The following is a 56,510-nucleotide window of genomic DNA, read 5'->3' as shown; positions in this document are numbered from 1 at the left end:
GGACCGGCTCGGGCTGGCAGATGACCGCGATCGGCGCGGCGGCCGACGGGCGGACCTTCCAGGACCTCATGCCCGCGGTCGTGCAGCACCTCTAGGCACACCGCACCGGCATCCCCCGGTGGGGGTGCGCACGCGGCAGGTGCGCACCCCCACCGGGCGGACCACCCACCACACCCGCATCGACACCGGCACCGACACCTGCATCGACCGAGGGACAGCATGGGCAGACCTTCCCGGCTCGGGGACGAGGACAGATCCGACTACGCGAGCGCACTCGACGAGGTGATCGCCTCCCCGGAGTTCCGCGGCCCGCTCGAACGCTCGGGGGTCCCCGGCGGCCGGCTGCGCGTCCTCGGCCTGTCGGCCGTCGCGCGCACGACCGCGGCCGCCGAGACCGAGTACCGGCGGTACGCGGCCCTGCGGCGGCAGGCGTCGGGCGGGCGGCGGGACGCCGGGACGTCACCGCTCTCGGGGCCGGGCGATCAGGAGCGGCCGGGCGCCGGTGTGCTGGCGGTCCTCGGGGTGCTGCTACCGGTGCTCGCCGGCGTGGCCGCGGTGACGTTCCTGCTCCTCGGGTACGGGCTGCGGCTCGCCGGGACCCTGCCGGACCTGGCGGGCACCCTCGTCGGCGTCGGCTGGTCCAGTCTGGCGGTCGCGGCGGTCACGGGCCTGGTCACCGTCGTCGCCCTCTACCGCACGGCGGCGCAGCAGCCGGCGGCGGTCACGGCGGCCGTGCCCGACCGGTCCCCGGCTCTGGAGGAGGCCCGGGAGGCCTGGCTCGCGGCGCTGCGCGACCGGGGGATCCGGCCCTTCCTCCTCCAGCGGCTCGAGGAGGAGACGGTGGCGGGTCCGGGCGACGGCCCCCGCTTCAGCCCGCCGGCCTTCGCGGGACCCGAGTTCTCCGGTCCGGGCTTCGACGGTCCCGGCGGCGTCGCGGGGCCACGCCTCCCCGACACCCGCCGCTGAGGCCCCGCCGCCCTGGGCCGGGTCGGCTCAGCTCAGGGCCCGTACGGGCGCTTCGAGGACGGGCCGGGCATCGGGCAGGCCCGCCCGTCCCCCGGCGGCCCGGACCAGGGCGGCCATGACCCGGGTGTCCTCGCCCATCTCCGGATGCCACTGCACTCCGAGGACCAGGCTCCCGTGCCCGGGAAGCTCCAGGGCCTCCACGGTCCCGTCGGGCGCGTGGGCACAGGCCACCAGACCGGCGCCGAGCCGGTCGACCGCCTGGTGGTGGTAGGCGGGCACCACGGCGGTCTCCGGTACGGCGTCCGCGTACGCGGTGCCGGGCACGGGCGTCACCGGGTGGCTGCCGAAGACGCCGAGGCCGCCGGTGTGGTCCTCCAGGTGCTGGTGGAGGGTGCCGCCAAGGGCGACGTTCAGCAGCTGCATGCCCCGGCAGATGCCGAGCAGGGGGACCTGCCGCTCGACCGCCGCCCGGATCAGGGCCAGCTCCCAGGCGTCGCGTTCCCGGGCCGGGGGGCCGGTACGGGGGTCGGCGACCGCCCCGTACCGGGCCGGTTCCACGTCCGCTCCCCCGGCGATCACCAGCCCGTCCAGGGCGGCGACGGTGTCCCGGGCCGCGTCCGCCGCGTCATCGGGCGGCAGCAGCACCGCGAGCCCGCCCGCCGCGCGGACGAGGCGCGGATAGCCGGCGGGCAGCAGCACCGCGGGCATCTCCCACACACCCCAGCGGGCCTGGTCCTGGTAGGTGCTGATGCCGATGACGGGCCGGGACATGGAACGCGCTCCTTCGGGGCGGGGTGATCGGGGTGGTCGGCGGCGGCCGGGGCTCAGTCGCGGGCGAGTTCGGCCTCGGCCGCCGCCAGCGCGGCGAACTCCTCCTCCGGGGCTCCCGCGACCAGCCGGTGACGGCTGTAGAAGGCGAAGTAGGCCAGGGCCACCGCGTACACGCCGAGTGCGATGAACGCCGCGTCGCGGTCCACCAGGAAGGTCGCCACCAGCGCCGAGCATGCCAGAACGAAGGCGACGGACGAGGTGAGCGCGCCGCCGGGGGTGCGGTAGGGGCGCGGCAGCTCCGGTTCGCGGCGGCGCAGCATCATGTGGGAGAGCGCCATGAGGGCGTAGCTGATGGTGGCGCCGAAGACGGCGACGTTCAGCATCCGGCCGCCGTTGCCGCTCCAGGCGGCGAGCGCGAACCCGATGATGCCGGGGATCAGCAGGCCGAGGTAGGGGGACTTGCGCCGGTTGGTCAGCGAGAGGAAGCGCGGCAGGTATCCGGCCCGGGAGAGGGCGAACAGCTGGCGGGACCCGGCGAAGATCAGGGAGAAGAAGGAGGCGACCAGGCCGGCGAGGCCCGCGTAGTTCACGAAGCGGCTCAGGGCGGTCGGTTCGCCGGTGCCCTCCAGGGCCACCACGAGCGGGTTCCCGGCGTCCTTGATGGCGTTGGCGCCCTGCGCGCCGGTGGCCGAGATGAAGGTGATGACGGCCAGGAAGACCAGCACGGCGAGCGAGATGGCCAGGGCCTTCGGCATCGAGCGGACCGGGTCCTTGGCCTCCTCGGCGGCGAGCGGCACGCCTTCCACGCCGAGGAAGAACCACATGCCGAAGGGGAAGGCGGCCCAGATCCCGAGGAGGCCGAACGGCAGCCACGAGGAGGAGCCGAAGGCGGAGGCGTCCGCCGGGATGTCGTTGAGGCGGCCCGCGTCGAACTCGGTGAACGCGCCGATGGCGAAGATGAGCAGGGCGGCGACCGCGATGGCGGTCACCACCAGGCTGAAGCGCAGCGCCTCGCCGACGCCCCAGAGGTGGATGCCGATGAAGATCGCGAAGCAGGCGAGGTAGACGGGCCAGCCGGAGGTGAGGCCGAACAGGCCGAGGGATTCGACGTAGTCGCCGATGAACAGGGCGATCGCGGCGGGCGCGAGGATGTACTCGATGAGGATGGCCGTGCCGGTGAGGAAGCCGCCCCAGGTGCCGAGCGCCCGCCGGGCGAAGCCGTAACCGCCGCCCGCCGTGGGCAGGATGGCGGAGAGTTCGGCCAGCGCGAAGACCAGACACGCGTACATGACGCCCATCAGGACCATGGCCGCGGCGAGTCCGCCGAATCCGCCCTTGGACAGGCCGATGTTCCAGCCGGAGAAGTCGCCGGAGACGACGTAGGCGACGCCTAGCCCGGTCAGCAGGAGCCAGCCGGCGCTGCCCCGGCGCAGGGTCCGGCGGTGGAGGTAGGCGTCCGTGCCGGACTCCCCCGGGCTCGCGTCGCCGGGTGGTCCGGCGGGTGTTTCGGTTCCCTGAGCCATGAGGCGCTCCAGATGTGTGTCGACTTCATCGTTGGAACTGCTTCGATCAAAGGTTCGTCGGCACACCTTTGTGGAACGGGGCGGCACCTGGCAAGAGGCGTGCGTTAAAGAGTGGTTACGGATTCGCCTCACCGGACTCCCCCGGGGCGGGGCTCAGGCGAGGAAGCCGCGCAGCAGGGCCGCCGTGCCGCCGCAGTGCTCGCGCATCATCTCGCGGGCCGCGTCCGCGTCCCGGTCGAGCACTGCCTCGACGACGGCCGCGTGCTGGCGCTGCGAGTGCTCCAGGTTGCGCACCAGCAGCGGGATGCAGTCGAGCAGTTCGTTGAGGGTGGCCCGGACCGCGGCGTACTGGGCGGCGAGCGTGCGGGAGCCGGAGAGTTCGGCGAGCGTGAGGTGGAGCAGGGTGTCCTGGCGGCGGTAGTCCTCCAGCCGGGCTCCCCGCGTCGCGCCGAGCGCGGCCCGCAGCCGGGCCCCGCCGTCCGCCGGGAGCCCCTCGGCGCACAGGCCCGCCGCTCCGGCCTCCAGCACCTCACGGAAGCGCAGGGTGTCCTCCAGGTCGACGGCGGCGATGCGGCGGCGCAGTTCGCCGCTGCCGTCGGGTGTGGCGGTGCGGGGCAGGACGAACGTCCCGCCGTAGCGGCCGCGGCGGCTCTCGACCATGTGCTGGTCCTGGAGGACCTTGAGGACCTCGCGCAGGGTCACCCTGCTGATCCGCAGATGCTGGGACAGCTCGCGCTCGGAGGGCAGCCGTTCGCCGGGCGGGACCAGGCCCAGGCGCAGGAGCTGGAGGATCTGCTCCAGGGCCTCCTCGAAGCCGTTGCCCGCGCGGACCGGCCGCAGCACGGTGTCCAGCCGGCCGGTCGCGGCCTCGCGCTCTCCCCCGGCCGCACCGGCCTCCGCTGCCGCCGGACGGGTGTCGTCCGCTCTTCCGCTCGTGACCACTGGCGGATCCCCTTCCCAAGCAATGGTTCTCTGCCATACCTTAGACCGACCGGTGATTGGGGGGCGGCGTCGCGGGGCTGGGCACGTACATCTGCGGCGTTGTCGTCCATCACCATGGCTCCGCCATGCCTCAATCCTCCGCCTTGCAGCTGCACGCACCCAGCCCCGCTCCTTCTTCCGCCCCCCAATCACCGGTCGGTCTCATGCCTCCCGGTTCACCCAAGGAGGCATCCCGTGGCAGACCGCACACCCCCGCTCGGCGTCGACGAGCTCCGCTCCCGTGTCGCGGACGGGTCGATGGACACCGTGGTGCTGGCCTTCCCGGACATGCAGGGCCGGCTCCAGGGGAAGCGGTTCGCGGCCGGGTTCTTCCTCGACGAGGTGCTGGAGCACGGCACCGAGGGCTGCAACTACCTGCTGGCCGTGGACACCGAGATGCGGACCGTCGACGGCTACGCGATGTCCTCGTGGGAGAACGGCTACGGCGACTTCGGCATGGTCCCCGACCCCGCCACCCTGCGCCCCGTCCCCTGGCACGAGGGGACCGCCCTGCTGATCGCGGACCTCGCCTGGCACGACGGCAGTCCGGTGGTGGCGGCCCCGCGTCAGATCCTGCGCCGCCAGCTCGACCGGCTCGCCTCGCTCGGCTACACCGCGCAGGTGGGCACGGAGCTGGAGTTCATCGTCTTCCGGGACAGTTACGAGGAGGCCTGGGACCGCGACTACCGCGGGCTGACCCCGGCCAACCAGTACAACATCGACTACTCGATCCTCGGCACCGGCCGCATCGAGCCGCTGCTGCGCCGGATCCGCAACGAGATGCAGGCGGCCGGGCTGACCGTCGAGTCCGCCAAGGGCGAGTGCAATCCCGGCCAGCACGAGATCGTCTTCCGGTACGACGAGGCGCTGACCACCTGCGACCAGCACGCCGTCTACAAGACGGGCGCCAAGGAGATCGCGGCCCAGGAGGGCGTCTCGCTGACCTTCATGGCCAAGTACGACGAGCGCGAGGGCAACTCCTGCCACATCCACCTCTCGCTCACCGACGAGGACGGCGAGAACGTGATGGCGGGCGAGGGCGAGGACGGCATGTCCGAGGTGATGCGGCACTTCCTGGCCGGTCAGCTCGCCGCCCTGCGGGACTTCTCCCTCCTCTACGCGCCCAACATCAACTCCTACAAACGCTTCCAGCCCGGTTCCTTCGCCCCCACCGCCGTGGCCTGGGGCGTCGACAACCGCACCTGCGCCCTGCGGGTCGTCGGCCACGGCCGCTCGATGCGCTTCGAGAACCGGCTGCCGGGCGGCGACGTCAACCCGCACCTGGCCGTCGCCGGACTGGTCGCCGCCGGACTGTACGGGGTCGAGCACCGGCTGCCGCTGCCGGAGGCGTGCACGGGCAACGCGTACACCGGGGAGTACGACCAGGTGCCGACGACCCTGCGCGAGGCGGCCGAGCTGTGGGAGGCCAGCCCCATCGCCAAGGAGGCGTTCGGCGAGGAGGTCGTCGCGCACTACCTGAACATGGCCCGGGTCGAACTGACCGCGTACGACTCCGCGGTGACCGACTGGGAGCTGCGCCGCTCCTTCGAACGCCTCTGACCACCACCAGCTTCCCGATCGAGGTCCGTACGTGTCACACCCCACCCTGGACGTCCTGAACCCGGCGACCGCCGAGGTCATCGCCACCGTCCCCGCGGCCTCCGCGGCCGATGTGGACGCCGCCGTCACCCGCGCGGCGACCGCCCAGCGTTCCTGGGCCGCCGCCGCGCCCGCCGACCGGGCCCGCCTGCTGCGCCGCTTCGCCGTCGTCGTCGACGAACACATCGAGGAACTGGCGCGGTTGGAGGTGCGGGAGGCCGGTCACACCATCGGCAACGCCCGCTGGGAGGCGGGCAACGTCCGCGATCTGCTCGACTACAGCGCGGGCGGGGCCGAACGGCTCCTGGGCCGGCAGATCCCGGTGGCGGGCGGCATCGACTTCACGATCCTGGAGCCGCTGGGCGTCGTCGGCGTCATCGCTCCGTGGAACTTCCCGATGCCGATCGCCGCCTGGGGCCTGGCCCCGGCCCTCGCGGCGGGCAACGCCGTCCTCCTCAAGCCCGCCGAAACGACCCCGCTCACCGCTCTCCGGCTGGCCGAACTCGCCCTGGAGGCAGGCCTTCCCGACGGGCTGTTCCAGGTGCTGCCCGGCGAAGGGCCGGTGGCCGGAAGCGCCCTGGTCGAGCACCCGGGGGTCGCGAAGATCGTGTTCACCGGCTCCACCCGGACCGGCAAGCACATCATGACCCGCTGCGCGGAGCGCGTGAAGCGGCTCACCCTGGAGCTGGGCGGCAAGAGCCCCAACGTCGTCTTCGCCGACGCCGATGTGGCGGCCGCGGCGGCGGCCGCCCCGATGTCCTTCCTGGACAACGCCGGTCAGGACTGCTGCGCCCGGACCCGCATCCTGGTCGAAAGGTCCGTGTACGACCGCTTCCTCGACCTCTTCGTCCCGGCCGTGTCCGCCGTGGTGGTGGGCGACCCGGCCGACGAGAAGACCCAGATGGGGCCGCTGATCTCGGCCGTCCAGCGGGACCGGGTCCGGGGGCTCGTCGACGGCGTACGGGGAGCCGACGGCGTACGGGCCATCCTCGGAACGGCTCCCGAGGGCCCGGGGTTCTGGTATCCGCCGACCGTCCTCACCGGGGTCTCGCCCGATGCGCCGGTGGCGGTCGAGGAGGTCTTCGGGCCGGTCGCGGTGGTCCTGCCGTTCGAGGACGAACAGGACGCGCTGCGCCTCGCCAACGCCACCGACTACGGACTGGCCGGATCGGTCTGGACCCGGGACGTCGGCCGCGCGCTGCGCGTCGGCCAGGGGCTGCGGGCGGGCAACCTCTCCGTCAACTCGCACTCCAGCGTGCGCTATTCGACCCCCTTCGGCGGCTACAAGCAGTCGGGTCTGGGCCGCGAGCTCGGCCCGGACGCCCTGGCCGCCTTCACCGAAACCAAGAACGTCTTCATCAGCACGGAGGCCTGAGCACCATGACCGACACTTCTTCCGTCTGCCGCCGTCTGGTCGGCCGCACCGCCGTCGTCACCGGAGCCGGCAGCGGCATCGGCCTGGCCACCGCCCGGCGGCTGGCCGCCGAGGGCGCGCACGTCGTCTGCGCCGATGTGGACGAGGAGCACGGCAAGGCCGCCGCCGAGGAGACCGCCGGGCTCTTCGTGCGCACCGACGTCACCGACGCCGAGCAGGTGGACGCCCTCTTCAAGGCCGCGTTCGACACCTACGGCTCGGTCGACATCGCGTTCAACAACGCGGGGATCTCGCCGCCCGACGACGACTCCATCCTGGACACCGGGCTGGAGGCCTGGCGGCGGGTGCAGGAGGTCAACCTGACCTCCGTGTTCCTCTGCTGCAAGGCGGCCATTCCCTATATGCGCGCGCAGGGCAGGGGCTCCATCATCAACACGGCCTCGTTCGTGGCCCGGATGGGCGCGGCCACCTCGCAGATCTCCTACACCGCGTCCAAGGGCGGGGTGCTGGCGATGTCGCGCGAGCTGGGGGTGCAGTTCGCACGCGACGGCATCCGGGTCAACGCCCTGTGCCCCGGCCCGGTCAACACCCCGCTGCTCCAGGAGCTGTTCGCCAAGGACCCGGAGCGGGCCGCCCGGCGGCTGGTGCACATCCCGGTCGGCCGGTTCGCCGAGCCGACCGAGATCGCCGCCGCCGTCGCGTTCCTGGCGAGCGACGACTCCTCGTTCGTGAACGCCACGGACTTCCTGGTCGACGGGGGGATCGCCGGGGCGTACGTCACCCCGGTGTGATCCCGGCGGTCGTGCGACGGCCCCGGCGGCCGGATGTCCGCGGGCGTCCGGCCGCCGGGGCCTTTCAGTCCCGGACCGGGGCCAGATCGCCGCGGAGGCGTTGGGCGCGGAGCACCAGGAGCATCTCGAAGCGCTGGTCCGGCTCGTCGATGGCCGTGCCCCAGAGCTCACGGATCTGCCGCAGCCGGTAGCGGGCGGTCTGCGGGTGGATGCCCAGGCGCGCGGCCACCTCGGGGGCGCCACCGGGGGTCTCGATCCAGGCGAGCAGCGTCTCGGCCAGGCGCCGCGCCTGGGTCGGGCTGAGGCCGTCCAGCGGGGCGAGGCAGCGGCGGGCGGACGCGTCGATCAGCTCCTGGGCGGGGAGCAGCACCAGCTCCTCCGTGTGCTCGGTGCAGTACAGCACCTCGCCCTGCGGCAGCAGGTCCCTCTTGATCAGCTGCACCGCGGTCTCCGCCCAGCGCAGCGAGGTCGCCGCCGCCGCCAGCGGGACCGGCGGGCCGATCGCCCCGGACCAGCCGGCCGTGGCGCGCCGCAGGGTCTCCGCGCGGCCCGCCGTGTCCGGGTCCGGGATGACGATGCGCGGCTGCTCGCTCTCCATCTCCAGCAGAATGCCCTGCCCCACCGCGGGGGCCACGGCCTCGCGGGCGGGGCGCATGAGCACGCCCACGGCGATCGTCTCCGGGAGCTCCCAGCCGATGCGGGCGGCCCGCTCGGCCAGGCCCCGGGTCGCGTCGCCGCGGTGTTCCATCAGCAGGAGCTCGATCAGCTGGCGCTGGAGGCGGAGCCGTTCGCTGGCGCGCCGGGCCGCCGCCTCGGCGTAGCCCCGTACCGACTGTTCCACGAGCCCGTCCAGATACTCGAATCCCGATTCGGCCAGCTCGTACATGGCGGGCGCGGGGATGTCGACCTGCTGGCCGATCTCGGCGAGCCTGCGCCAGGTGAGCCGGACGCCGAGGCGATAGATGGCCTGGAGCGCGTCGAGGCTGCGGCCCTCCAGGCCCTCGCCCCGTCCGAACTCCTGGAACATCTCCGGCGGCACCCGGGGGTGGGCGCCGGCCGTGAGGTTGTGGACGAAGCCCTCGATGGCGCGGCGGATGCCGACGAGGGCCAGCGGCTCCCCGGACTCGTCCTCGACCAGCTGCACATAGGGATATTCCCGGCGAATCTGGTACAGGATCGCCTGTGCGAGCTCCGGCGCCCCGGACAGGGCGATCTCCTCGAAGCGGTCGAGCTTCGCCTGGGGGACCTCCTGCCAGGCCGGGCGGGTCACGGAGCCGCCGGGGCGGTGTCATAGCTGATCAGGGGCGTATTGGGCTGGTCGGGGGTGGCGTCGAGCAGTGCCACGACGCCGAACGCCGCACCAACGGCGAGCGTGGCGGCCACCAGGGCGGTGACGGCGGCGGCGATGAGTCTGCGCATGGTCGGGTCAGCTCCTTGCTGAAGGCGATCCCCACCCCTTCAGCCGGGCCCCTCCGGCTGGGACACAGTGTCGACAGCACATTGACATTCCGTCAAGGGCTTGCTTACTGTTCACGCCAATCAAGGGCTGACCGGCCCGGGGCCCGTGCACCTCCGCGAAGAGATTTCGACCCAGGAGTGCCCGGATGCGCCACAACGCTTCACCCCTGTCGCTTGTCCTGCTGGGGGCAGGGGTTTTCCTGCTCGTCCTCGCGCCGCTGCTCGTCTGGTACGTCCAGCCGCACGCCAAGCGCACCCCCATCGACACCGACACCACCACCGTCTTCACCGGTACGGGCAGCTATTTCGACACGTCCGAGGTGGAGACGGTCAAGGGCAGGACGATCACGATCACCCGGCAGGTGCGCGGGGACGTGGCCGACAGCGAGAAGAGCGGCAACGCCGTGTGGGACGTGTCCACCTCGGTCGACCACCAGGGCACCCTGCCCGCCTCGGACCCCCGTGACGCCCTTCAGTGGACGCTGGAGCGCTGGGTGACCGACCGGGTCACCAACGAGCCGGTCCACTGCTGCGAGGAGTCCCCGGCCTTCGACGGGGAGGCCTATCTCAAGTTCCCCTTCGACGTCGAGAAGCGCTCCTACCGCTGGTGGGACAGCACGCTCGGCGGTGTGGTGCGGCTCTCCTACGCCGGTGAGCAGGAGATCCAGGGCTACCGGGGCCACCTCTTCAAGGGCGAGGTCGAGCCCACCAGGACCGGGGTGCGCCAGGTGCCCGGACTGCTCGTGGGGAAGAAGAAGACGCCCCAGGTGCTGGCCGAGGAGTGGTATTCCAACAGCGGCATCGAGCTGGTCGTGGACCAGCGGACCGGCCGGATCATCAACGCGGCGATCGGCCCGAGGAAGACGCTGCGCGCCCCGGGCTCCCAGAAGGACGCCGTCGTGCTGCTGGAGAGCAAGCGGGTGGAATTCACCGAGGAGACCCAGCTCAAGCAGGTCGAGCTGGCGTCGGCGGACAGCGACCGGCTGGCGATGCTCGGCACGACCGCGCCGGCCGGGGCGGCCGGACTGGGCGGCGTGCTCGCCCTGGCGGGGGTCGTCCTCGTCGTCCGGGGGCGCCGGACGGAGCCGGACGACCCGAACACTCACATGATGACGATTCCGCACACCTGAGTTACCGGCAAGTTGTTGCACCGGTGAGTAGCCGGGCGCGTACCCGTGCCGAAAACTGTCTATCCCCACCAAAGCACGGCCCCCCGGTCTCGTCCCCGTCCCTCCGTCTCCCGCTTCTCCGTCCCCCGCCCTTCTCCCTCCGCTTCCTCACCACCCTTCCTTTCGGTCCTCGCCCCACCGCCGCGTCCCCGGCCCCGGTGCACCTGTGTCCCGGCCCCCGTACGCCCCCGCACCGCTCGGCCCCCGCCCCTGAGGGCCGCGTCCCCCGTATCTCCGCACCCCGAGCCGAGTTGGAGCGCCCATGCCCCAGCACGTCCCTCCCCCACTGCTCGACGCCGCCGCGCGCCCGGGTCAGGGCCCGGCGTCCTCCCGGATCCCCGCGGCCCCCCGCCGCATCGTCTTCCTCGCCCACCGCGACCTGGGCAACCCGGCCGCCGGCGGCTCGGAACTGCTGGTCGACCAGCTGGCCCTGGGCCTCACCGAGCAGGGTCACGACGTCACGCTGCTGTGCGGCGGGCAGGCCGCCCGGCGGCCCTACCGGGTCATCTCGGCGGGCAGCACGCTGGGGCACTACGTCGGCGCGCGGTCCGCGTTCGCCCGGCGGATCGGCAGCTGCGACCTGCTCGTCGAGGTCTGCAACGGCATGCCGTACCTGGCCCCGCTGTGGCACCGCGGACCCACGGTGTGCCTGGTCAACCATGTGCACACCGACCTGTGGGACATGCGCTTCCCGACGCCGGTGGCCCGTGCCGGGCGGAAGCTCGAACACTGGGCCCTGTCCCGGGCCTACCGCGACCACCTGATGATCGCGGTGTCCCCCTCGACGGCGGGCGCCCTGCGCGAACTGGGCGTGCCCGACCGGCGGATCCGGGTGGTGCACAACGGGGTCCAGGAGCCGAGCCCGCAGAGCGAGAGGTCCCACACGCCGCTGTTCGTGGCGCTGGGCCGGCTCGTCGACTACAAGCGCATCGATCTGCTGCTCCAGCTCTGGGAGCGCGTCCGGCCGGTCACCGGCGGCCGGCTCGTCATCGTCGGCGACGGCCCCGAGCGGGCACGGCTGGAACGACTCGCCGGTCCCGGGGTGGAGTTCGCCGGTCATGTGACCGAGGCGGAGAAGCACCGGCTGCTCTGTGCCGCGTGGATGCTGCTGCACCCGGCGGCGGTGGAGGGGTGGGGGCTGGTCGTCACGGAGGCCGGGGCCCGGTCCACCCCGACGCTGGGCTTCGACGTGCCGGGACTGCGCGACTCCGTCGAGGACGGCGTCACCGGGATCCTCGCCCCGGGCGCGTCCTCCTTCGCCGCCGCCTGGTGCGCGCTGGCGCTGGACGACGAACGGCGCGAGGCGATGGGGAAGGCAGCCCGCGAGCGCGCCGCCGCCTACCGGTGGACCGCCAGTGTGCGCCGGTTCGCGGCGGTGGCCGCCGAGGCGACCGCCGGTGCGGCGGGCACCCCGAGCGCCCCGGCGATCGGCGCGAGCGCGTGAAGGACCCCTCGTTCCGGCGGTCGGCCGCCCTGTTCCGCGCCTTCCTGCGCGAACAGGGCGACCCCGCCACGGCCTACACCCTGCTGGCCCGGGACGCGGCCGACCAGGTCGAGCGGCACGGTCCGCTCCGGGACAAGGTCGTCGTGGACATCGGCGGCGGCGACGGCTACTTCACCCGGGAGTTCCGGCGGCGCGGTGCGCACAGCTACCTCTTCGAACCGGATCCGGCGGAGCTCGGCCCCGGGCAGCGCGCGGACACCGTCCTCGCCGACGGCTATCTGCTGCCGCTCGCCGACGGCGCGGCCGACGTCTGCTTCTCCTCGAACGTGCTGGAGCACGTCGCCGATCCGCACACCTTCCTCAGCGAGATGGCGCGGGTGACCCGCCCCGGCGGTCTCATCTACGTCTCGTACACCAACTGGCTCTCCCCGTGGGGCGGCCACGAGTGGGCGCCCTGGCACTACCTCGGCGCCGAACGCGCCCGCAGCCGCTACGAGCGGCGCACCGGTGGCCCCGCCAAGCACCGGCTCGGCGAGAACCTCTTCAAGATCGGCGTCGGCGAGACCCTGAGCCACGTCCGGAGCCGCTCCGACGTGACCGTCGTGTCCGCACGCTCGCGCTACTGGCCCGTCCTTCCCCAGCTCGTGCCGCGGATCCCCGTACTGCGGGAGTTCGCCACCTGGAACCTCCTCCTCATCCTCCGGCGGTGTTCATGACCAGCGCTGTCCACCCACCTCGGTCCACGGCCCCGGACGGCGCGGGTCCCGCGTCGTCCGGTCCGGCCGGCGGCCCGCCCCCGCGCCGGTCACGGCGTTGGCTGCTGGGCTTCTGGGCCGCCGTGTTCGCGGCGTTCCTCGCGGTCTCGCCCGGCCGGATGACGTTTGACACCAAGCTCGGCGTCGTCGCGGATCCCTGGCGCTTCCTGGGCGATCTGGGCGAGCTGTGGCACAGCCGGGCCGGGTTCGGCGGGATCGCCGACCAGTACGTGGGCTACGCCATCCCGATGCTGCCGTACTACGGGGTCGCCGACCTGCTGCAGATACCGGTCTGGCTCGCGGAGCGGCTGTGGCTCTCGCTGATCGTGGCGACCGCCTTCTGGGGTGCGCTCCGGCTGGCGGAGCGGCTGTCCGTGGGCTCCTCGGCCACCCGGCTGCTGGGCGCGGTGGCGTACGCGCTGTGGCCGACGTACACGATCGTCGTGGGCTCGACCTCGGCCGCGGCCCTGCCGGGCGCCCTGCTGCCGTGGGTGCTGCTGCCGCTGACGGACCCGCGCCTCGCGCCGAGGGTCGCCGCGGCCCGGTCCGCGCTGCTCATCCCGCTGATGGGCGGCGTCAACGCGGCGTCCACCCTGGCCTCGCTGCTGCCGGTCGGGCTGTATCTGCTGTCCCGTCCCGGCGGGCCGCGCAAGCGCGCGCTGCTGGCCTGGTGGATCCCGGGCGTGATCCTGGCGACCGCCTGGTGGATCGTTCCGCTGCTGCTGCTCGGGACCTTCGGCGAGAACTTCATGCCGTACGTGGAGTCCTCGTACACCACGACGACGACCATGTCGGCGACCGAGGTGCTGCGCGGCGGCGGGAACTGGGTCGGCTATCTGAACTTCGGCGAGGCCTGGCTGCCCGCCGGCTGGACCGTCGCCACCGCGACCGTCACCATCCTGGGCTCGGCGCTCGCCGCCGCCCTGGGGCTGGCGGGACTGGCGCGGCGTGATCTGCCCGAGCGCCGCTGGCTGGTGCTGACGGTCCTGAGCGTCGCGCTCATCACGCTCGCCGGTTACGGCGGCACGCTGGGCGGGCTGTTCCACGGGACCGTGCAGGACTGGCTGGACGGCTGGCTGGTGCCGTTCCGGAACATCTACAAGTTCCAGACGGGCCTGGCGCTGGCCCTGGCCCTGGGGCTCGCGCACCTCACGGCGGTGGCCTCCGTCGCCGCCGCGGCGCGCAGCGGCGGCAACGCGGTGCGCGCCCGCAGGCTCGCACCGGTGATCGCCGCCGCGCTCGTGCTGCCGGGTCTGGCCTGGCCGTACGTCAACGGCTCGATCCTGCAGACCGGTTCGTTCCAGCAGCTGCCCGCGTACTGGGAGTCCACCGGGAGCTGGCTGAAGAAGAACTCGGGAGACGACCGCGCCCTGGTGGTCCCCGCGACCGCGCACGGCATCTACACCTGGGGCTCCCCCATCGACCAGCCGCTGGACGTGCTGGCGAACTCGCCCTGGGCGCAACGGGATTACGTGCCGTTCGGCACACCGGGCAACCGGCGGGCGATGGACGCCGTCGAGCAGGCGCTGACCACCGGCGGCGAGGTCCCCGGGCTGAGCGAGTACCTCAACCGGGCGGGGCTGCACTATGTGGTGGTCCGCAACGACCTGGATCCCGACCAGTTGGGCTACGTCCCCACGACGACGGTGAAGCGCACGCTGGAGGCCTCCGGATACCAGCGCGTGACCGGGTTCGGTCCGGTGATGACCGGCGGCCGGATCGCGGCGGACACCCCCGTGCAGGTCGAGGGCCTCTATCCGCGGCAGCGGGCCGTGGAGATCTACGAGCCGCCCGCCGGGACGGAGCGCCCGGGACGGGCGGACACGGCCCCGGTCGCCTCGACGGCCGTGGTGAGCGGCGGGCCCGAGTCCCTGCTCCCCCTGTCGGCGAGCGGCGCGCTGGACGGCCGGCCGGCCGTGCTGGCCGGTGACGCGCACCCGGGTCTGGGACGGCCGTCGCTGTACGCGGCGGGCGACGGGCTGCGGCGCGCCGACACCCGGTTCGGGCTGGTCAACTCCAACACCTCGTACACCTACACCGCGAAGGAGCGCAACGCCGTGGAGGCGGCGCAGGATCCGGGCCGAAGCCCCCGGCAGATCCTGCCGACGTCCGGCGCGAAGCACCAGACGACCGCCGTGCTGCGCGGTGCGAAGGAGGTCAGCGCCTCCTCGGTGGGGAACTGGCTGTTCCATCTGCCGCAGTACGACCCGGCCAACGCGTTCGACGGGAATCCGGACACCGGCTGGGCGGAGGGGTCCCCGGGCTCGCCCGAGGGCGAGTGGGTACGGGTCGACTTCACCACCCCGACGGAGCTGCCCGGCTCGCTCGAGGTGACGCCGCTGCCCAGCGCGAACGTGCGGGCCGCGCCGACCGTCGTGCGGGTCGAGACCGAGCGGGGCTTCAAGGACAGCCCGCTGCGGCCGGACGGATCGGCGCAGCAGGTGGCCGCACCCGCCGGGCAGGCGGCCTGGCTGAAGGTGACGATCCTGGAGTCCCAGCAGGGGCGTCCCGGGCTCACCGGCGCCGGGTTCACCGACATCGCGGTCCCCGGGGTGCAGGTGACCCGGATGCTGGAACTGCCCTCCGACGCGCCGCGCGAGGGCGCGGACTCCACGGTCTACTCGCTGCGGCGGGGCAGCGACCCGGGCGGCCTGTCGTCGGTGGCGGCCGAGGTCGGCCTGCACCGGCAGTTCACCGCCCAGGAGGCGGGCGCCTACCAGGTGTCCGCGAGCGCGGTCCCGGTGCCCGGGGACGAACTGGACAAGCTGCTGTTCGAGCTGACGGGCGAGCGGGACAAGATCGAGGTGAGTGCCGACTCCACGGCACGGCTGGGCACCAATCTCAGTCCGCGCAATCTCACCGACGGTGATCTGACCACGGCGTGGATCGCGGGCGAACGCCCCGTGCTGCATCTGTCGTGGCCGGAGAAGAAGGAGGTCGGGGAGATCGTCTTCGCGGCGGCCGGCGGTCTCTCCACCCGTCCCGAGCAGGTGCAGATCAGCTCGCCGGACGGCACGGCGGTGGCCGCCGTGGACGAGAACGGCATGGCCCGCTTCTCCCCCATCAAGACCGACCGGATGGACATCACCATCTCGCGTCAGGCGCCGCTGACCGTCCACAACCCGGTCGCCGACGACCAGTTGCAGTTGCCGGTCGGTCTGAGCGAGGTCTACATCCCGGCGCTGGAGGAGTACCGCTCGCCGCAGCCGAAGCCGGACAAGACGTTCAGCCTGCCCTGCGGCAAGGGCCCGGTGCTGTCCGTCGGCGGTACGTTCCTGGAGACCCGGGCCGAGGGCCGGGTGCGGGATCTGACCCAGCGCCGCCCGATCGAGGTCACGCCGTGCACGAAGGACGGCTCGGTGGAGCTGGCCGCCGCGTCCACCACCGTCGAGGCGGGGGACGCTGGACCGCTCGCCATCACCGATGTCACGCTGAGCAACGGCGACTCCGAGGCCGCGGCGGGTGCGAAGCGGTCGGTGGACGTCCAGCAGGGCGACGGCGACCGGCGCACGATCGCCGTCGGCGCGGGCGAGGCGTCCTACCTCCAGATCCACGAGAACCACAACGCCGGCTGGAAGGCCACCCTGGACGGGAAGGAGCTGACGCCGCTGCGGATCGACGGCTGGCAGCAGGCCTGGCTGGTCCCGGAGGGCGAGGGCGGCAAGGTCACCCTGGAGTACGAGCCGGCCCGGATCTACCAGGTGGGTCTGATCGGCGCGGGGGCTCTGCTCTTGGTGCTGGTGGGGCTCGCCTTCGGACGCCGTCGGGGAGCCGGGCCGTACGCGGCCGAGGAGCAGCCCGTTCCGCCGGGGCCGGGTCTGGTCCTGGGCACGGTGGCCCTCACCCTGGTGGGCGTGGTGATCGCGGGGCCGCTCGCCCTGGCCGTCCCCGTTCTCGCCGTGCTCGCCCACTTCCGGCCGCGGTTGCTCGCGCCGGTCGCGTTCGCGGCGATGGCCGCCGCGGGTGTCGTCACCGCGGTCGGCACCGGGGACACCACCGTGGCGGGCGAGGGCGCGTTCGGCGCGACGGCCCAGTTCCTCGCGCTGGTCGCCCTGTTCGCCGCCCTGGTCACGGTCGGGCGCGGTCCGCTCGGCAGGCGGGCGGCGGGGGGCCCCGGCACGGCGGCCCCGGCTTCGGCCGGCGACGACGCGCCCACGGTCCCGGCGCAGGCCGCCTCTCCTTCGGGCCGGACGCTGTCCACCGACCCGAAGCGGCCGCAGGGAACTCCGCCTCCTGCTCCGGGGGCCGGATACCGGTCCGCGGGCGAAGGCGAGGGCGGTGACGGCCCGACGCAGCAGCTCGGCGGTCAGCAGCCGCCGTCCCGTCCGGGAGGGAGCACCTGATGGCGACCGCCCAGCAACCCCGGGCGCGGGGCGGCATGCCCCGGCCCGGCCCGCCGGCCCGGGTGCCGTTCCCGGTCGTCGACGAGGTGGCCCGGCACTGCGCGCAGGACGCCGAGCCGAACACGGTGCACATCGAGATCCATCTGCCCGGCCGGGTGGACGAGGCACGGCTGCGCTCCGCGTTCGCCGAGGCGCTCGCCCGGCACCCCCGGGCGCTGATGCGGGAGCGCCCCCGGGGCCCCTTCGCCCTGCGTTACGAGTGGGAGCTGACCGGGAGCGCCGACGCGGACCCGGTCTCCTTCCCGCCGTCCGCGCCCGGGGCGCTCGACCGGGCCCGGGTGGCGGCGCTGGGCCAGGCCCCGCCGCTGACGGCGTCGCCGCCGCTGCGGCTCGCCGTGGTCCGGGAGCCGGGGGCGGAGGGCTGTGTGCTGGTGTTCACGGTGCATCACGCCGCCCTCGACGGACCGGCGTGTCTGCGGCTGGCGGCGACGGCCGCGGAGGTCTACGGCGGGCACCGCGTCCCGCCGTCGCCGGCCCCCGCGCGCCCGGCGTCCGAGCCGCTCGCGCCGGACTCCGCGGTCCCGCCGACGGCCCGTCCCGCCCGGATCGCGGCGGGTTCGCCGGGGTCCTCGCCCGTACCGGGCAACGCCATGCTGCTGGCCGAACTGCCGGTCCCGAAGCGGGAGCCCGGCGCCCCGTACACGGTGAACGACCAGCTGATGGTGGCCACCGCGCTCACGGTGGCCGACTGGAACCGGACGCAGGGTGCGCCCGGAGCCGACCGGCGGCCGCTGCGGATCACCATGCCGGTCGACGACCGGACCCGGGGGCCCGAGATGCCGATCGGGAACGGCACCCGGCTGGTGGAGGTCGGTTTCGCCGCGTCCGAGCCGGCGCCGGGAGCCGACGTCGCCGCCCTGCTGCGGTCGACCGCCGAGCGGACCCGGGCCCTCAAGGCGCGTCCGCGGCCGCCGCTGGGGCGTTCCGCTTCCCTGCTGACCGCGCCGGTGCTGCCCGTGGCCGCCCGCGCCGCGGTCACCCGGGGGCTGCGGGTGCTGGCGGGGCCGTGGACCTCGACGACGCTGCTGAGCAACATCGGCCGGGTGCCGTACCCGTTGGCGTTCGGGGAGGCGGGCCGGGCGACGGCCGTGTGGTTCTCCGCACCCGCCCGGATGCCCCGGGGGCTGACCTTCACCACGGCGTCCACGGGCGGCCGGCTGCACCTGGCGCTGCGCTGGTCGCGCACCCTGCTGGGGGACGAGGACGGCGTGCGCCTGTGCGAGATGTTCACCCGCCACCTGGCCTCGACGTCCTCGGAGACCGTATGACCGGCACCTCTTCCCCGCCGCCCGGACTGCGGGACTTCTACGAGAACCCGGCCGTCCCCGTCGCGTCGGGCGACGGGCGCAGCAGGCGGCAGGCCCGGCTGCTGGCCGACGCGCTGGACGCGCCGGGGCAGGTGATCCTGGACATCGGGTGCGGTGACGGCACGGCGGCGGCCACGGCGGCCCCGATCCTCGCCGGGCACCGGCTGATCGGCGTCGACTGGTCGCAGGACGCGCTGCGCCGGGCCCGTCCCCGGATGGGTCTCGTGGTGCGCGGCGAGCTGGAGCACGGTGGGCTGCCGCTGGCCGACGGGTGCGCGGACGCGGTGCTGTTCAGCGAGATCCTGGAGCATCTGGTCGACCCGGACCAGGCGTTGGACGAGCTGCGGCGGGTGCTGCGGCCCGGCGGCCATCTGATGCTGTCCACCCCCAACCTGGCGGCCTGGTACAACCGGGCGCTGCTGCTCGCCGGGGTGCAGCCGGTGTTCTCCGAGGTCAGTCTGCGCGGGATCCACGGCCGTCCCGGCTCGGAGGTGGTCGGGCATCTGCGGCTGTACACCGCCCGTGCGCTGCGCTCCTTCCTGGCGGCCTCCGGTTTCGACGACGTGAGGATCACGGGCGCCCCGTTCCACGGGGTGCCGCGGCCGCTGCGGCTGCTGGACCGGGCGGCGTGCGCGGTGCCCGGGGCGGCCTCCATCCTGCTGGCCCACGCGCGGCGGAGGTAGCGCGATGTGGTGGGGTGTCGGCGCGGCCCTGGTCGCCAACGCGCTGTACAGCGTGGGGTTCGTGGTGGAGAAGCGGGCCCTGGGATCGCTGCCCGCGCTCTCCGCCGGCCGGCCGCTCCAGGTGATCCGGGTGCTGCTGACCAGCCCGCTGTGGATCGTCGGCGCGCTGGCGCTGGCGGCCGGGTTCGGGGCGCAGCTGATCGTCTACCGGGCGCTGCCGATCGCGGCGGCGCAGGGCATCTTCGTCTCCGGTCTGGTGCTGCTCCTGCTGTTGTCGTCGGCCGTGCTGGGCGAGGAGTCGACGGGCCGCGAGCGCTATGCGCTGGGCGGGGTGCTGCTCGCGCTGCTGATGGTGGTGGCCTCGGTGCGCGAGGGCGAGGACGTGGTGAGCGGCGGCGCGCCGTGGATGCTGGTGCTGCTGGTGTGCGTGCCGGCGCTGGCGGCAGGCGTCTGGCTGTACGTACGGGTCGAGAGCCGGGCGGCCAAACGGCACCGGGTCCCGACCAGCGGCATCGGTTACGGCGTGGCGGTGGGCCTGCTCTACGGGGTCAGCTCGCTGGCCATCAAGGGCACGTCCAGCCGGCTGACCGGCACCGATCTGAGCGAGGCCGCGCTGTCGCTGCTGGCGTCCCCGTACCCGTATCTGCTGCTGTTCACCGCGGGGGCCGGGCTGGTCATGTCGCAGGCGGCGCTGCAACGCTGCCGGGCCTCCCTCATCGTGCCGGTCTGCACCACGGTGACCTGCCTGTTCACCGCGGTCCTCGGGACGCTGGCCTTCGGCGAGACGCTTCCCGACGATCCGCTGCTGCTGGCCCTGCGGGTGGGCGGCACGGCGCTCGCCCTCTCCGTCCTGCTGGCCATGCCGCGCCACGATCCGCAGCCCGCCGCGCCCTCCTGACCCCGGATGCGCACGTCGCGTCCGCCGCCCCCGACACCGAGGAGCCACTCGATGAACCCCGACGACCCGCTGCTGGCCATCCTGGCCTGCCCGCTCGACAAGGGCCCGCTGTCCCTGCTGGCCGAGGAAGAGGAGGAGGCGCTCTACAACCCCCGGCTGCGGCTGAGTTATCCGATCGTGGACGGCATTCCGCAGCTTCTTCCCTCGTCGGGCCGGAAGGTCGGGGCGGACGACCACGAGCGCCTGCTCACCCGGCTCAAGGCCTCGGCCAGGTGACCACGTTCGCCGCCGCGGTGGCGTCCCGGCTGCCCGGCCGTCTCGTCGGCTCGGCCGCCGTCGCGCTGTATCCGCGCTTCGAACCCGAGCTACGGCGGCTCGCCGACTTCTGCCCGCCGGACGGCGTCGCCCTGGACATCGGGGGGTGGTACGGCCCCTGGTCGCGGCGGCTCGCCGCCCGCTGCGCCGAGGTGGTCACCATCGAACCCGTGCCGCATCTGGCCGAGCATCTGCGCCGGACGCTGCCGTCGAACGCCCGGGTGGTCCAGGGCGCGGCGACCGACCGCGAGGGCACGGCCCCGCTGTGGTTCCCGGAGGGCGACCGGGGCGACCGGGGGGTGTCGTCGCTGGCGCGCCGCGACATCCACGCGCACTGTCTGGAGGTTCCCTCCCTCACCGTCGACGGTCTCGGGCTGCGCGGGGTCGGCTTCGTGAAGATGGACGTCGACGGCGGCGAGCTGGCGGCGCTGCGCGGTGCGGCGGAGCTGCTGCGCCGGGACCGGCCGGCCCTGCTCATCGAGCTGGAGAGCCGGCTCGGCCCGATCGCTCCGGCGGTCGGCCTGCTGACCGATCAGGGCTACGCGGGCTGGCTCCTGGCGGGCCGGGGCTGGATTCCGCTCGCCGGGTTCGACCTGGTGGCCCACCAGGCGCGGACCGAGCACCTGGTGCATCAGGGCCTGGTACGCCGGGCCTTCGTCCCGCACCGCGACCGGTACATCAACTCGGTGCTCTTCCTGCCGAACGGGCGGGTGCCGGGCACCGTCTGACGGCCGTGGGCCCGCGTATCCTCGAGCCGGGGGCAGGCGGGCCGAGCGGAGGATGGCGTACGTGGCGGGCAGCAGCGCAGGGCGGGACGGAACGGGGCCGGACGCCTCCCGGAGCGGAGACGGGGCCGCCCCCGAGCGCACCTCGCTCAGCGTCCGCGCACGGGACGCGGTGCGCCGGCGGATCGTCGACCGCCGCTACCCGCAGGGCGCCCGCCTGGTGGAGCGCGAGGTCGCCGAGGAGCTGCAGATGTCCCGGGTCCCGGTCCGCGAGGCGCTGCGCGCGCTGGTCGGCGAAGGGCTCCTCGAACTGCTGCCGCACAGCGGGGTCCGGGTGCGCCGGATGGAGCGGGCCGACGTGGAGCATCTGTACGAGGTGTGGGAGCCCCTGGCGGTCCAGGCCTCGCGGCTCGCGGCCCGCAGGGTGGCGCGGGCCGCCCCGAAGGAGCCGCCGGGCGTCACCGCGCTGCGGACCTCCCTCGACCGCGCGGAGCAGGCCGCGTCCGACGACGAGGGGGCGCGCGAGGTGGCCGCCCACACCGCCTTCCACGAGGACATCGTCGCCCTCGGCGGCAACCCGATGCTGGCCCGCACCATGGAGCAGCTGAGCGGACAGCTCCAGCTGCTCTTCGGGATGCGGGAGGAGCCGGCGCACATGCGCGCCCAGCACGCGGTGATGTTCCGGTACATCACGGCGGGCGACGAGGAGTCGGCGGCGGCGAGCACGCTGCTGCACGTGCGGGACAGCCGGGCCGTGGCTCTGCGGTCACTGTTCGACGACGCCTGATTTTTGTATACCAACCCGATCCACCCTCCCGGGACCTCCTTGACCCGGAGCGCACTTCCTGCACGTTTCCCGCACGCACGGGAAGTGGAGCCACTCCTTCCCAGAATCGCGGTCGTCCTGGTATACAAAATGCTCCTGCTTGCTTCCGCGCCCCAAGGAGCCCTCCCATGTGCGTCGAGAACACCCCGCCGCCCGCCGGCCGACTGACCCGGCGGGGGGTGCTCGCCGGCGCCGCGGCCCTGGCCGGGACCTCGGCCGCGCTGGCCGGGGCGGTCCCCGCCGCGGCCGCGCCGTCCGGCGCCTCCCGCGGTTCGTCGGGCCGGGGCGGCGACCTGGTCGTGGAGGGCGGCAGGCTGCTCGACCCGCTGACCGGCGAGGTCACCGAGGACGCGGTCGTCGTGATCACCGGGGGCGTCGTCCGCGCGGCCGGCGCCCGGGGCCGCCTCGGGATCCCGGTGCCCTCCGGCGTACCGGTGCTGCGGGCCCACGGCCAGTGGCTCCTGCCCGGCCTGGTGGACGCCCACATCCACCTCAACACGGCGGCCGAGGCGCGCGACGCGGTCCTCAAGGGCGCGACCAGCGCGCGCAGCGGCTCGACCAACTTCTACCAGGACATCGCCGTACGGGAGTTGGCCCGCCAGGCTCCCGAGCGGGCGCCCCGCCTCCGGGCCGCGGGGATCTTCGTCACCCCGGACCTCGGCGACACGATCCTCGCCGACCCGGCCCTCGCCCCGCTCGCCCGGCTGCGGAACGGGGTGCGCTCGCCCGAGGCGCTGCGCCGGGTGGTCGAGGTCAACCTCGCCCGCGGGGCCGACACCGTGAAGACTCGGGTGAACGAGCGCGCCGGGCTGCCCGAGCAGGACCCGCTGGCCCAGGTCTACGACCACGAGCAGCTGTCCGCGGTCGTCGCGGCGGCCCGGCGCGGCGGCAAGGGGGTGCTCTGCCACAGCTACAGCGAGAAGGGCTGCCACGACGCGGTCACGGCCGGGATCCGCTCCCTGGAGCACGGGGCGTTCGTCGGCGAGCGCACGCTGCACGAAATGCGCCGCAGGGGCACCTACTTCACCCCGACGCTCACCGCCATCGCCGGGCTCGCCGAGTCCTCGGACCCGGTCCTGGCGGAGCGCGGGCGCACCTATCTCCCGGTCCTGCGGCGGGCGGTCCTGGCCGCCCACGAGCTGGGCGTCCCCCTCGCGGCGGGCACGGACTCCTCGGGCGGGACGGTCGACCCGATCGGCCGCGAGGTGGAGCTGATGCACACGGCCGGGCTCTCCGCCCTGGACGCGATCCGCACGGCGACCACCGGCGCCGCGAAGCTCCTCGGGTTCGACGGCACGGTCGGCCGCCTGGCGCGCGGCTTCGCGGGCGACGTTCTCGTCGTGGACGGCGACCCGTTGGCCGACCTCGGCGTGCTGAGCCGCCCGGCGCGCGTGGTGCGGGCAGGGTTTCCGGTACCGACCGCCTGACCGCCGCTCAGCCGCTCCGCCGCTCCGCCCCCGATTCCCCCTGTCCTGCCTCCGCCCCTCCCTGCTTCTCCCTCCTCGCCCCCCCGCTTGCCCCTCCCCTCGAAGGAGCCCTCGATGCACGCCGAGTCCACCGCCTTCCCCGCCGCCGGCCTCTCCCGGCGCGGCATGCTGGCGGGCGCCGCCGCCCTCGCGGGCACCGCCGCCGCACTCGCCGCGCCCGGAGCCGAGGCCGCCGCGCCCCCGCCCACCGGAGCGTCGCCGTCCGCCGCCGACCGGATCACGGAGCAGCCGGACCGCACGGGCGGCCATGCGCGCGCCACGGTGTTCAAGAACGTGCGGCCCTACGGGGCGAAGCGGCCGCTCGACCTCACCGTCGTCGACGGCGTCATCACCGCCGAGCCCGCGCCGCGCGGCGCCAAGGTCGTCGACTGCAAGGGCAGGATCGCGCTGCCGACCTTGGTCGACGCACATATCCACCCCGACAAGACGGCGTGGGGCGAGCCCTGGGTGACCCGGAACCCGGCCGGCACCATCGCGGAGTACACCGCCGAGGACGTGAAGCTCTACCACGCCCTGCGGACACCGTTGAAGAAGCGCGCGGAGCGTCTGATGGGCCATGCCGTCGCCCAGGGCACCCGCGCGATGCGGGCCCACGTCGACGTCGCTCCCGCCTACGACCTGGTGGGCGTCGAGGGCGTCGGATCCGCCCGCAGGGCCCTGCGGCACGCCCTCGACGTGGAGATCGTGGCGTTCCCGCAGCACGGGGTGATCCGTACGCCCGGCACCAAGGAGCTGCTGGAGGAGGCCGCGCGCACCGGGGCGATCGACCGGGTCGGCGGCATCGACCCGATCGGGTTCGACGAGGCGCTCGACGAGCAGCTCGACGTCGTCTTCGGCATCGCGGACCGGCACGGCGTCGGCGTCGACATCCATCTGCACGAGCGGGCCGCGACGGGGCTGCGGTCGCTGCGCGCGATCATCGACCGCACCCGGGCGCTCTCCTTGCAGGGCAAGGTGACCGTCAGCCATGTCTTCTGCGTGCCCGGTCTGCCCGAGCGGGAGCTCGACGAGCTGGCGGCGGACCTCGCGGACGCCGGGATCTCGCTGACGACGGTCGCGCCCTCGTCCGACCTGGTGCTGCCGATCGACCGGCTGCGCGAGCACGGGGTCGAGGTGGGCCTCGGCTCCGACGGCGTACGGGACTCGTGGAGTCCGTTCGGCAACGCCGACATGCTGCACCGCTCGCACCTGCTGGCCTGGGTGCGGGACGCCCGCCTCGACGAGGAGCTGGAGGCGGCCTTCCGCTCGGGGGCCGACGGCGGGGCCCGGCTGCTGGGGCTGCCGGAGGCGGACCTGGGGCCCGGGTCCCCGGCCGACTTCCTGCTGGTGCGCGGGGAGTGCCTCCCGCAGGTCGTGGTCGACCTGCCACGGCGCGAGATGGTGGTGCGCGGCGGGCGGATCGTCGCCCGGGACGGCGAGCTCGTCGGTCACTGACCGCCCGTGCCCGCGCCTGCTCCGCGCCCGTCATCCGTGGTGACGGGCGCGGGGGCCGGCGCGCCGGTGGGCCGTCAGCTCTGCTGCGCCTCATCGGCGTTGCGCCAGACGGTCACGTCGATCGTGATGTAGCGGCTGGGGTCGTCGGGACCCGCCTTGCCGCGATAGGTCACCACGGCGATGTGTCCGGCCTTGCTGAGCACACAGATCTGCGACCCGGTCGTGAGCTGTTCGAGGTCGATCTTCTCGGTGTAGCGGGTCTCCTCACGGCAGACCTTCAGCGAACCCTTCTGCGAGTTCTTCAGGACCACCAGCTTCCCGTTGGCGCTGCCCACCCGCTCGTCGCCGAAGAGGGAGTCCCAGTAGTAGTAGAAGTCCCCCTTGCCGTAGCTGACCCCGCTGCCGGTGTCCTCCTGGGGCCGGGGCGGATGGTCGCCGAGCTTCAGGGCGTAGTTCGCCGTCACGTCGATGCCCTTGTACGAGACGGGCTTGGGGTCGGCCGGCTTCTCCCCGGCCTTGTCCCCGGAGCCGCCGCCGTTCGAACCGCCGCTGGAGGACGACGCGGACGAGTCGCCCTTGCCGGACGTGTCGCGGTCGTCCGGCAGCAGGTTGCCGATGACGCCGAGGACGACCAGTGCGCCGAAGATCGACGCGCCGACGATCAGGCCCGTCCGCTTGGGGCGGGGCGCGGGGGGCTGGAAGCCGGACTGGGGGAAGCCGGGCTGCTGGAAGCCGGGTTGCTGGAAGCCGGACGGGGCGAAGCCGGACTGCTGGAAGCCGGACTGGTGGTGGGGCGGCGGGGTCGGGTAGCCCTGGGGCCGGGTGTTCTGCGCCCAGTGGCCGGGCGGCACGGTTCCCGGCGCGCCCGGGGCCCCGGGTGCTCCCGGCGGGGTCCCGGGGGCTCCGGGCGCGCCGGGTCCGGTCTGGGTCGGTGCGGCGGCCACCGCGTAGCCGGTCGGGGTGTACGGGTGAGGGCCGCCGGGGCCCTGGGCCCCCGGGGAGAACTGCGTGGGCGTGGGGGTGGCGGTGGGCTGCGGCGGCGGGGTGGGTGCGGGCGACGGGAGCTGGAGCCGTTCGGTGATGGAGCCGGCGACGGCCTGCGGGAGCCAGTCCTCGCCCTGGCGCAGGGGTTCGGGGGAGATCTCGTGGCACATCCGGATGATGTCGCTCAGGGCGGGGCGGTCGGCCGGGTCGCGGCTGAGGCAGCGGGTGACCAGGGGGCGGAGCTCATCGGGCAGCCGGCTGAGGTCGGGGTCCTCGTGGACGATCCGGTAGAGCACCGCGTGCGAGGGCCCGTCGCCGAACGCGGGCGCGCCGATCGCGGCGTAGGCGGCGATCTGGCCGAGGGCGAAGACGTCGGTGGCCGGGGTGACCGTGCCGACCGCCGCCTGCTCCGGCGACATGAACGCCGGAGTGCCGACGCTGACCCCGGTGCCGGTGAGGGCGGTGGTGTCGGCGGCCCGTGCGATACCGAAGTCGATCACGCGCGGACCGTCGGCGGCGAGCAGGACGTTGGCGGGCTTCAGATCGCGGTGGACGATACCCGCACCATGGATGACACCGAGTGCCTCGGCCACTCCGACGGTCAGCAACAGCACACTGCGCAGCGGCAGCCCGCCGTGCCGGGCCACCGCGTGCGCGAGCGAGGGGCCCGGCACATAGGCCGTCGCCAGCCAGGGCTGCGCGCCCTCGGTGTCCGAGTCGATCACCGGAGCCGTGTACAGACCCTGCACCCGCTGCGCGGCGCGCACCTCCTGCTGGAAACGCCGCCGGAACTCCGGGTCCTCACTGAACTCCGCCCGGATCACCTTGATCGCGAGAGGCCGGCCACCAGGCGTGTACGAGAGGTACACCTTGCCCATCCCGCCCGCGCCCAGCACGGCGGCCAGCCGATAACCCCCCACCACGGTCGGGTCGTCGGCCTTGAGCGGCTGGAACGGGTCGGTCGAAGGTGCGTTGCTCATCAGGAACCATCCCCCTGGTCACGGCAGTCCGGAGCCTGCACGCGCCCCGAAGAATCAGACGAGAGCGTATCGAATGTCAGGGGCGGGTCAGGGACGGGTCAGGGGCTGGCCACGTCGAAGGTGTACCGCAACGGCGGACAATCCGTACGGGGGTCGCGGCGGTAGACGTACAGCGCCGACACCTCCATGTCCGCGTCGGGTCCGTCCGGCGGGCAGGGGCGGGTCACCTGCAGTACGTGCGGCCGGTCTGCGACCCTCGTCCGCAGCCCGTCGGCCGGGCCTCCCTCGAGCACCGCGGACTCCCAGCATGACGTGTCGTTCCTGTCCATGACGACAGTTTAACTATTGCGCAAGTCATGAAGACTCGTGAGGTCCGTCACGCGGGGCCGGAGCGCTGCCCGCCCGCCCGGAGGAGCGGCCTTGCCGCACCCCCGCACCGGGTCCATGCTTGTGCCATGGGTGACCAGGCCGGCCCCGATCCCACGGTGTCCGTTCGGCAGGACCTCCGGTTGCTGGAGGCCGCGGGAGCGCACCCGGACGGCGCCTCCGTGCAGCAGCTGGCCCGCGGGGCCGGACTGCCGGAGACCACCGCCCAGCGGCTGCTGCACGAGCTCGCCCGGGACGGATATCTGGACGAGCTGGACGACGGCGCGTTCACCCTCCGCGAGCGGGACCCCGGCCGGCACGCCGCCGTCGACGGCCAGGCGCTGCGGCACCACATCCGCCCCCTGCTGTCCTCGCTGCGCGACAGCCTCTCCGCCGCCGTCTATCTGACCCTGTACGACGAGGGCGAGATCCGGGTCCTGGAGATCGTCGACAGCCCGCGGGCCCCGCGGGTGGACCTCTGGGTGGGCTTCCAGGACGCCGGGCACGCCACGGCGCTGGGCAAGAGCGTGCTCCGCGAGCTGGACGGGGAGGCGCGCGCCAACTATCTCTCGCGGCACTCCCTGATCGACCTCACCCCGCGCACCATCACCCGCCGGGAGGAGCTGCTGCGGCAGCTCGACGCCCCGCCCGCGGGCCCGCTCTCGCTGGACCGGGGGGAGTACTCCCGCGGGACGACGTGCGCGGCGGTGCCCGTGTACAGCGGCGACCAGGTCGGTTCGATCGGCATCTCGTTCCGGTCGGACCGGATGTACCGGACCACCGAGGTCAGGGCGCAGCTGCTGGCGTCGGCGCTGCGCGTCACCCGGCGCATGACCCTTCCGGAGTGCTGACCCCTCCGCGGCGGCCGCTCAGCCGGTGACGATGCCGGCGACCAGGTTGATCGTGGTGGCCAGGATGCTCGCGCCGAAGACGTACGACAGCAGGCAGTGCCGGAGGGCGACCGCGCGGATCCTGGAGGTGGAGACGTCGGTGTCGGAGACCTGGTACGTCATGCCCAGGTTGTAACTGAAGTAGAGGAAGTCGATGTAGCGCGGCGGGTCCTTCGTGTTGAAGTCGATCCCGCCGCCGGGCGGGAGGTAGTAGAGGTACGCGTAGCGGGCGGCGTACATCAGATGGAGCGCCGCCCAGGACATGAACACACCGCAGAGAGCCAGGGCCGCCGCCGCGTGGCTCAGGCCGGAGTCGCCGATCAGAAGCAGCACCACGATGCCGACCAGCCCGGACAGGGCGGCCGTGACGACGACCAGTTCCTCGGCGAGCGGCCGGAACTCCTCGCGCCGGGCGTTGGCGTGGGTGGTGGCGGCGTCCATCGGCCACAGGACGAGCCATCCCGCGATGACGAAGAGCGTCTCCGCTCCGGCGATGCCGACGAGGATGCCCAGCGGGGCGTTGGCGAGCAGGACGCCGACCAGCACGCCGACGGCGGCTCCGGCCACCGCGGAGCCCGCGAGCCGGGGAACGGCGGGGAGCAGGAACCGACTGTTCATGGGGGCCTCACGTGCGCTGCCCGAGGAGCCTTGGCCCTGCTCCGCGGGGTTCTCCGCGGAGCGGGCCGGACCGTGTCAGCGTAGGCGCGCGTGGTCCGGAGCGCAGCCCGGACCGACCCCCCGGAGCCAAGTGGCAGGCGGGAACCACCGGGCATAGCCTGCCCGGAAAGATTGGTTTTGCCCGACCACGCCCCTCCGGGCCCGCCGTATCGGCGTATGCGCCGTACCCGCAGGTGAAAGGGTGGAAGTGCCGTGAGCACCGAGGACGAAGCGCAGGAGCCCCTGGAGCCCCGGGTCGGGCCCGTTCCCGAGGGCGATCCGGAGTTCCGGCCCTACCGCCATCCCGCCGCCGGCTGGGGAGCGGCGAAGAGCGTGACCCGCTTCCTGGTGGAGGAGCGCGCGCTGGTGGACGGTCCGCGCGCCATCATGCGGATGAACCACGAGAACGGCGGGTTCGACTGCCCCGGGTGCGCGTGGCCGGACGACACCAAGGGCCTGCACCTGGACATCTGCGAGAACGGCATCAAGCACGTCACCTGGGAGATGACCCGCAAGCGCGTGGACCGCGCGTTCTTCGCCGCGCACTCGGTGACGGAGCTGTCCGGGTGGAGCGACTACGACCTGGAGAACCAGGGCCGGCTGACCGAACCGATGGTCTACGACCCCGGCTCCGACCACTACGTCCCGATCAGCTGGAAGGACGCGTTCGAGCTGGTCGGCGCGACCCTGCGCGGGCTCGACCACCCGGACCGGGCGGCGTACTACACCTCCGGCCGGCTCGGCAACGAGGCCACATTCCTCTACCAGTTGATGGCCCGCGAACTGGGCACGAACAACCTGCCGGACTGCTCCAACATGTGCCACGAGGCCAGCGGACGAGCCCTCCAGGCGTCCCTGGGCACCGGCAAGGGGACGGTCGACCTCAAGGACTGGGAGTCCGCGGACGCCCTGTTCATCCTGGGCGTCAACGCCGCCTCGAACGCGCCCCGGATGCTCACCGCCCTCGCCGAGGCCGACCGTCGCGGCGCGCAGATCGTGCACGTCAACCCGTTGGTCGAGGCGGCGGCCACCCGCACCATCGTCCCGCACGACTTCACCGACATGGCCCTGTTCAGGACCACCCGGACCAGCACGCTCAACCTTCAGCCGCGCATCGGCGGCGACATGGCGCTGCTGCGCGGCATGGCCAAGGCGGTCCTGGAGCGGTCGGCGAGCGATCCCAAGGCCCTGGACACCGCGTTCATCGACCGGCACACCGCCGGCTTCGAGGAGTACCGGGCGCTCTGCGAGGCCACACCCTGGGCGGAGTTGGAGCACCAGTCCGGACTGAGCCGGGCCGACATCCTCCGGGCGGCGCGGGTGTACGGGGAGGCCGACCGCTCGATCGTGAGCTGGTGCCTGGGTCTCACCCAGCACGAGCACGGCGTCGACACCGTCCGCGAGATCGTCAACCTCCTGCTGCTGCGCGGCAATCTCGGCCGGGAGGGCGCGGGTCCCTCCCCCGTGCGCGGGCACAGCAACGTCCAGGGCAACCGCACCTGCGGCATCGACCACCGTCCCACCGACGCGTTCCTGGACCGGCTCGCCGAGGCGTGCGGGATCGACCCGCCCCGCGACCACGGCCTGGACACCGTCCGGACGATCCGGGCGATGCGGGACGGCGAGGTGAAGGTGTTCGTCGGGATGGGCGGCAACTTCGCGCTCGCGGCGCCCGACACCCCGGCCACGTACGCGGCGCTGCGCTCCTGCGACCTCACCGTCCAGGTGAGCACCAAGCTGAACCGCAGTCATGTCGTCCACGGCAGCGCGGCCCTCATCCTGCCGTGCCTGGGACGGACCGAGAAGGACCACCAGCGGGCGGGCGTCCAGAGCACCTCGGTCGAGGACTCGATGAGCATGGTCCACCTGTCCGTCGGGATGAAGCGCCCCGCCTCCCCGCATCTGCTGTCCGAGCCGGCCATCGTCGCCGGGATGGCGCGCGCCGCCCTGCCGGACAGCGAGACGCCCTGGGACTGGTACATCGAGGACTACGACCGGATCCGGGACACCATGGCCGAGGCGCTGGACGGCTTCGAGGACTTCAACCGCCGGGTCCGCCTGCCCCTGGGCTTCCGGCTCAGGCAGCCCGCCCGGGAACTGGTCTTCTTGACCCCGTCCGGGCGCGCGGAGTTCTCCGCGGCCGCCCTGCCCGACGTCGTGCCCGAGCCCGGCACCCTGGCGCTCGGCACGATGCGCTCGCACGACCAGTGGAACACCACCGTCTACTCCGGCAACGACCGCTACCGGGGCATCAAGAACCTGCGCACGCTGGTCTTCATGAACCGGGCCGACATGCGCGAGCGCGGGATCGCCGACCTGGGGCCCGTCGACATCACGAGCACCGCGAAGGACGGCAGCCGGCGGTTCCTGAACGGCTACACGGCGATCCCGTACGACATCCCGCGCGGCTGTGCGGCCGGCTACATGCCGGAGATGAACGTGCTGTGCGCGCTGGGCGACTACAGCACCCAGAGCGATCAGCCGATCATGAAGCACGTCAAGGTCACGGTGGTCCCGGCCGCCTGAGCGGTCACGGAACCGACCGCGCCCCTCGGCCGGGGATCCTCCCCGGCGACCCCGCCGCCCGCGGGCGCGCTACTCCGCCATCTCGTACGCCCCCGACAGCGCCTCGACGCGCTCCCAGATCCGCGCCGAACGGGCCGCGTCGACGACGGGCCGGCGTACCGCGCCCAGCGCCCAGCTCTGCTGGTCCTCGGTGGCGGAGTCCTTGCCGTGCAGCTCGACGGCGTGCGCCGAGAAGTCGCGTACGAGCACGGCGAACAGCTCGTCCAGCAGTTCCTCGTCCAGGCCGGTCAGCCGGGCCTGCTCCAGGATCAGCTGGCCGTGGACGACGAGCGCGAACAGCTGGCCGACGGCGAGCAGGAGGTCCAGGTCGCGGCTCTGCTCCTCGTCCGGGGCGGCCGTCCCGACGAAGGTGCACAGGGCGTCCGCCTGCTCGCGGAAGCGGGCGACGTTCGGCACCTCGGCGTAGGCGTCGAACGCGGTGCGCCAGTCGTGGAAGCGCACGGAGCCGAGGCCCCGCGCCGGTCCCTGCTGGAAGAGGAACGCGTCGTCGGCGGCGTCGAGGCGGGTGGGGACGGCCGGGTGGTCGACCGGGTTCAGGAGGTGGTTCCGCAGGAACTTGAGGATCAGCGCGAGGTTCACGTGGACCGTGCCCTCCAGCTTCGGCAGGCCCCGGATCTCGACGGCGGCCTGGGCGAAGTAGGTGTCCTTCTCGAAGCCCTTGGCGGCGATGACGTCCCACATGAGGTCGATGACCTTCTCGCCCTCCGTGGTCACCTTCATCTTCGTCATCGGGTTGAAGAGCAGGTAGCGGCGGTCGTCGGGCCCGGCGGACCGGAAGTAGTCGACGGCGCGGTCGCTGAACAGCTTCATCCCGACGAGCCGCACATAGGCGTCGGTCAGCTCGCGGCGCACGTGCGGGAAGGCGGTGACGGGGCGGCCGTAGAGGATGCGGTTGCTCGCGTGGGTGACGGCCTCGTACATCGCGTGCTCGCAGATGCCGATGGAGGCGGTGCAGAGGTTGAACTTGCCGACGTTGACGGTGTTGAGCGCGGCGTCGAAGGCGGCCTTGCCGGTGTGGAGGATGTCGGCGGGCGCCACCGGGTAGTCGGCGAGGCGGAACTCGCTGACGTACTTGGAGGAGTCGACGACGTTCTTCACCAGGTGGTACGCCTCGTGGCGGCTGTCGGCCGCGAAGAAGACGTAACCGTCGGGGCCCTCGACGTCGGTGCGTCGGCCGAAGACGGAGACGAGACCGGCGGCGTTGCCGTTGCCGATGTAGTACTTGGAGCCGGAGGCCCGGAAGCCGCCGGCGCTGTCCGGCTCCAGCAGCATGTCGGTGGAGTAGATGTCGGCCCCGTGGGTCTTCTCGGAGAGGCCGAAGGCGAACACCTCGCCCTGCGCGAGGAGTTCGGCCGCCCGGTCGCGGGCCGCGGCGTTGTCGCTCTGCCAGACCGGGCCGAGACCGAGGACGGTCACCTGCCAGGCGTACCAGTAGTCGAGACCGTAGAACCCGAAGATCTCGTTGAGGGCGGCGATCCGCGCGGTGTCCCAGCGCCGGTCCTCGTCGCCCGCGGCGGAGGCCGGGGTGAGGAAGGTGGCGAACAGGCCCTCCTTCGCGGAGAAGGCGAGGAAGTCACCCAGCCAGGCGCGGGAGCGGTAGTCCTCGATCAGCCGGCGCTTGCCGCGACCCTCGAACCAGTCGACGGTGGCGCGCAGCAGCCTGCGGGTCTCCGGGTCGAAGTGCTGCGGGTCGTAGGTGCGCGGGTTGAACAGCGAGGACGCGGACTCAGCCATGGAGATCGCCTTCCGGGAAGGGTGAGGGGTTTGGTGGTTGCGGAGAGGGCGGCGGGCCGCCGCTCAGGTGTCCGGACCCGAAGCCGTGAGCCGGTCGAGGGTGTCGAGTACGTCGTCGAGCCAGGCGATCGTCATGCGTTCGAACGCGATGCCGCCGCGCAGCACGACGTGCTGAAGCTCCTGGCCCGCGTCCCGGGGTGCGGGGGCGTCGGGCCCGGTGAAGTCGCGCAGCTCTCCTGCGAGGTAGCGGGCGAGCCGCTCCCGGTGCACCTGGTGGTGCCGCTCGACCTCACGGATCAGGACGGCCGGATCGTCGAAGGCCGCGCCCCGGATCTTCACGGCGAGGTCGTGCCGGAGGCTCTCCGGTTCGATCGGCTTGTGCAGCCACGCGGCGAGAGCGGCGCGGCCCGGTCCGGTGACCGAGTACTCCTTCTTGTCCGGCCGGCTCTGCTGCGGCACCTCGCGGACGAGGAGCAGGCCGTCGGTCACCATGCGCCCCAGCACGCGGTAGATCTGCTGGTGGGTGGCGGTCCAGAAGTACCCGATGGACCGCTCGAACCGGCGGGCCAGCTCGTAGCCGGAGCCGGGCTGCTCCAGCAGGGAGACGAGGATCGCGTGGTCGAGGGCCATGCCCCGATCCTTCTATGCAACTCGTTGCATAGACAAGTCGTGGAGCCCGGGTGAGACGCGGCTCACCCGGGCTCGGGCGCCCTCGCCCGCGTCAGGACGCCTTCGCCGAGCGCCGGTCGAGGTAGGAGGTCACCGGGGCCGCCGCGACCCCGTGGACCACCACGGAGATCAGGACGGCGAAGACGACGACCGCCCACATCTCCTTCTCGTACCGTCCGAAGTCGCCCTCCCCGCAGGCGTAGGCGAGATAGAAGAGCGAGCCGATGCCCCGGATCCCGAAGAAGGCGACGGCCGCGCGCTCGTTCGGTCGGCCCGGCCCCCGCAGCTGGGCGAGCCAACCTGAGGCCGGGCGGATGAGGAGGTGCAGCAGCACGCCGACCGCCGCCCCTCTCCAGGTGAGCGCGGCCAGGCCGCCCGAGGCCAGATAAGCGCCCACGCCGAACAGAAGCAGGGCCATCAGGAGGCGTTCGATCTGCTCGACGAACGCGTGCATCACCTGGTGGTAGCCGTGGCTGTGCTCCGACCGGCGCAGGGCGCACGCGGTGACGAAGACCGCGAGGAAGCCGTAGCCGTGCAGAGCCTCGGTGAGGCCGTAGGCCAGGAAGGTCGCCGCCAGCGCCACGAACCCCTCGCCCTGTTCGGCGAGCCGCAGCGACCTGGCGCGGGACCGGAAGAGCACCCGGCCCAGCAGAAGCCCGATGGCAAGGCCCGCCGCCACGCCCACGGAGGTTCGTACGAGCACGTCGCTCCAGGCCCAGTGGGTCAGCCGGCCCCCGGTCCAGCTCTCCCCGGCGGCGGCCAGGGCGGTGGCCGCGAGGACGAACGGGAAGGCGAGGCCGTCGTTGAGTCCGGCCTCGCTCGTCAGCGCGAAGCGGACCTCGTCCTCGTCGTTCTTCTCGGCGGACGGCTCCCCCACGCGCACCTCGGAGGCGAGCACGGGGTCCGTCGGCGCGAGGACCGCGGCCACCAGGAGCGCCACGGACACCGGCCAGCCGAGCAGCCCCCACACGGCCAGCGCCGTCGCCCCGATCGTCAGGGGCATCGCCAGCCCGAGCAGCCGCCAGGTCGAGGCCCAGGACCGCCACCCGAAGGGGCGGTTGATGGCCAGACCCGCTCCCATCAGCGAGACGATCACACAGAGCTCGGTGACGTGGTGCACCCAGAGGCGGTCGGCGACCGGGTCGACCTCCGGCAGCGGCAGCGGCGTCAGGTAAAGAGCCACTCCGGCGGCCAGGAAGACGATCGGCACGGAGATCGGCAGGCGGGAGAGCAGCCGGGGCAGTGCCGCAGCGAGGAGGGCCCCGATGCCGAGGCATCCGTACACCGCGCCCGCGGTGGTGATCGTCACGTCCGGCCTCAGCCTCCCTGCCGGGTCATCAGGCCAGGTCCCGGGGAACGGTCTCGTTCCAGGTGCGGGAGAAGACCCGGCGGCCGCCTTCGTAACCGTCCAGGGTCGCGTCGACGGTGAAGGCGTCCGGGCTCGCTGTCAGGACGGTGCTCGTCTCGACCCGGACGTCCCAGCCGGGCCGGGAGAACCGCATGGTCCACGCGGACCGGGCGCTCGGAGAGGTGAAATCGTCGGCCACGGAGGTGTACTTCTCGCAGGCCCGCAGCCCCACCTCGATGCCGTTCTCCTCGTACCGCTGCGTGCCCCGGTCCTTCACGATGTCGAGGGCCGAGTGGTAGTCCACCAGGCTCCTGGAGACGTTCCAGGCCTGCTCGGGCTCGGTCAGCCGGGTGACCGGGGGCGGCCGGCAGCCCTCCGGCTCCCCGAAGTCCGTCTGGGACATGCCGTCCGGCTCCTCGGTGGGGCGTACGGGCAGGGTCAGCGCGCCGCCGTCCCCGTGGACGGTGAGCAGGACGGCTTCCGGCGCCGGCCACACCAGGGGCCAGTAGGAGGTCGAGAGGGAGAGCCGGACGCGATGGCCGGGCGGGAACGCCTGCGCGACCCCGTTCAGCGGGATGCGGACGTGGCAGCGCCGGCCGGGCTCCAGCGGTTCGGGGTGCTCGTCGCTCTCGCGGTGGGTCAGGTTCAGCACTCCGTACGTCACCCGGGTGGCGCGGCCGTCGGGTGCGACGTCGGAGATCCTGGCCGTGATCTGGGCGACCGGGGCGGAGGCGGAGACCTCCAGGTCGACGGAGGGCGAGCCGAGGATCTCCAGCCGCTCGGCCAGCGGTTCGGTCTCGAAGACCAGGGAGCCGCCGTCCTCCTCGCGCTGGTCGTAGGGCAGGTCGGGAGGGGCGTTGTACGAGGCCCACTTGCCGGCGAACTGGCCCACGGAGAGCGGTGACTGGACGGTCCGGGTACGCGCGCGCGGGGCGGCTTCCCCGTCGTCCGCCGTCACGATGACGGAGCCCCGCAGCGGGTGCACCACTTCCTCGACGTGCGGCGAGGGCCAGGAGGGTTCGGCGACCCAGCGGCCGGGGCGCTCCTCGTAGGACGTGGACGGCGGGACGCTCTCCTGCATCCAGGTGCGGAGCATGGGCCCGTCCATCACCCCGTTGTCGATGCCCTTCAGCCAGTGGTCCCACCACTTGACGACTTCCTGGAGGTAGCCGATGGCCGGGCCGGGCTCGCCGAGGTGCGGCAGCGTGTGGGACCAGGGGCCGATCAGCCCCTTGCGGGGGACGTCGACGTGGGCCAGGAGCCGGGTGACGGCGTTGGAGTAGCCGTCCGCCCAGCCGCTGGAGGCGAGGACGGGGCAGCGCAGCCTGCTGTAGTCCTCGTTCAGCGAGGCGTGCTGCCAGTAGGCGTCGCGGCGCGGATGGCGGAGCCACTCCAGGACCCAGGGCCGGGCGGCCTCCAGCCGTTCCCGCCACATGTCGCGCCACCGCTCCCCCACCAGGGCGGGGTCGGGCGGGCAGGTGGCGTACGCGAACATGGTGCCGGCCTCGGCGAGGTTGTCGGAGAGCATGGCGCCGCCGAGGTAGTGCATGTCGTCCGCGTACCGGTTGTCGGTGAACGAGGCGATGACGATGGCCTTGAGGCTCTCGGGCCGCCGGGCCGCGGTCTGGAGCGCGGCGAAGGCACCCCAGGAGATGCCCATCATGCCGGTGTTGCCGTCGCACCAGGGCTGCGCGGCGACCCAGGCCAGCACCTCTTCGGCATCGCGCTGCTCCTGCTCCAGGTACTCGTCCCGGAGCACGCCCTCCGACTCCCCCGTCCCCCGCAGGTCCACGCGTACGCAGGCGTAGCCGTGGCCCGCGAGGTACGGGTGGTGGATGGCGTCGCGGGTCGAGGTGAGGTCGTTCTTGCGGTAGGGAATGCACTCCACGACGGCGGGGACCGGTTGCCCGTCGGACGAGGTGGGCCGCCAGATCCTGGCCGACAGGCGAACCCCGTCCGCCATGGTGATGGTGACGTGGTTCGCTTCCTTCGTCTCGTAAGGGAGTTGCTCGACGAATCGCATACGGGTGGCAGAGTCCTTCCTGACGTCGGGTCCGGTGGGGACGGGTACCCGGGGCGTCACGATGAATTCCGGCCGTGCCCGCCCGGTTCCGTCTCGTCGAAGCTCAGGCCGAGGGCTGCGATGCAGGCGTCGAACTTGCGGCGCAGGTCGTCCTCGTCGTCCCCGCCGGTGAAGATGTGGGCGAGTTCGTAGCTGTAGCTGTCCTGGCCCGTGACCGAGGAGAGCCGCTGCCCCTCGGAGGGGACCATGTCGATCCGGACGCCCGGGATCTCCTGCTCGATGGCGGCGATGTCCTCGGCGGTCGGCACCTGGTGGACACGGCCCTCGCCGAACCAGCGGTAGTACCACTTGGCGGCCACCTTGTAGCGGCCTCCGCCGGGCGGCAGGGCCGGGTCGCCGCCCAGGGCGAGCCGGAACATCCGATGGTGGTTGGGCACGCCGTCGACGAAGTCGAACATCTCCGCGTGCGACTGGGAGTGCCGGGGGTTGATCTCCAGCAGGCTGATGTCGGCGGTCTTCGGGTCGTAGAAGTACTCGATGCTGAAGGTCGCCGCGTCCATGCCGATCTGCCGCATGGTGCGTTCGCTGACCTCGTGCAGCCGCTGGATCACCGGGGCGGGGAGCGTGCTGGGGTACTGGTGGCGCAGGAAGGACGAGGAGCCGGGATAGTTGATCGAGTCGAGCACGCCGTAGACGGTGACCTCGCCTTGGTGGACATATCCCTCGACAGCCACCTGGATACCCGTCATGGCCTCTTCGGCCAGACAGACCTGCCCGCCGACCCCCGCCATTTCCGGCGGGAGTTCCAGAAGATCGAGTACGGCTTCGAAGGGCTTTCCCACCCGGGCTATTCCCTCGCGTATCTCCGTGACCGCCGACCGGAATTCCGTCATGTCCGAGACGCCGAATGCCAACTCCGAGGAGTAGGCCAGGGCAGGCTTGAGCCACATGGGGAAGTTCACGCCGGGCGGCGGCCGCGGGTCGTCGCTGTACAGATCCACCCGGCCGAAGCGGGGGTGTTCGTCGATGACCTTCTGCTGCTCCAGCCGGCTCCAGTACTTGTGCTCGCACTTGACGACGGATTCCAGGCTGGTACTGGTCGTGCCGTACTCCCTGCTCAGCAGGGGTACGAGGGTGCTGACGGGGAAGTCCCAGTAGCCGACGATCGCGTCGATATCTCCCTCATGCGCGTCGAGGACGGCGCGTGCGCGGGTCAACAGCTCGTCGACGGTGGTGCTGTCCTCCTGCAACTCCTTGATGCTGAGCAGCGGGTGAAGGCGATGGTCGGCGGCGTCCGGAACGGCCTCGAGGGTTCGCAGATTGGCCTCGTCCATTCCGATCACGAAAATATTCTTGCGCTGAACTCGGGGCACAGGTTTTCCTCTCGCACAGGTCGGCAGGGGCTCTGCGCCGTCTACCCCTGTGCGGGTGTTCAAACGGACTTCACCGGGGGCGCTGTCGTGGTGGGCGTTGTTTAGTGGGATCCGTGCGGGAGACGCGGTGTCCCGACACACCCGCGACAAACTGGAGGAGCACGTCATGCCGGCCGGATCCAGCAAAAAGCGTGAGCGGCAGTACGAGCACATCAAGGAGAGCCAGGAGGAACGGGGCGCGTCCAAGGGCCGCGCGAAGGAGATCGCGGCCCGGACCGTCAACAAGCAGCGCGCCCGGTCCGGCGAGTCGAGGACGGCGAGCAGGACGTCGACGCAGGACAGGAAGTCCGCCTACGAACGCGGCGGCGAACGTTCCCACCAGGGCGCGCAGGGACCCACGAAGGACCAGCTCTACGCGGAGGCCAAGAAGAAGAACGTCGAGGGGCGTTCCTCCATGAACAAGGATCAGCTCCGCAAGGCCCTCGGGCGCTGACACCCGTCGGCGCGCGCAGAGGCAGGGAACCTCAGGGCGCCAGGGGTGTGCGCAGCGCGGAACGGCCCTCGCGCCACGCTGCCAGCAGGTGGTCCCCGAGTAGGTCCTCCAGGTGTCCCGTCGCCTCGATGCCCAGGACGACGTCGGCTGCCAGCGCGGGTTCGTCCTCCAGCAGCCCGCCGATCACCTCGTGGCGCACCACCTGTTCGTGGACCGCGTCGGCCTCCACGTGCTCGTCGTAGAACCGCTGGGCGGCGGGGCCCGCGCCCACCCGGCGCAGTGCCTCGGCCAGCCGTCTCGACCCGGGGGACGAGGTGATCTCCACCGTGGCGAAGTGCCCGACCAGCGCGCCGCGCAGCCGCCGGTGGAGCCCGAACAGGGACATCAGGTTGACCGTGGCCAGGACCTGGGCGGGTGCGGCGTCGAGATAGCGGCCGTACCCCGGGTCGAGGCCGAGGTCGGCCATCAGGTCGGCGAAGAGCTGGGCGTGGACGTCCTCGGCCCGCCCCGCACCGAACTCGTCGAACTCCACGGCGACCATCGCCGCCTTCGCCCGGCCCCGGAGCCTGGGCACCACCCACAGATGCGGATCGGCCTCCTTGAGGTGGTAGAGGGAGCGCACGGCGGCGTACTCGCGCAACTGCCACAGCTCCCCCTCCCCCTGGAGGTGGTGGCTGACGCTGTGGCCGTCGTCCCCCACGGGTTCCACCTGGAGCGCGTCGACCGCCTCCGCCACGTCCTTTCCGCCCGAACCGCCGTCGCGGCGCAGCGCCTCCAGGAAGATCTCCTCGGCCGCCGCACGCACACCGAGGAGCGCGGGATCCCACTCCAGGCACTCGTCCACGCCCGCGAACCCCCGGTAGTGGAGCTCGTACAGGACGTACAGGAGGAGTTGCAGGTCGTCACCGTAGGGGGCGGCGCGGCGGACCTCGGCGGCTTCCGGCAGGGGGGTCCCGCGGCCTGCCAGCACGTCGAGGACGCTCTCGCTCAGGGGCCCGCGTGCCCGGGGCGGCGCGGGAGATGCCGCGGCGCCGATACGGGCGGTGCTGGCCGGGTTCGTCATGGTCGGGACTCCTCCTCGCCCTCCTGGGGCGGTCGGTCGCCCGCGCCGGACCCGGCGGGCTTGCGGCGACGGTGGCTGGTGTCGCACCAGGGGTAGGCGCGGCTTCGGCGGCAGGTGCAGATCGCCACGACGAAGCGGTCGGACCGGGCCGTCGTACCGTCGTCGCCGACGACCTCGACCGGCCCCTCCACCAGGATCGGCCCGTCGCGGTTGACCACCACGCGGCGCGGGGTCTCATTCCTTCCGGGCACGGATCACCACCAGCTCCTCCCGGTCCGGGCTGTCGCCCAGCAGGCCTCGCGCCCGCAGCCAGGCCACTCGGCCGCGGGTGACGGGGCCGAACGGGATCGTCACCCGGTCGGTCACGGAGACCTCCAGCCCGGCCGCGGACAGCCGGCCCAGCGTCTCGTCGGGGCGGCTGAGCCCCGACTGGACCAGCAGAAGGACGCCGCCGGGGCGCAGGGCGGCGAAGGCGTCGTCGCAGACGCGGTCGAGGATCACCCGGCCGTCAGGACCCGCGTCCCAGGAGCGGCCGGCGCCGTGCCGTGGCACCGAGGGGCCGGGGGCCGGAACGTAGGGAGGGTTGCTGACGACGGCGTCGAACATCCGGCCCGGCAGGGCCCGGAACAGATCGCCCCGGCGCACGGTGACGGGCGGGCGGGTGAGCGCGGTGTTCAGCCGTGCGGACGCCACGGCCCGACGGCTGATGTCCACCGCGGTGACGCGGGCACCGAGCCGCGCGGCGTGCAGGGCCAGTGCGCCGCTCCCGGTGCAGAGATCCAGCAGGTCCGTTCCCGGGCCGATCCCCTCGCGGCGCATGGCGAGGGCCAGCAGAAGAGTGTCGGTCCCCGGGCGGTACACGCCGGGCAGCCGCACGACCCGGCCGGGCAGCGGAGCTTCCCCGCCCGGCCGCGCGGTCCTGCCGGACGCGTCCGGCAGGGCTCGGCGCATCATCGGGCCGTCCTCACCCTCGGGTACCCGAACCCCTGGGCCGTTCAACGGCCGGGTCGGCCGTCGGGCCGGCCCCGCTGCTCCTGTCGGCGCGCCTCCGCCTGCCGGCGTCGGCCCCCGTCCTTGCGGCTTTGGTCGTCGAGCGCCTTGCCGTCCGATTCCTCGGCCAGCCCTCGGGCCTTGAGGATCTTGGCCCGCAAGAGCCTGCGTACATCACGCATCGTGTCCTCCTGTGCGGTCAGCGGTAGTTCCACGGTCGAGCGGTTCATGCCTCCTCGACCACGGCGCGGAGCCCGCAGCCCGTCATCGGGCTGCCCGGCTTTCAGTGGCTCGCCCCGCCGTCATGGAGTGACCCCGAACGGCCCCGCCAAACGTGTACCCGGCCGATCGCCGGGCTCCGAGGTGCACAGGCTCCTCGACGAGGACGTGGAGCCCTCCTACCGAGTATTCCTCGCAAAGGGGGCATGCGCGCCACGGAGCGCCCTCCGGCGTCGCCCGAACCGCTGCGGGCCTCACCGCGTACTGACGGCCCACGGCTCCCGGTGGGACGCCCGGTGGATGGGCGCCGCGCCGCCGGTCAGCGGCCGGCCCGTGCCGCCGCGCCGGGCCGCGACGATCTCCGCCGCGATGGACAGCGCGGTCTCCTCGGGCGTACGGGCTCCGAGGTCCAGGCCGATGGGCGAGCGCAGCCGGTCCAGCTCGGGGTCGCTCAGGCCCGCCTCGCGCAGCCGCCGCGTCCGTTCCTCGTGGGTCCGGCGCGAGCCCATCGCGCCGACGAACGCGGCGGGCATCCGCAGCGCCTCCACGAGCAGCGGCACGTCGAACCGGGCCTCGTGCGTGAGCACGCACAGGACGGTGCGCCCGTCGGTGGGGGTGCGCCGCAGATAGCGGTGGGGCCAGTCGACGACGACCTCGTCGGCCTCGGGAAACCGGGCCCGGGTGGCGAAGACGGGCCGGGCGTCGCACACCGTCACGTGATGGCCGAGGAACTTCCCGGCCCGCACCAGCGCCGCGGCGAAGTCGACCGCACCGAAGACGATCATGCGGGGCGGCTCCACGCTGCTCTCGACGAGCAGGGTGAGCCCGCCGGGGCAGTGCGACCCGTCGTCGGAGAGCGAGACGGTGCCGGTCCGGCCGGCCTCCAGCAGGGCCGAGGCCTCGGCCGCCGCCGTACGGTCCAGCTCCGGGTGACCCCCGAGACCGCCCTCGTGGCTGCCGTCGGCGCGGACGAGCAGGGACCGCCCCAGGAAGCCGTCCGGGCCGCGCACCACCCGGGCGAGGGCCGCCGCCCCGCCCGATACGGCGGCGTACAGCGCGGCCCGCAGCACCTCCCGCTCCGGCGAGTCGGCCCGGACCGGCGTGATCATGATGTCGATGACCCCGCCGCAGGTCAGCCCGACGGCGAAGGCGTCCTCGTCGCTGTAGCCGAACTGTTCGCGCACGGTCACGCCGTCCTGGAGGGCCTGCGCGCACAGTTCGTAGACCGCGCCCTCCACACAGCCGCCGGAGACCGAGCCGATCGCCGTGCCCTCGCTGTCGACTGCGAGGGCGGCACCGGGCCCGCGCGGCGCGCTGCCGCCGACGGAGACGACGGTGCCGACGGCGAACTCCCGGCCCTCCTCCATCCATCGGCTCAGCTCGCCGGCGATGTCAAGCATCCACGGCTCCCCCGCCCGCCGGAGCCGCGTCGGCGGAGTCCGGCGTCGACGCCGCGAGAACCCGGTCGGGGCGGATCGGCAGGTCGCGGTGGCGTACACCGGTGGCGTGCCAGACCGCGTTGGCGACGGCGGCCGCCGCGCCCACGATGCCGATCTCCCCGACGCCCTTGATGCCGACCGGGTCGTCCGGGTCGTGGTCGTCCACCCAGTCCGCCTCGATGTCCGGCACGTCGGCGTGTGTGGCCACGTGGTAGCCGGCGAGATCGGGGGCGTAGTGGCCGCCGTTGTTCCGGTCGCGGACCGCCTCCTCGTGCAGGGCCATCGAGATGCCCCAGGTCATCCCGCCGACGAGCTGGTTGCGGGCGGTGAGCGGATTGACGATCCGGCCCGCCGCGAAGATGCCCAGCATGCGGCGGACCCGAACCTCGCCGGTGGCGACGTCGACGGCGACCTCGGCGAACTGGGCTCCGAAGGAGTGCCGTTCCTTCTGCGCCAGGGCGCCGAGGGCCTCGGTGGTGTCGGACCGCACGGTGATCCCCTCCGGGGGGATCACCGTGGTCACCGCGAGCCGCTCCCGCAGTTCGGCGGCCGCCGCCGTGACGGCCCAGGCCCAGGAGCGGGTGCCCATCGAGCCGCCGGCGATCATCGCGGGGCCGAAGTCGCTGTCCCCGATGCGGACCCGGACGTGTTCGGGTGCGGTCTCCAGCGCGTCGGCGGCGATCAGGGTGAGCGCGGTGCGGGCTCCGGTGCCGATGTCGGCCGCGGCGATCCGTACGGTGAAGGAACCGTCCGCCTCCGCCGTGACCAGGGCGGTGGACGGGGCGGCCCCCGCGCCGAAGGAGGCAGCGGCCGTGCCGGTGCCCAGCAGCCAGCGTCCGTCGCGGCGCGTGCCGGGGCGCGGGTCGCGGTCCGCCCAGCCGAACCTGCGCGCGCCTTCACGGAAGCAGGCCGCGAGGTTGTGGCTGCTGAACGGGAGCCCCGAGACGGGCCCGACGTCCGGCTCGTTGCGCAGGCGCAGCTCGATCGGGTCGACGCCGCTGCGCTCGGCGAGTTCGTCGAGGGCCGCCTCGATCGCGAACGACCCCGGGGCCTCCCCCGGTGCGCGCATCCAGGTCGGGGACGGCACGTCGAGCCGGACGACGTGGTTGGCGGTGCGGTGGGCGTCGGCGTCGTACAGCACCCGGGCGACGCCCGCGCTGGGCTCGACGAACTCGTACACCGTCGAGGTCTGGTTCAGCGAGCGGTGCTCCAGGGCCAGCAGTCGGCCGTCGGGAGCCGCGCCGAGCCGGATCCGCTGGGCGGTGGGGCTGCGGTAGCCGCCCAGCGAGAAGGTCTGACGCCGGGTCAGCACCACGCGTACGGGGCGTTGCAGGGCGGTGGCGGCCATCACGGCGGACACCTGGTGGGCGCGCAGGCCCTTGCTGCCGAAGCCACCGCCGATGTGCTCGGAGCGCACCCGCACCGCGGAGGCGTCGAGCGAGAACATCGTGGCCAGCTCGCTCTGGACCCAGCCGGCGCCCTGGTTGGAGTCGACGACCTCCAGCCGGCCGCCGTCCCACCGGGCGGTCGCCGCGTGCGGCTCCATCATGCTGTGCTGTTCTTCGGGGGTGGTGTACCGCGCGTCCACCACGAAGGCGGAGGCGGCCAGTCGCGCTTCCAGGTCGCCCTTCTCCGTCTCGGCCGGCATATGGCCGGCGGCGGGGTAGGCGCCGGGGTGGTCGGCGGCGAGCACGGTGTCGTGCGGCTCCTGGTCGTACGTCACCACGAGCGCTTCGGCGGCCTCCCGGGCCTCCTCGGGGGTCTCGGCGACGACCAGGGCGACCGGCCAGCCGGCGAACGGCACCTGGTCGTTCTGGAAGACGGCGCAGGTCGGGTCCGGCGGGGTGCCGAGCATCCCGATGTAGTCGGTGTTCAGGCGGGGGGCGTTGCCGTGGTGCAGCACCGTGAGCACGCCCGGCAGGTCCAGGACCGGGGCGGTCTCCACCGAACGGATCCGGCCGCGGGTGACGGTGGACAGCACGAGCCAGCCGTGGGCCAGACCGGCGAAGGGGATCTCGCCGGCGTAACGCGCGGCGCCGGTGACCTTGTCGCGGCCCTCCACGCGGGTGTGGGCGACGCCGACGGCCCCGCGCACGGCCGGGGGTCCGGGCGTGGTGGTCGTCATCGGGCGTCCTCCTCGGCGAGTTCGGTCAGGACGGAGACCGCGAGGTTGCGCATGAGGGTCACCTTGTATCCGTTGTCGGGCAGCGGCCAGTTCGGCGTCGGCGGCGGCGGCGAAGGTCGCGCCGTCGGCGGGTGCGCCGATCAGGACGGCTTCCGCCGCGCGGGCGCGCCAGGGCCGGGAGGCGACGGCCCCGAAGGCGAGGCGCGCGTCCCGTACGCGTCCGTCCTCGATGTCGAGCGCCGCGGCCACGGAGCCGATGGCGAAGGCGTACGAGGCGCGTTCGCGCACCTTGCGGTAGCGGGAGCGGGCGGCGACCGGGGCGGGCTCCAGGCTGACATGGGTGATCAGCGCGCCGGGCGGCAGGGCCGTCTCCCGGTGCGGGGTGTCGCCGACGGGGAGGTAGAAGTCGGTGATCGGCCTCTCGCCGGGCCCCTCGGCGCTCTCGTAGGAGACGACGGCGTCGAACGCCGTCAGGGCCACGCCCATGTCGGAGGGGTGCACGGCCACGCAGTGGTCGGAGGCGCCGAGGACGGCGTGGTTGTGGTTCTCGCCGTCGACGGCGGGGCAGCCGCTGCCCGGGGTCCGCTTGTTGCAGGGCTTGCTCACGTCGGTGAAGTAGCCGCAGCGGGTGCGCTGGAGGAGGTTGCCGCCGACGGTGGCCATGTTGCGCAGCTGGCCGGAGGCGCCGGCCAGCACGGCCTGGGCCAACGCCGGGTAGTGACGGCGCACTTCGGGGTGGGCGGCGAGGTCGCTGTTGGTGACGGTCGCGCCGATGCGCAGCCCGCCGTCGGCCGTGGGTTCGATGTGGTCCAGGGGGAGGTCACGGACGTCGACGAGCCGGGCGGGCCGCTCCACGCCGGACTTCATCAGGTCGACGAGGTTGGTGCCGCCGCCGAGGAACCGCGCGTCCGGGTCGGCGGCGAGCAGGGCGAGGGCGCCGGTGACGTCGTGGGCGCGCTGATAGCCGAACTCCTTCATGCGACGACCTCCTTCGGGGCCTTCGCCCGGTCCTCGGCGTGGGCCTCGGCGGCCCTGGCGACGGCCTGGACGATCGAGACGTAGGCGCCGCAGCGGCACAGGTTGCCGCTCATCCGCTCGCGGATCTCTTCGGGTGTCAGCGGTGGCGGCCCCGCATCGGGGCCACCGCCGGTGACGGCGCTCGGCCAGCCGGCCGCGTGTTCCTCGATGACGGCGATGGCCGAGCAGATCTGGCCCGGTGTGCAGTAGCCGCACTGGTAGCCGTCGAGGTCGAGGAAGGCCTGTTGGACCGGGTGGAGCTCGTCGCCGTCGGCGACGCCTTCGATGGTGGTGATCTCGCGGCCCTCGGCCGCGACGGCGAGGCTGAGGCAGGAGACAGCGCGCCGCCGGTCGACCAGGACGGTGCACGCGCCGCACTGTCCCTGGTCGCAGCCCTTCTTGGTGCCGGTGAGATCGAGGCGCTCGCGCAGCGCGTCGAGCAGGGTGGTGCGGTGGTCGACGGACAGGTGGTGCTTCTCGCCGTTGATGTTCAGGGTGATCGCACTGGACGTCGACGAGGTCGCTGGGGCCATGATCAGCCTTCTCTGGTGTCTGATGACGAGGAACCGGGGGCGTCGGCCGGTGACCGGCGGCCCCGGTCGGCGGTAAGGTAGCCCTAACCGGACCGTTGTCCGCTTACTGGAAAAACGTAACGGACAGCTGTCCGGTTAACAAGGACGCGTTTCGGCCACGCACCCCCGAGGAGGATCCGTGTCCCAGCCGAAGAAGGACTCCCCCCTGCGTTCGGACGCGCAGCGCAACCGCGAGCGCATCCTGCGGGTGGCCATGGTCGAGCTGACCCTGCGCGCGGACGCCCCGCTGAGCGCGATCGCCAAGAAGGCGGGCGTCGGGCAGGGCACCTTCTACCGCAACTTCCCCCACCGCGAGGCGCTCGTCCTGGAGGTCTACCGCTTCGAGATGCAGCAGGTCGCCGACGCGGCGTGCGCGTTGCTGGAGACCCACCCGCCCGAGCGGGCCCTGCGCGAGTGGATGGACCGTCTCGCCCGCTTCGCTATGACGAAGGCCGGTCTGGCCGATGCGATCCGGCTGGTCACCAGCGCGCCGGGCGGACCCGCCAAGCCCGGCCCCACACCGGTCATGGAAGCGGCCGGAATCCTGCTCCGCACCTGCGAGGAGGCCGGCGCCATCCGCCCCGGGGTGACTCCGGACGACTTCTTCCTGGCCATCGCCGGGCTCTGGCAGATCGATCCGCACGAGGACTGGGAGCCGAGAGCCGGCCGGCTCCTGGACTTCGTCATGGACGGGCTGCGCGCGGGAGCTCCCGGCCCGTGACCCGGCCGCCCGACCGCCGACGGTGTCGGCGGGCCATGTGATGATGCCCCGTACGGCGCTCGGACCTGGGGAGGGACCGGCGCGCAACCAGGGGACGGGAGCAGTGGGTTGAGCCAGGGTGGGGCGTCCATACCGGACGAGGAGTGGGAGCGTTTCCTCAAGGAGGCCGAGGCCGGAAGCCCGGGTGCGCCCGAGGAACCGTCGGCGCGGGCCCGGATGGTGACGCGGCGGATCCAGGAGGAGCCAGGACCGCCGCAGGGGTGGCGGACCTACACGCCGGACCGGCCGCGGCGCGGCCGGGGCTGGTACGCGATCGGCCTGGCGGTCGTCGTCGTGCTGCTGGTCGCGGTGGCCGTCGCCCCCGGCCGGATCGTCGGCTGGTTCGACGGCGGGGAGGGGACGGACACCTCCCCCCTCGCCGCGGAGTCGGAGCGTCCGGGCCGGCCGCCCGCGCGGGAGGCGGCGGACCGACCGCCCACCCCGGACAGGCCGTTCGCCGGATCACCGGCGGCGCGCTGGGGCGACGGCGCGGCGGGTATCCACCTGCCCGCGGCGCAGGCGACCGGCTGGATGAGCAAGGCGGAGGTGGACAAGGCGCTGGACCGGACCCGGGACTTCCTCGTCGCGTCCAGTCTCGACCCCGCCGTGCTGCGCGGCGAGCGGCCCGAGAAGGCCCTGGCGCTCATCAACCCGCACCAGTCGGATGTCCAGGACTTCCTCGGGAAGGCGTTCCGCGCGCCCGACCGGGAGAACGACCCCCTCCTGCTGTTCAGCCGCTTCCGGCCCGCCGACGTGCGGCCGGTCGGGGACGTGGTCAAGACCCGCGGCCGGGTCACGTTCCGGGAGGGCAAGCGCGGCGCGGTGGAGATCTCCACCGACGTCACCTACGTCTACCCGCTCGTGCGCGCAGCGGAGGGCAGCGACGAGGTCGCGCGCACCATCCTGCGCCGCGAGGTGGTGGTGAGCTGGGACGACCCGGCGAAGATCGTGATCGAGCCGGGGACGTTCTCCCTCGTCTCCTACAAGGTGGACGCCACCAACGGCGGTTGCGACTCCTACACCGGCTATCTGACCCCCGCGTTCCTCGCCGACCGCACCACCTCCGAGGGGGGCGACGGCCCCGAGGTCGACCCCTACGACCGGAGCACGTCGATGGAGGAACGCATGCGGGAAAGCGACGCCGAGGGCTGCGGAACCGCCACCCGCTCCTGAGGGGAACGGGGTCGCGCTCGGCGCGGGAGCGTTCGGAGGGCGTTCACGGGGGAGGCGTTCGCAGGGGCTCGTTCACGGGGAAGCGCCGTGAACGGGCCCGGGTGCGCGCCGCTCCCCCCGGCGAAGACGGGAGAGCAGCCCCCGGTGCGCCCATCCGGTCCGGCGCAGCCCCGCGAGGACGCAGCAGGCGGCCAGGCAGACCGCCGCTGCCGCGCCGGGCGCGGTGGGGACGGCGTTCATCACGGCGACCCCGGTCACCACGACGACGATTCCGTCGAACTGCCAGGCCAGGACCCGCAGTCCGGACAGATCGCCGAAGGGCGTGATGACCGGGAGCAGCAGTTCGAGCGGCAGATGCAGCTTCATCTCCCGCAGGAACCGGGCGCCGAGCACCAGCACCACCGATCCGGCGACGAGCAGGACCGTGCTCCCCGCCCGGCCGTCGGGGAGGGGCCACCGGAGCAGGGCCACCGCGCCGCCGCCCAGACAGGTTCCGGCGGTCACGGCGACGACGGGCCAGGCCAGGGTCCGGGCGGGCAGCCCGCCCCATCGCCCGCCGAACAGCGGGGCCAGAGTCAGCTCGTCGCGCAGACCGCGCCAGGTCTCCCCCACCCACCCGGACCCCAGATACACCGCGACCGCACCGGCCGCCCACCACCACTCCGGTCCGCCTCCTGATCCGGCGACCCCGTGGGTCAGCGAGGCGCCGCCGGCCGGCAGGAGCGTCACGGCCGCGGCGGCGCGGCCGGGCGTGCGCAGCGCCCGCACCGCCCCTTGGGCGAGATACCCGCGCAGGAGTCCGTCGGTGCGGAGCAGGGCGGAGGTGAAGCCGCGCGGCTCCGGCCGGTACAGGTCGAGTGCGTGGTGGAGCGTGCCCGTCCACGCGTACGCCTGGGCCTGGGAGGCGCGCGCCGACTCCCGTGCGAGCCGGGCGAGGTCGATCGCGGGCAGTGCGCGGAACGCCGGCGGTCCGAGAGCCGCTGCCAGGACCGCCGGGAGGAGGGCGGCGAGCCCGTGACCGAAGCGGCCGTCGGGGGCCGCACCGCCCAGCGCGGCGACGACGAGGGCGAAGACGCCGACGGCACCGGCGAGCAGGAGGTTGTCCCGTACCGGCCGGACCTGGCCCCACAACCAGGCCGCCGCCGCGACGGCGCTGACCCCGGCCAGGACCGCGAGACCCGGCAGTGCGGTGCCGGGGCGGTCGAACAGGTCGGTCGCGAGGTAGGCCGCCGAGCCGAGCGACAGCAGCGTGGCGGTGCCCGCGTACGCCAGTCGACGCCGGGCGATCGTCCCGAGGTAGTGGGCGGGCGAGAGATCCGTGGACACCAGCACGTGCAGCAGGAACGGCTGGACCACCAGCGGCCCCCAGAACCGGCCGGCGAGTTGGCCGCCCCAGCACACGGCCGTCGCGAGCGCGCAGACCAGGGGCACGGCCCCGGCCGGGAGGCTCGCGGAGGACACGGAGAACGGCGCCGTCGAGGTGCTCCGGGCGTGGATGACCGGCACCAGGAAGAAGACGGTGAACAGCGCGACGAGATAGGCCGGGTACGCACGGCCCCGCACCGTGGCCCGGCCGCCGCGCCGGGCGTAGCCCCTGTGTACGGCCTGCACGCGGGCGCGCGCGTCGGAGGCGGCGGCCGCGGGCGCGTCGGCGGCGGGGCGCGTCGTGGTCACAGCCGCACGCGGCCGTCCCGCACGGCCACCAGCGCCTCCTCGTGCGTGGCCACCAGGAAGGCGGTGCCCTCCTCGGCCCGCTCGGTGAGCAGGGCGGCCACCAGGGCGACGCGGTCGCTGTCGAGGTGCCGTTCGGGTTCGTCGAGCAGGACGACGTCGGCGGGGCGGACCAGCGTCAGGGCCAGTCCGAAGAGCTGGAGCTGTCCGGACGAGACCTGATGGGGGAACCGCTCGCCCAGCGGGGCCAGTCCCAGCCGGTCGATGATCCGCCCGGCGCGTTCCGCGGTGTCCGGGGAGTTGCCGTACCAGGAGGCGGCGACCAGGGTCACCTGCTCGCGCAGCGTCATGTCCCGGGCGTACGGGATCGGGTCGACGAGCGACGCGACGAGGCGGCGGTGCAGGGGTTTGGCCAGGTCGACGGGGTCCCCGAGCACCGAGCACGAGCCGGCCGTCAGGGTCCGGCCGCCCAGGAAGGCGCGCAGCAGCGTCGTCTTGCCCGAGCCGTTGCCGCCCGTGACACACCAGAATTGGCCCGGCATCACCGAGAACGTCGTGGGCGCGAGCAGGGTGGTGTCGCCCAGTACGACCGTCGCGCCGTCCGCCGCGATGGCGGGAACCACCGTCGTCTCCCCCTCAGGAATCACCGTCGTCTCCCCTCAGGACCACCGTCGTCTCCCCCAGGAACCACCGTCGTTTGCCGACGCGCACCGGGCCGGTCTCCTCGCCGCGTACGCTACGCGCCGCCCCGCCGGGCCGCGTGCCCCGGGTCGTCGCGGGGCCGCGCACCGGGTCGGCGCCCTCCCCGCCACCAATCCGGTGTACGCCCGGCGCCGAATACGGGGTGAGGGCCGCGGAGACTGCCGCTCTCTCCCGTGAGAGGCGGTACGTCATGATCACGCTGATGCTGATCGGGCTGCTGGGAGGGCTGATCACCGCGGTGTCGCCCTGCATCCTGCCCGTGCTGCCGGTGGTGTTCCTGGCGGGCGGCGCGGGGCAGGGCAAGGACGCGGGCAAGCCGGTCCGGGCCCCGGGCGGGGCCGCAGGCGGTGCGGGCGGTGGGGCCGGGCGCGGCGGGGTGGCGACCGCTCCCGCCCCGGACGCCCCCGCACGCGCGCCGCGCAACCGGCGTCCCTACGCCGTGGTCGCGGGCCTCGTGGTCAGCTTCGCCTTCTTCACCCTGCTGGGCGTGACGATCATCTCCGCCCTCGGTCTGCCGCAGGACATCCTGCGGTACGTGGGCCTGGGACTGCTCGTCCTCATCGGCCTGGGTCTGATCTTCCCGCCCGTCGAACGGCTGTTGGAGAAGCCGTTCGCCCGTATCCCGCAGCGCCAGGTGAACAAGGAGGGCAGCGCCTTCGTCCTCGGTCTGGGCCTCGGCCTGCTGTACGTGCCGTGCGCGGGCCCGGTGCTCGCCGCGATCACCATCGCGGGCGCCCGGGGCGAGATCAGCTCCGACATCGTGGTGCTGACCCTGTCGTTCGCCGTCGGCACCGCCGTGCCCCTGCTCGTGTTCGCCCTGGCCGGGCGCAGGGTCGCCGACCGGGTCGCCGCGTTCCGCAGGCGTGCCCGGGGGCTGCGGATCGCCGCCGGCTCCCTGATGATCGTCCTCGCGCTGGCGCTGGCCCTCGACGTCACCGCCGCCATCCAGCGGTCGCTGCCCGACTACACCTCCGGTGTCCAGCGGAAGATCGAGGACAGCGACGCCGCCCGGCAGCAGCTGTCCGGTCTCTACGACAACTCCAACAAGGAACTCTCCCGGTGCGAGGACGGCGCCGACGAACTGCGCTCGTGCGGGAAGGCCCCGGCGCTGGAGGGCATCGACTCCTGGTTCAACACCCCGGGCGACCGCCCCGTCGACCTGAAGAGCCTGCGCGGCAAGGTCACGCTGATCGACTTCTGGACGTACTCCTGCATCAACTGCCAGCGCGCGGTGCCGCATATCCGTGACTGGGAGAAGGCCTACCGGGATGCCGGGCTGCGCGTCATCGGGGTGCACTCCCCCGAGTTCGCCTTCGAGAAGAAGCGGGGCAATGTCGTCGCCGGCGCCGAGAAGCTCGGGGTGGACTGGCCCGTCGCCCTCGACAACGACCTCACCACCTGGGACAACTACCGCAACCGCTTCTGGCCGGCGAAGTATCTGATCGACGCCGAAGGCACCGTCCGGTACTTCAAGTTCGGCGAGGGGCAGTACGACCGGACCGAGAACATGATCCGTGAGCTGCTCCGGCAGGCGGATCCCACCGTCGTCCTGCCCAAGCCCACGGGCCGGGCCATGGACGATCTGACCGCCGGACGGACGCCCGAGACCTATCTGAGCAACCTGCGCATCCGTGGCTACGTCGGCACCCCCCTGGTGGACGACCGGGCCACCGCCTACCGCTTCCCCAAGGGCACGCTGCCGCTCAACAAGCTGTCGCTGGACGGCACATGGACGGCCGGCTACGAGCAGTTCACGGCGGGTCGCGACGCCCGTCTCGCCTTCGCCTACCGGGCGAAGAACGCCAACCTCGTCCTCGCCGGCACCGGAAAGGTGACCGTCCTCGTGAACGGCGAGGTCACCCGGACCATCCGGGTGAGCGGATCGCCGACGCTGTACCGCCTCACCGACGACGAGGACTCCCGTACCGCACGTCTCGAACTGCGCGTGGACGAAGGCCTCCAGGCCTATGTGTTCACCTTCGGGTGATCCTCCCGGCCCGAGACGTCCCACAGTTCGGCGAACCGGTCGAGCAGCCCGGCGGCCGCCGCCACATCGTCGGTCAACGGCCGGTCGGCCGCCTCCGCGTCGAGCACCGAGGCCGCGAGTTCGAAGGCCCGGCCGACGGGCAGCTCCGGGTCGAGCCGCAGCTCGCGCTGGCGCAACGCCCTGACGGCCGCGACGAGTTCACAGCCCACGACGAGCCGGAACGCCTCGCACACCCGCAAGGTCTGGCGCGCCGCCAGGGACGCGAAGCTGGCCTGTTCCTCGACGCCCCGCGAGAGCACCGCATGGCCGAGCGAGGCGGGCGCGGAGAAGGCCCGCAGGTCGCCGAGAGCCGCACCGGCCGCGTATTCGAGGATCATCACGCCCGAGGAGGCCGGCTCGCCGTCCGCGAGGAACGGGCGCAGCCGGGTGAAGCCCGGTTCGTTCAGGGTGGAGAGGCGCGAGGTGGACAGGCGGGCCACCTGGGTCACGGCGAGCCGGAAGTGGTCCAGGGACAGGGCGAGTTGGGCGAGGTAGAAGCCGCCGTGGTGGTAGGCGGCCATGTCCTCGGCCGAGATCAGCGGGTTCTCGGCCGCCGCGTTGATCTCGACCGCGAGGACCTCTTCGAGCGCGTCCGCAGCGTCGTGCGCGGGCCCGTGGATCTGCGGCACACAGCGGAAGCCGTACGGGTCCTGGATCCGGCCGAGCGGCGGCGTGGGGCGGTCGGGGGCGCCGAGCAACAGCCGCATCCGGTGCGCGACCGCGTTCGATCCGGCGTGCCGCCGCGCCTCGTGCACGGGCAGCGCGTAGGCCTCGTAGCTGCCGTCGATCGCCATCAGGGACAGCGCCGCCACCACCTGCGTGGCCGCGATGAGGGCGCGCAGTTCGTGCAGGGCCAGCGCGGACTGGCCGAGGGTGAGGGCGTTGCTGCTGATCAGGGCGAGGGCGTCGTTGTTGTCGAGGGGCTGCGGTGCGGGGGCTGTTCCCGCGCCCTGCCAGGGGTGTTCGCCCGCCAGCGCGAGGCCCATCTGCGCGAGCGCGGCGATGTCGCCGGTGCCGACCGAACCGAATTCGTTGACCTTCGGGTAGGCGCCGGTCTCCAGGGCCTCGCACAGGGCGGTGACGACGGTCGGCCGCAGGCCGGCGCCGCCGGCGAGGAGCTGGTTGGCGCGGACGGCGAGCATGGCGCGGACCTGCCGGGCGGGGAGTTCCTCGCCGATCGCTCCGGCGTGGCTGCGCAGCAGGCGCAGGCCGTGGTCGGCGGCCGCGTCGGTGGGCACGGACTCATTCCGGTTGGCGCCGACGCCGGTGGAGCGGCCGTAGACGCGACCCCACGAGGCGATTTCCCGCGCGGCGTTCCACGAGTCCTCCACCCGCTTCATGCCGTCGGTCGCCGGGACGGGCCTGGCGGCGGATTCGGCCATGCGTACGACATCTGCGACCATCAGTCGGCGGCCGTCGAGGACGACGATCGCACTGTTGTCTCCGGCCACCCTGTCCGCGATATGAGACGACATCAGTAGCAATTCCTCCTCTATCAGGCGCTCCGTCTTGTCCTGCGGCCACTCGTTACCAGGGATTTACGCCTGAGCGGCGACGACCTATTGACAACCTATTCAGTCACCGAGAACTCTGCATGATGATATGCAGCCGGGCAAGGGACTCCTCATGATCCAATTCGACAAGGCCCACAAGCGCTTCCCGAACGGCACGACCGCGGTGCACGACCTCACGCTCGACCTGCCGGAAGGGGGCGTGACCGTCCTCGTCGGATCCTCCGGTTGCGGCAAGACGACCACGCTCCGCATGATCAACCGGATGGTCGAGCCGACCTCCGGAACGATCAAGGTGGGCGGCAAGGACGTCCTGGAGCAGGACGCCGCCGAGCTGCGCCGCTCCATCGGCTACGTCATCCAGCAGTCGGGGCTCTTCCCGCACCGCACCGTCCTGGACAACATCGCGACCGTACCGCTGCTGCTCGGCTGGGGCCGCAGGAAGGCGCGGGCGCGGGCGGCGGAACTCCTGGAGACGGTCGGCCTCGCCGCGGACGCCGGGAAGCGCTACCCCCACCAGCTCTCCGGCGGCCAGCAGCAGCGCGTCGGCGTGGCCCGCGCGCTCGCCGCGGATCCGCCGGTCCTCCTGATGGACGAGCCCTTCGGCGCCGTCGACCCCGTGGTGCGCACCCAGCTCCAGGACGAACTGCTGCGCCTCCAGAAGGAGTTGAGCAAGACCATCGTCTTCGTCACGCACGACATCGACGAGGCCGTACGGCTCGGGGACCAGATAGCCGTCTTCCGCACCGGCGGCCATCTCGTCCAGTGCGCGGCCCCCGCCGAACTCCTGGCCCGCCCCGCGAACGCGTTCGTCGCGGACTTCCTGGGCGCGGAGCGCGGCCTGAAGCTGCTGTCCCTGACGACGCTCACCGAGGTCGCCCAGGGCCCCGCCCCCGAAGGCGCCCGCTGGCAGCTGACCCTCGACGCCGCCCGCAGGCCGCTGGCCTGGCGCGACAGCGAGAGCAAGGGCGACGCCGAGATACCCGTCCGGCCCCTGCGCGACACCGACTCGCTGCTCTCCGCGCTCAACGAGTCGATCGCCGCGCCGAGCGGTCTGATCGCCCGGGTCGACGCGGACGGCGTCCTCACCGGCGTCTCCTCCCGCGAGGACATCCACGACCGCGCGGGCGAGGTCCACAGCGCGGCGAGCACGGTGGCCGCGTGAGCGTCGACTGGTCGTGGATAGCCGACCACACCGACGATCTCACCACCCTGACGCTCTCCCACCTGCAGGCCGCGCTCAGCGCCGTACTTCTCGGACTGCTCGTCTCGCTCCCCCTGGCCGTGCTGGCGCACCGGGTGCGCAGGCTGCGCGGACTCCTCCTCGCCCTGTCGAACGTCCTGTTCACCATTCCGTCCATCGCGGTCTTCGTGCTCCTCCTGCCGGTCAGCGGGCTCACCCGCACCACCACGGTCATCGGCCTGACGATCTACACGCTCGTGGTGCTCCTGCGGAACACCGTCGAGGGCCTGGACTCCGTCCCCGCCCGGACGAAGGAAGCCGCCAAGGCGATGGGCAGCCGGCCGCTGCGCACCCTGCTCACCGTCGAACTGCCCCTCGCCCTCCCCGTGATCATGGCGGGCGTGCGGATCGCGACGGTGATGGCGATCTCCCTGGTCTCGGTGGCCACGTACATCGGCGACGGCGGACTCGGGCAGCTCTTCACCGACGGGTTCCAGCGCAACTTCCCCACCCCCGTCATCGTCGGGGTCGTCCTGACGCTGCTCCTCGCGCTCGTCGCGGACGCCCTGCTCGTCACCCTCCAGTACGTCCTGACGCCGTGGACCCGCCGGCAGAAGCAGGGGGCCTGACCTCATGTACGAACTCCTCGAAGGCCTCGGCTCCTGGCTGGTCAGCGGTGAGCAGTGGACCGGCCCCGACGGCATCGGACACCGGCTCGCCGAGCACCTCCAGTACTCCCTGCTCGCCACGCTCGTCGCCGCCGCCATCGCCCTGCCGGTCGGCCTGCTCATCGGGCACACCGGGCGCGGCGCCTTCATCGCCATCAACCTGTCCAGCTTCGGGCGGGCGCTGCCCACGGTCGGGCTCGTCGTGCTGGTGTTCCTCGCCAGCGGGCTGTCCATGTGGCCGGTCTACATCGCCCTCGTGGCGCTGGCGGTCCCGTCCATCGTCACCAACACCTACGCCGGGATGACCGCGGTCGACCCCGAGGTGCGGGACGCGGCGCGCGGCCAGGGCATGCGCTGGCACCAGGTCCTCTTCCAGGT

General features: G+C 73.1%; 49 protein-coding genes and 1 pseudogene (2 of these 50 running past the window's edge). 26 read left to right on the top strand and 24 right to left on the bottom strand.

The features are described from left to right. Both ACH4UK_RS31605 and ACH4UK_RS31600 read left to right on the top strand, forming a co-directional pair. A protein-coding gene (locus ACH4UK_RS31605) for a TerD family protein (protein WP_398361821.1) crosses the window boundary here: on the top strand, positions 1-95 show its 3' portion. The gene continues 487 nt to the left of window position 1, outside the view; the window shows 95 of its 582 coding nt (coding positions 488-582); its start codon lies beyond the left edge, outside the window; it ends in the stop codon at positions 93-95. A gap of 124 nt (positions 96-219) precedes the next feature. Then, entirely contained in the window at positions 220-966 is a 747-nt protein-coding gene (locus ACH4UK_RS31600) for a hypothetical protein (RefSeq protein WP_398361819.1), read from the top strand. Positions 967-993: 27 nt separating this feature from the next. Here the strand turns inward: ACH4UK_RS31600 and ACH4UK_RS31595 are convergent, their stop codons facing one another. The 3 genes from ACH4UK_RS31595 to ACH4UK_RS31585 all read right to left on the bottom strand — a co-directional run bounded on the left by ACH4UK_RS31595 (position 994) and on the right by ACH4UK_RS31585 (position 4,202). Further along, complete coding sequence (locus tag ACH4UK_RS31595; protein WP_398361817.1) at positions 994-1,737, bottom strand: gamma-glutamyl-gamma-aminobutyrate hydrolase family protein; 744 nt, start codon at positions 1,735-1,737, stop codon at positions 994-996. A 53-nt stretch (positions 1,738-1,790) separates the two neighbouring features. Further along, a complete protein-coding gene (gene eat, locus ACH4UK_RS31590; RefSeq protein WP_398361816.1) occupies positions 1,791-3,260 on the bottom strand; it encodes an ethanolamine permease in 1,470 nt (489 codons plus the stop codon). Positions 3,261-3,413: 153 nt separating this feature from the next. After that, positions 3,414-4,202, bottom strand: coding sequence for a FadR/GntR family transcriptional regulator (locus ACH4UK_RS31585; RefSeq protein WP_398361814.1), 789 nt, complete (start codon positions 4,200-4,202; stop codon positions 3,414-3,416). A 234-nt stretch (positions 4,203-4,436) separates the two neighbouring features. Between ACH4UK_RS31585 and ACH4UK_RS31580 the strand changes: the two genes are divergently transcribed. Genes ACH4UK_RS31580 through ACH4UK_RS31570 form a run of 3 tightly spaced genes read left to right on the top strand, consistent with a single transcriptional unit; the run spans position 4,437 to position 8,006 of the window. Continuing rightward, entirely contained in the window at positions 4,437-5,801 is a 1,365-nt protein-coding gene (locus ACH4UK_RS31580; RefSeq protein ID WP_398361813.1) for a glutamine synthetase family protein, read from the top strand. Positions 5,802-5,832: 31 nt separating this feature from the next. Next, complete coding sequence (locus ACH4UK_RS31575) at positions 5,833-7,215, top strand: aldehyde dehydrogenase family protein (protein WP_398361811.1); 1,383 nt, start codon at positions 5,833-5,835, stop codon at positions 7,213-7,215. Positions 7,216-7,220: 5 nt separating this feature from the next. Then, a complete protein-coding gene (locus ACH4UK_RS31570) occupies positions 7,221-8,006 on the top strand; it encodes a 3-oxoacyl-ACP reductase (RefSeq protein ID WP_398361809.1) in 786 nt (261 codons plus the stop codon). A gap of 64 nt (positions 8,007-8,070) precedes the next feature. Here ACH4UK_RS31570 and ACH4UK_RS31565 read toward each other — a convergent pair whose 3' ends face one another. Together ACH4UK_RS31565 and ACH4UK_RS31560 are read right to left on the bottom strand one after the other, a co-directional pair. Beyond that, the gene (locus ACH4UK_RS31565) at positions 8,071-9,276 is read right to left on the bottom strand and encodes a helix-turn-helix domain-containing protein (protein WP_398361808.1); all 1,206 of its coding nucleotides are present in this window, start codon (positions 9,274-9,276) and stop codon (positions 8,071-8,073) included. Continuing rightward, entirely contained in the window at positions 9,273-9,425 is a 153-nt protein-coding gene (locus ACH4UK_RS31560; protein ID WP_398361806.1) for a hypothetical protein, read from the bottom strand. The genes ACH4UK_RS31565 and ACH4UK_RS31560 overlap by 4 nt, the downstream gene beginning before the upstream one ends. 185 nt (positions 9,426-9,610) lie before the next feature. On the opposite strand from ACH4UK_RS31560, the gene ACH4UK_RS31555 reads away from it, so the two are divergent. The 12 genes from ACH4UK_RS31555 to ACH4UK_RS31500 all read left to right on the top strand — a co-directional run bounded on the left by ACH4UK_RS31555 (position 9,611) and on the right by ACH4UK_RS31500 (position 24,910). After that, complete coding sequence (locus ACH4UK_RS31555; protein WP_398361804.1) at positions 9,611-10,594, top strand: DUF3068 domain-containing protein; 984 nt, start codon at positions 9,611-9,613, stop codon at positions 10,592-10,594. Between the two features lie 301 nt (positions 10,595-10,895). Next, complete coding sequence (locus ACH4UK_RS31550) at positions 10,896-12,077, top strand: glycosyltransferase family 4 protein (RefSeq protein WP_398361802.1); 1,182 nt, start codon at positions 10,896-10,898, stop codon at positions 12,075-12,077. Then, positions 12,074-12,793: a class I SAM-dependent methyltransferase gene (locus tag ACH4UK_RS31545; protein ID WP_398361800.1), complete on the top strand. Its 720-nt coding sequence runs from the start codon at positions 12,074-12,076 to the stop codon at positions 12,791-12,793. Before ACH4UK_RS31550 ends, ACH4UK_RS31545 begins: the two co-directional genes overlap by 4 nt. After that, complete coding sequence (locus tag ACH4UK_RS31540; RefSeq protein WP_398361798.1) at positions 12,790-17,175, top strand: alpha-(1->3)-arabinofuranosyltransferase family protein; 4,386 nt, start codon at positions 12,790-12,792, stop codon at positions 17,173-17,175. The genes ACH4UK_RS31545 and ACH4UK_RS31540 overlap by 4 nt, the downstream gene beginning before the upstream one ends. Continuing rightward, positions 17,175-18,503 (top strand): condensation protein, encoded by a 1,329-nt coding sequence (locus ACH4UK_RS31535; protein ID WP_398361796.1) that lies wholly within the window; start codon positions 17,175-17,177, stop codon positions 18,501-18,503. Before ACH4UK_RS31540 ends, ACH4UK_RS31535 begins: the two co-directional genes overlap by 1 nt. After that, on the top strand, positions 18,500-19,225 hold the full coding sequence (locus ACH4UK_RS31530; protein WP_398361794.1) for a class I SAM-dependent methyltransferase: 726 nt from the start codon (positions 18,500-18,502) through the stop codon (positions 19,223-19,225). The genes ACH4UK_RS31535 and ACH4UK_RS31530 overlap by 4 nt, the downstream gene beginning before the upstream one ends. A gap of 4 nt (positions 19,226-19,229) precedes the next feature. Further along, positions 19,230-20,123, top strand: a complete 894-nt coding sequence (locus ACH4UK_RS31525; protein ID WP_398361792.1) for a hypothetical protein — start codon at positions 19,230-19,232, stop codon at positions 20,121-20,123. Between the two features lie 51 nt (positions 20,124-20,174). Beyond that, complete coding sequence (locus ACH4UK_RS31520; RefSeq protein WP_398361790.1) at positions 20,175-20,399, top strand: Trm112 family protein; 225 nt, start codon at positions 20,175-20,177, stop codon at positions 20,397-20,399. Continuing rightward, positions 20,396-21,166 carry an FkbM family methyltransferase gene (locus ACH4UK_RS31515; RefSeq protein ID WP_398361788.1) on the top strand — a complete coding sequence of 257 codons (771 nt, stop codon included), beginning with the start codon at positions 20,396-20,398 and terminating at the stop codon, positions 21,164-21,166. The genes ACH4UK_RS31520 and ACH4UK_RS31515 overlap by 4 nt, the downstream gene beginning before the upstream one ends. A gap of 52 nt (positions 21,167-21,218) precedes the next feature. Further along, positions 21,219-21,950 carry a GntR family transcriptional regulator gene (locus ACH4UK_RS31510; protein ID WP_398361786.1) on the top strand — a complete coding sequence of 244 codons (732 nt, stop codon included), beginning with the start codon at positions 21,219-21,221 and terminating at the stop codon, positions 21,948-21,950. Between the two features lie 167 nt (positions 21,951-22,117). Next, the gene (locus ACH4UK_RS31505; protein WP_398361785.1) at positions 22,118-23,416 is read left to right on the top strand and encodes an amidohydrolase family protein; all 1,299 of its coding nucleotides are present in this window, start codon (positions 22,118-22,120) and stop codon (positions 23,414-23,416) included. A 114-nt stretch (positions 23,417-23,530) separates the two neighbouring features. Then, complete coding sequence (locus ACH4UK_RS31500) at positions 23,531-24,910, top strand: amidohydrolase family protein (protein ID WP_398361784.1); 1,380 nt, start codon at positions 23,531-23,533, stop codon at positions 24,908-24,910. A 74-nt stretch (positions 24,911-24,984) separates the two neighbouring features. On the opposite strand, the gene ACH4UK_RS31495 is transcribed toward ACH4UK_RS31500, so the two are convergent. Both ACH4UK_RS31495 and ACH4UK_RS31490 read right to left on the bottom strand, forming a co-directional pair. Continuing rightward, positions 24,985-26,874 (bottom strand): serine/threonine-protein kinase, encoded by a 1,890-nt coding sequence (locus ACH4UK_RS31495; RefSeq protein WP_398361782.1) that lies wholly within the window; start codon positions 26,872-26,874, stop codon positions 24,985-24,987. Positions 26,875-26,972: 98 nt separating this feature from the next. Further along, the gene (locus ACH4UK_RS31490; RefSeq protein ID WP_398361780.1) at positions 26,973-27,203 is read right to left on the bottom strand and encodes a hypothetical protein; all 231 of its coding nucleotides are present in this window, start codon (positions 27,201-27,203) and stop codon (positions 26,973-26,975) included. 126 nt (positions 27,204-27,329) lie between these two features. On the opposite strand from ACH4UK_RS31490, the gene ACH4UK_RS31485 reads away from it, so the two are divergent. Continuing rightward, complete coding sequence (locus ACH4UK_RS31485; protein WP_398361778.1) at positions 27,330-28,091, top strand: IclR family transcriptional regulator; 762 nt, start codon at positions 27,330-27,332, stop codon at positions 28,089-28,091. Positions 28,092-28,109: 18 nt separating this feature from the next. On the opposite strand, the gene ACH4UK_RS31480 is transcribed toward ACH4UK_RS31485, so the two are convergent. Beyond that, positions 28,110-28,748, bottom strand: a complete 639-nt coding sequence (locus ACH4UK_RS31480; protein ID WP_398361777.1) for a DUF1345 domain-containing protein — start codon at positions 28,746-28,748, stop codon at positions 28,110-28,112. Positions 28,749-29,000: 252 nt separating this feature from the next. Here ACH4UK_RS31480 and ACH4UK_RS31475 point away from each other — a divergent pair, with 252 nt between their 5' ends. Beyond that, positions 29,001-31,313, top strand: coding sequence for an FdhF/YdeP family oxidoreductase (locus tag ACH4UK_RS31475; RefSeq protein ID WP_398361775.1), 2,313 nt, complete (start codon positions 29,001-29,003; stop codon positions 31,311-31,313). 69 nt (positions 31,314-31,382) lie between these two features. On the opposite strand, the gene ACH4UK_RS31470 is transcribed toward ACH4UK_RS31475, so the two are convergent. From ACH4UK_RS31470 to ACH4UK_RS31450, 5 genes are all read right to left on the bottom strand, one after another. Next, positions 31,383-33,107, bottom strand: coding sequence for an acyl-CoA dehydrogenase family protein (locus ACH4UK_RS31470; protein WP_398361773.1), 1,725 nt, complete (start codon positions 33,105-33,107; stop codon positions 31,383-31,385). Between the two features lie 63 nt (positions 33,108-33,170). After that, positions 33,171-33,737: a PadR family transcriptional regulator gene (locus ACH4UK_RS31465; RefSeq protein WP_398361771.1), complete on the bottom strand. Its 567-nt coding sequence runs from the start codon at positions 33,735-33,737 to the stop codon at positions 33,171-33,173. 91 nt (positions 33,738-33,828) lie between these two features. Next, positions 33,829-35,085 carry a cation:proton antiporter gene (locus tag ACH4UK_RS31460; RefSeq protein WP_398361769.1) on the bottom strand — a complete coding sequence of 419 codons (1,257 nt, stop codon included), beginning with the start codon at positions 35,083-35,085 and terminating at the stop codon, positions 33,829-33,831. Positions 35,086-35,113: 28 nt separating this feature from the next. Next, the gene (locus tag ACH4UK_RS31455) at positions 35,114-37,147 is read right to left on the bottom strand and encodes a CocE/NonD family hydrolase (RefSeq protein WP_398361768.1); all 2,034 of its coding nucleotides are present in this window, start codon (positions 37,145-37,147) and stop codon (positions 35,114-35,116) included. A 56-nt stretch (positions 37,148-37,203) separates the two neighbouring features. After that, positions 37,204-38,520, bottom strand: a complete 1,317-nt coding sequence (locus tag ACH4UK_RS31450) for an ATP-grasp domain-containing protein (protein ID WP_398361766.1) — start codon at positions 38,518-38,520, stop codon at positions 37,204-37,206. Positions 38,521-38,686: 166 nt separating this feature from the next. Between ACH4UK_RS31450 and ACH4UK_RS31445 the strand changes: the two genes are divergently transcribed. Further along, complete coding sequence (locus tag ACH4UK_RS31445) at positions 38,687-39,013, top strand: plasmid stabilization protein (RefSeq protein ID WP_398361871.1); 327 nt, start codon at positions 38,687-38,689, stop codon at positions 39,011-39,013. Between the two features lie 31 nt (positions 39,014-39,044). Here the strand turns inward: ACH4UK_RS31445 and ACH4UK_RS31440 are convergent, their stop codons facing one another. The 8 genes and pseudogenes from ACH4UK_RS31440 to ACH4UK_RS31405 form a co-directional block, all read right to left on the bottom strand. After that, complete coding sequence (locus ACH4UK_RS31440; protein WP_398361764.1) at positions 39,045-40,076, bottom strand: iron-containing redox enzyme family protein; 1,032 nt, start codon at positions 40,074-40,076, stop codon at positions 39,045-39,047. After that, the gene (locus tag ACH4UK_RS31435) at positions 40,073-40,327 is read right to left on the bottom strand and encodes a CDGSH iron-sulfur domain-containing protein (RefSeq protein WP_398361763.1); all 255 of its coding nucleotides are present in this window, start codon (positions 40,325-40,327) and stop codon (positions 40,073-40,075) included. The genes ACH4UK_RS31440 and ACH4UK_RS31435 overlap by 4 nt, the downstream gene beginning before the upstream one ends. Continuing rightward, positions 40,311-41,030 carry a HemK2/MTQ2 family protein methyltransferase gene (locus ACH4UK_RS31430; protein ID WP_398361762.1) on the bottom strand — a complete coding sequence of 240 codons (720 nt, stop codon included), beginning with the start codon at positions 41,028-41,030 and terminating at the stop codon, positions 40,311-40,313. Before ACH4UK_RS31430 ends, ACH4UK_RS31435 begins: the two co-directional genes overlap by 17 nt. A 41-nt stretch (positions 41,031-41,071) precedes the next feature. Then, the gene (locus tag ACH4UK_RS31425) at positions 41,072-41,296 is read right to left on the bottom strand and encodes a hypothetical protein (protein ID WP_398361760.1); all 225 of its coding nucleotides are present in this window, start codon (positions 41,294-41,296) and stop codon (positions 41,072-41,074) included. A gap of 243 nt (positions 41,297-41,539) precedes the next feature. Next, positions 41,540-42,685 (bottom strand): XdhC family protein, encoded by a 1,146-nt coding sequence (locus ACH4UK_RS31420; RefSeq protein WP_398361759.1) that lies wholly within the window; start codon positions 42,683-42,685, stop codon positions 41,540-41,542. Then, a complete protein-coding gene (locus ACH4UK_RS31415; RefSeq protein ID WP_398361757.1) occupies positions 42,678-44,849 on the bottom strand; it encodes a xanthine dehydrogenase family protein molybdopterin-binding subunit in 2,172 nt (723 codons plus the stop codon). The genes ACH4UK_RS31420 and ACH4UK_RS31415 overlap by 8 nt, the downstream gene beginning before the upstream one ends. Further along, positions 44,846-45,827, bottom strand: a pseudogene (locus tag ACH4UK_RS31410) (FAD binding domain-containing protein). Before ACH4UK_RS31410 ends, ACH4UK_RS31415 begins: the two are co-directional and overlap by 4 nt. Further along, positions 45,824-46,399, bottom strand: coding sequence for a (2Fe-2S)-binding protein (locus tag ACH4UK_RS31405; protein WP_398361756.1), 576 nt, complete (start codon positions 46,397-46,399; stop codon positions 45,824-45,826). The pseudogene ACH4UK_RS31410 and the gene ACH4UK_RS31405 overlap by 4 nt, the downstream one beginning before the upstream one ends. Before the next feature lie 178 nt (positions 46,400-46,577). On the opposite strand from ACH4UK_RS31405, the gene ACH4UK_RS31400 reads away from it, so the two are divergent. Beyond that, complete coding sequence (locus ACH4UK_RS31400) at positions 46,578-47,159, top strand: TetR/AcrR family transcriptional regulator (RefSeq protein ID WP_398361754.1); 582 nt, start codon at positions 46,578-46,580, stop codon at positions 47,157-47,159. Positions 47,160-47,267: 108 nt separating this feature from the next. Next, positions 47,268-48,371, top strand: a complete 1,104-nt coding sequence (locus ACH4UK_RS31395) for a hypothetical protein (RefSeq protein WP_398361753.1) — start codon at positions 47,268-47,270, stop codon at positions 48,369-48,371. 72 nt (positions 48,372-48,443) lie between these two features. On the opposite strand, the gene ACH4UK_RS31390 is transcribed toward ACH4UK_RS31395, so the two are convergent. Both ACH4UK_RS31390 and ACH4UK_RS31385 read right to left on the bottom strand, forming a co-directional pair. After that, entirely contained in the window at positions 48,444-50,045 is a 1,602-nt protein-coding gene (locus ACH4UK_RS31390; protein ID WP_398361751.1) for a hypothetical protein, read from the bottom strand. Beyond that, positions 50,042-50,689 carry an ATP-binding cassette domain-containing protein gene (locus ACH4UK_RS31385; RefSeq protein ID WP_398361749.1) on the bottom strand — a complete coding sequence of 216 codons (648 nt, stop codon included), beginning with the start codon at positions 50,687-50,689 and terminating at the stop codon, positions 50,042-50,044. The genes ACH4UK_RS31390 and ACH4UK_RS31385 overlap by 4 nt, the downstream gene beginning before the upstream one ends. A 245-nt stretch (positions 50,690-50,934) precedes the next feature. Here ACH4UK_RS31385 and ACH4UK_RS31380 point away from each other — a divergent pair, with 245 nt between their 5' ends. Further along, a complete protein-coding gene (locus ACH4UK_RS31380) occupies positions 50,935-52,731 on the top strand; it encodes a cytochrome c biogenesis protein DipZ (RefSeq protein WP_398361748.1) in 1,797 nt (598 codons plus the stop codon). Here ACH4UK_RS31380 and ACH4UK_RS31375 read toward each other — a convergent pair. Further along, a complete protein-coding gene (locus tag ACH4UK_RS31375; RefSeq protein ID WP_398361746.1) occupies positions 52,710-54,245 on the bottom strand; it encodes an aromatic amino acid ammonia-lyase in 1,536 nt (511 codons plus the stop codon). The genes ACH4UK_RS31380 and ACH4UK_RS31375 overlap by 22 nt on opposite strands. Before the next feature lie 127 nt (positions 54,246-54,372). Between ACH4UK_RS31375 and ACH4UK_RS31370 the strand changes: the two genes are divergently transcribed. The 3 genes in view from ACH4UK_RS31370 to ACH4UK_RS31360 are tightly spaced (at most 4 nt apart) and all read left to right on the top strand, a layout consistent with a single transcriptional unit that may run on beyond the window. Beyond that, on the top strand, positions 54,373-55,446 hold the full coding sequence (locus ACH4UK_RS31370) for an ABC transporter ATP-binding protein (protein ID WP_398361744.1): 1,074 nt from the start codon (positions 54,373-54,375) through the stop codon (positions 55,444-55,446). Continuing rightward, positions 55,443-56,093 (top strand): ABC transporter permease, encoded by a 651-nt coding sequence (locus ACH4UK_RS31365; protein WP_398361742.1) that lies wholly within the window; start codon positions 55,443-55,445, stop codon positions 56,091-56,093. The genes ACH4UK_RS31370 and ACH4UK_RS31365 overlap by 4 nt, the downstream gene beginning before the upstream one ends. Positions 56,094-56,097: 4 nt before the next feature. Further along, on the top strand, positions 56,098-56,510 hold the 5' portion of the coding sequence (locus ACH4UK_RS31360) for an ABC transporter permease (RefSeq protein WP_398361740.1). The gene runs 265 nt beyond the window's last position; 413 of the gene's 678 nt are visible here — the first part of the coding sequence; the start codon lies at positions 56,098-56,100; its stop codon lies beyond the right edge, outside the window.

Origin of the sequence: Streptomyces sp. NPDC020884 (genome assembly GCF_044333935.1) — a bacterium.
GTDB lineage: Bacteria > Actinomycetota > Actinomycetes > Streptomycetales > Streptomycetaceae > Streptomyces.
This window is presented reverse-complemented; position numbering and strand designations above follow the sequence as displayed.

Bases quoted from the DNA above. Each gene is read 5' to 3' on its own strand.
- ACH4UK_RS31440 (WP_398361764.1), bottom strand. From the start codon at position 40,076: ATGACGAACCCGGCCAGCACCGCCCGTATCGGCGCCGCGGCATCTCCC.
- ACH4UK_RS31375 (WP_398361746.1), bottom strand. From the start codon at position 54,245: ATGTCGTCTCATATCGCGGACAGGGTGGCCGGAGACAACAGTGCGATC.
- ACH4UK_RS31470 (WP_398361773.1), bottom strand. From the start codon at position 33,107: ATGGCTGAGTCCGCGTCCTCGCTGTTCAACCCGCGCACCTACGACCCG.
- ACH4UK_RS31485 (WP_398361778.1), top strand. From the start codon at position 27,330: ATGGGTGACCAGGCCGGCCCCGATCCCACGGTGTCCGTTCGGCAGGAC.
- ACH4UK_RS31495 (WP_398361782.1), bottom strand. From the start codon at position 26,874: ATGAGCAACGCACCTTCGACCGACCCGTTCCAGCCGCTCAAGGCCGAC.
- ACH4UK_RS31415 (WP_398361757.1), bottom strand. From the start codon at position 44,849: ATGACGACCACCACGCCCGGACCCCCGGCCGTGCGCGGGGCCGTCGGC.
- ACH4UK_RS31560 (WP_398361806.1), bottom strand. From the start codon at position 9,425: ATGCGCAGACTCATCGCCGCCGCCGTCACCGCCCTGGTGGCCGCCACG.
- ACH4UK_RS31425 (WP_398361760.1), bottom strand. From the start codon at position 41,296: ATGAACCGCTCGACCGTGGAACTACCGCTGACCGCACAGGAGGACACG.
- ACH4UK_RS31530 (WP_398361794.1), top strand. From the start codon at position 18,500: ATGACCGGCACCTCTTCCCCGCCGCCCGGACTGCGGGACTTCTACGAG.
- ACH4UK_RS31535 (WP_398361796.1), top strand. From the start codon at position 17,175: ATGGCGACCGCCCAGCAACCCCGGGCGCGGGGCGGCATGCCCCGGCCC.
- ACH4UK_RS31490 (WP_398361780.1), bottom strand. From the start codon at position 27,203: ATGGACAGGAACGACACGTCATGCTGGGAGTCCGCGGTGCTCGAGGGA.
- ACH4UK_RS31505 (WP_398361785.1), top strand. From the start codon at position 22,118: ATGTGCGTCGAGAACACCCCGCCGCCCGCCGGCCGACTGACCCGGCGG.
- ACH4UK_RS31555 (WP_398361804.1), top strand. From the start codon at position 9,611: ATGCGCCACAACGCTTCACCCCTGTCGCTTGTCCTGCTGGGGGCAGGG.
- ACH4UK_RS31370 (WP_398361744.1), top strand. From the start codon at position 54,373: ATGCAGCCGGGCAAGGGACTCCTCATGATCCAATTCGACAAGGCCCAC.
- ACH4UK_RS31595 (WP_398361817.1), bottom strand. From the start codon at position 1,737: ATGTCCCGGCCCGTCATCGGCATCAGCACCTACCAGGACCAGGCCCGC.
- ACH4UK_RS31540 (WP_398361798.1), top strand. From the start codon at position 12,790: ATGACCAGCGCTGTCCACCCACCTCGGTCCACGGCCCCGGACGGCGCG.
- ACH4UK_RS31520 (WP_398361790.1), top strand. From the start codon at position 20,175: ATGAACCCCGACGACCCGCTGCTGGCCATCCTGGCCTGCCCGCTCGAC.
- ACH4UK_RS31430 (WP_398361762.1), bottom strand. From the start codon at position 41,030: ATGATGCGCCGAGCCCTGCCGGACGCGTCCGGCAGGACCGCGCGGCCG.
- ACH4UK_RS31550 (WP_398361802.1), top strand. From the start codon at position 10,896: ATGCCCCAGCACGTCCCTCCCCCACTGCTCGACGCCGCCGCGCGCCCG.
- eat (WP_398361816.1), bottom strand. From the start codon at position 3,260: ATGGCTCAGGGAACCGAAACACCCGCCGGACCACCCGGCGACGCGAGC.
- ACH4UK_RS31445 (WP_398361871.1), top strand. From the start codon at position 38,687: ATGCCGGCCGGATCCAGCAAAAAGCGTGAGCGGCAGTACGAGCACATC.
- ACH4UK_RS31405 (WP_398361756.1), bottom strand. From the start codon at position 46,399: ATGGCCCCAGCGACCTCGTCGACGTCCAGTGCGATCACCCTGAACATC.
- ACH4UK_RS31500 (WP_398361784.1), top strand. From the start codon at position 23,531: ATGCACGCCGAGTCCACCGCCTTCCCCGCCGCCGGCCTCTCCCGGCGC.
- ACH4UK_RS31420 (WP_398361759.1), bottom strand. From the start codon at position 42,685: ATGCTTGACATCGCCGGCGAGCTGAGCCGATGGATGGAGGAGGGCCGG.
- ACH4UK_RS31510 (WP_398361786.1), top strand. From the start codon at position 21,219: ATGGCGTACGTGGCGGGCAGCAGCGCAGGGCGGGACGGAACGGGGCCG.
- ACH4UK_RS31525 (WP_398361792.1), top strand. From the start codon at position 19,230: ATGTGGTGGGGTGTCGGCGCGGCCCTGGTCGCCAACGCGCTGTACAGC.
- ACH4UK_RS31600 (WP_398361819.1), top strand. From the start codon at position 220: ATGGGCAGACCTTCCCGGCTCGGGGACGAGGACAGATCCGACTACGCG.
- ACH4UK_RS31570 (WP_398361809.1), top strand. From the start codon at position 7,221: ATGACCGACACTTCTTCCGTCTGCCGCCGTCTGGTCGGCCGCACCGCC.
- ACH4UK_RS31465 (WP_398361771.1), bottom strand. From the start codon at position 33,737: ATGGCCCTCGACCACGCGATCCTCGTCTCCCTGCTGGAGCAGCCCGGC.
- ACH4UK_RS31380 (WP_398361748.1), top strand. From the start codon at position 50,935: ATGATCACGCTGATGCTGATCGGGCTGCTGGGAGGGCTGATCACCGCG.
- ACH4UK_RS31480 (WP_398361777.1), bottom strand. From the start codon at position 28,748: ATGAACAGTCGGTTCCTGCTCCCCGCCGTTCCCCGGCTCGCGGGCTCC.
- ACH4UK_RS31455 (WP_398361768.1), bottom strand. From the start codon at position 37,147: ATGCGATTCGTCGAGCAACTCCCTTACGAGACGAAGGAAGCGAACCAC.